The following is a 57,175-nucleotide window of genomic DNA, read 5'->3' as shown; positions in this document are numbered from 1 at the left end:
CGGCTCCCCCCACATCCAGCGGGAGCCCTACATCGGCACCGGCAATTGGACCTAGGACCGGCCAGCAGCACGAAGGCCCCGCCACCCATAGCGGCGGCGAGGCCTTCTGCGACAACAGCGACTACTCGGAGACGCCCAGCTTCTCCAGGATCAGCTGGCGGGCACGGGCCGCGTCAGCCTTGCCCTTGCTGGCCCTCATGACGCCGCCCACCAGGGCGCCCGCCGCCGCGATCTTGCCGGACCTGACCTTCTCGGCCGCGTCGGCGTTGTCGGCCAGGACCTGGTCGATGATCGCCAGCAGCTCGCCCTCGTCGCTGACGATCTGCAGCCCGCGCTTCTCGACCACCTCGTCGGGCGTGCCCTCACCGGCCAGCACGCCTTCGAGCACCTCGCGCGCCAGCTTGTCGTTGAGCGCGCCCGAGGCCACCAGCTCGGTCACCCTGGCGATCTGGGCCGGGGTGATGGGCAGGTCGGCCAGCGGGGTGCCGGCCTCGTTCGCCCGCCTGGCCAGCTCGCCCATCCACCACTTGCGCGCGTCCGCCGCCGGGGCGCCCGCCGCGACCGTGGCCTCGACCAGGTCGATCGCGTCGGCGTTGTGCATGGCCTCCATGTCGAGGTCGGACAGCCCCCACTCGGCCTGCAGCCGCTTGCGCTTGACCGACGGCAGCTCGGGCAGCGCCGCCTTCAGCTCGGCCACCCACGCCGGGTCGGGCGCGATCGGCACCAGGTCGGGCTCGGGGAAGTAGCGGTAGTCCTGCGCTTCCTCCTTGGACCTTCCCGACGTGGTGGTGCCGGTGTCCTCGTGGAAGTGCCGGGTCTCCTGAAAGATCTTCCCGCCCTCGGCCAGGATGCCAGCCTGCCGCTCGATCTCGCTCCGCACGGACCGCTCGACGCTGCGCAGGGAGTTGACGTTCTTGGTCTCCGTACGGGTGCCCCACTCGGACGCGCCCCGCGGCATGAGCGACACGTTGACGTCGCAGCGCAGCGAGCCCTCCTCCATGCGCACGTCGGAGACGCCGAGCGAGCGCATGATCTCCCGCAGCTCGGTGACGTACGCCCTGGCCACCTCGGGCGCGAGCCGGTCGGTGCCGGGGATGGGCTTGGTCACGATCTCGACCAGCGGGATGCCGGCGCGGTTGTAGTCGACGATCGAGTAGTCGGCCCCGTGGATGCGCCCGGTCGCGCCGCCCACGTGGGTGGACTTGCCGGTGTCCTCCTCCAGGTGCACCCGCTCGATCTCGATCCGCACGGTCTTGCCGTCGACCTCGACGTCGACGTAGCCGTCGACGCAGAGCGGCTCGTCGTACTGCGAGATCTGGTAGTTCTTCGGCATGTCCGGATAGAAGTAGTTCTTCCGGGCGAAGCGGCACCACTCGGCGATCGAGCAGTTCAGTGCCAGGCCGATGCGGATGGTCGACTCGATGGCCTGGACGTTGGCCACCGGCAGCGATCCGGGGAACGCCAGGCAGGTCGGGCAGACCTGCGTGTTGGGCGGAGCGCCGAAGGTGGTCTTGCAGCCGCAGAACATCTTCGACCTGGTGCCCAGCTCGACGTGCGTCTCCAGGCCGAGCACCGGCTCGAACCGGTCGAGCGCTTCGTCATAGACCATGGTCATAGCGACGGGGCCTCCTTCAGCAGCGGGCCGCCCCAGCGGCTCTCCAGGGCCTTCTCGACGGCGGCGCCGACGCGGTAGCAGCGGTCGTCGGCCAGGACCGGCGCCATGATCTGCAGGCCGACCGGCAGGTTGTCCTCGTCGGCCAGGCCGACCGGCACCGACATGGCCGCGTTGCCGGCCAGGTTGGACGGGATGGTGCACAGGTCGGCGAGGTACATCGCGATCGGGTCGTCGGCACGCTCGCCGATCGCGAACGCCGTGGTCGGCGTGGTCGGCGACACCAGCACGTCCACCTGCTGGTAGGCGGCCTCGAACTCGCGGGAGATGACCGTGCGCACCTTCTGCGCCTGGCCGTAGTAGGCGTCGTAGTAGCCGCTCGACAGCGCGTACGTGCCGAGCATGATGCGCCGCTTGACCTCGGGACCGAACCCGGCGGCCCTGGTCAGCGCCATGACCTCCTCGGCGCTGCGGGTGCCGTCGTCGCCGACGCGCAGGCCGTAGCGCATGGCGTCGAAGCGCGCCAGGTTGGACGAGCACTCCGACGGCGCGATCAGGTAGTAGGCGGGCAGCGCGGTCGTGAACGACGGGCAGGAGACCTCGACGACCTTGGCCCCGAGCGACTCGAGGAGCTGGACGGCCTCGTGGTAGCGGGCCAGCACGCCGGCCTGGTAGCCCTCGCCGGCGAACTCCTTGACGACGCCGATCCGCATGCCGGCGACGTCGGGGTGCTTCGCGGCCTCGACCACGCTCGGCACGGGGGCGTCGACCGAGGTGGAGTCCATCGGGTCGTGCCCGGAGAACGCCTCGTGCAGCAGCGCCGCGTCGAGCACGTTACGCGCGAACGGGCCCGGGGTGTCGAGCGAGCTGGCGAACGCGATGAGCCCGTAACGGGACGAGCCACCGTACGTCGGCTTCATCCCCACGATCCCGGTCACCGCGGCCGGCTGGCGGATCGAGCCGCCCGTGTCGGTGCCCGTGGACAGCGGCGCCTCGTACGCGGCCACGGCGGCGCTGGAGCCGCCCGACGAGCCGCCCGGCACCTTGGACAGGTCCCACGGGTTGCGGGTGACCTGGTAGGCCGAGTTTTCCGTGGAGGAGCCCATGGCGAACTCGTCCAGGTTCGTCTTGCCGAGGAAGACCAGCCCGGCCTCGCGCAGCCGCGCGGTGACGGTCGCGTCGTACGGCGGGCGCCACCCTTCGAGGATCTTGGACGCGGCGGTCGTCGGCATGTCACGCGTGGCGAAGATGTCCTTGTGCGCGATCGGCACGCCGGCCAGCGGCCCGAGCTTCTCGCCCGCCCGCAGCCTGGCGTCGACGGCCCGCGCCTGCTCCAGCGTCGTCTCGCGATCGACGTGGAGGAACGCCTGGATCTTGGGCTCCACCTCGACCATGCGGTCGAGATGCGCCTCGGCCACCTCGACGGCCGACACCTCGCCGCCGGCGATCATCGATCCCAGCTCGGCGGCGGTCTTACGGATCAGGCTCATGAGCCCTCCTTCGTCGGGCGCATGAGCCTGACAAGGCTGTGTTTGATTGTTCGCTCGCTGCGCTCGCTCATGCCTCCTCCCCAAGGATGCGCGGCACCCGGAAGCGGTCGTCCTCGACGGCGGGCGCGCCGGAGAGCGCCTGGTCGGGCGTCAGGGACTGTCGCACCTCGTCGGCACGGAAGACATTGGTCAGCGGAAGCGCGTGCGACGACGGCGGCACATCCTCGGCGGCGACCTCGGCTACTTTCGCGACCGCTTCGATGATGGCATCGAGCTGGGTGGCGTAGTGGTCGAGCTCGTCGTCGGTGAGCGCCAGCCTGGACAACCGGGCCAGGTGTGCGACCTCGTCGCGGGTTATGGCGGACATGAGTCGTTTAACCCGTTTCGTGGATGGAGTGTTCTTGGTGGACACTGCCATCCTAGGGGCCTTGACGCAGCACGCCCGAACCAGTAACCCGCCCGCGACGAATGGCGGCTCACCGGGTCAGGCTGAGCGGCTGACCTCGGGCCGGTAGCTGTACTCGATCCCGGGGCCCGCCCCGGCGTGCTCCCTGAGCCAGACCGTGGCGTCGGCGGCGGGCATGGGCCGGCCGAACAACCACCCCTGCCCCATGTCGCAGCCCATCTCCGCCAGCCGCATCGCCACCTCGTCCGACTCCACGCCCTCCGCGACCGAGCGCAGGCCGAGCGAGCGGACCAGGTCCACGATCGAGCGGACGATCCGGTCGTCGTCCTCCGACTCGGCGATCCGGCGGACGAACGAGGCGTCGATCTTGACTTCGGACACCGCCAGGCGCTGGAGCCTGATGAGCGAGGAGTAGCCGGTGCCGAAGTCGTCGAGCGCCAGCGGCACGCCCAGCGTGGCCAGGGCCTTGATGGTCTCCTGGGTGTACGCCTGGTCACCGGTCAGGATTCGCTCCGTCACCTCCAGCTGGATGGCCCCGGGCGGGAGCCCGTGCTCGGCCAGGCCCTCCTCCAACCGCTCCGGCAGGGCCGAGTCGAGCAGGTCGCGGGCCGAGATGTTGACGGAGATCGGCACCCGCATCCCCGCGTGCCACCAGCGGGCGGCCTGCTCGAGCGCCGCCTCGATGACATGCGCCGTAAGCGGCCGCATCAGGTAGGACTGCTCGGCCAGCGGGACGAACTCCGACGGCGCGATCGACCCGTGCACCGGGTGGTGCCAGCGCAGCAGGGCCTCGACCCCCTGGACGGCGCCGGTCTCGAGGCTGACCTTGGGCTGGTAGTGCAGGCGGAGCTCACGGTTGTCGATGGCGCGGCGCAGGTCGCCGAGGAGGTTGAGGCGTTCCGGCGAGTTTCGGTCCTTGTCGGGCTGGTAGAGCTCAACACCGGTACGCCCCTCCTTCGCCAGGTACATGGCCACGTCGGCCCGCTGCAGGAGCAGCTCGAAATCGGGGGCGTGGTCCGGATAGAGCGCGATCCCGACGGAGCCGTCCACGTCGAAGGTCATGCCCTCCAACCGGACCGGCTCGGTCAGCGCCGCGCGCAGCCGCGCCGCGACCTCCCTGGCCGCGTGGGCGTCCCTGATCGAGGGCAGCAGCACGGCGAACTCGTCGCCGCCCAGCCGCGCCACGACGTCGCCCGGCCGTACCGAATGGGTGAGCCTGTGCGCGACCATCTGCAGCAACCGGTCGCCCACCGGATGCCCCATCGTGTCGTTGACCTCCTTGAACCGGTCGAGGTCGAGCAGGAACAGGCCGACCCGCTCGTCCTGCCTGGCCTCGGCCAGCGCCTCCTCCGTGCTGACGATGAGCATCTTGCGGTTGGGCAGGCCGGTCAGCTCGTCGTGCATGGCCTGGTGGTCACGGCGCATGGAGAGCGTGGCGGTGAAGTAGACGGCGGTGAGGGGGGCGACGAACAGGGGCACCAGCCCGGGCGAGTGCTCCATGACCACGACGACCAGGGGCGCCAGGCCGAGGAGCCCGACGTACACGAGGGCCTGCGGGCCGACCGTGACCTTGAGCACCCGCGCGATCGAGCGCCTCTCGTGCAGCGCGACCGCGCCGCACACGAGGGTGGCCCTGGTGGCGAAGTACGCGACCCCGGCCAGCGCGATCGCCGCCAGATCTCCGCCGCCCGGCACCCATGGCGCGGCCGGGCTCGGCACGATGCCGAACAGCCCCAGCACCACGGCCGCCGCGGTGAGCGCGAGGGTCGACTGCGCGATGTTGAACATGACCCGATGCCACGACTTACGCGTCACCACCCCGTTCATGGCGACGGCGACGGCCTGCATCAGCACCGCGACGGGCAGCCCGAAGTGCAGCAGCACGGCGAAGGTGAACATGGTGGACGGATACGTGCCGCCCACGGTGGTGGCGGAGGACACCATCACGGGCCTCAGCTCACCCAGGATCACCAGCACCGACAGCACCCAGAACAGCGACGTGCGGGCCAGCTCCAGCAGTCCGCCGGCGTCCAGCCTGAGCATGGCCACCACGAGCGCGGTGAAGCCGATCACGGTTATGCCCGCGAGAAACGCCCACAGCGGCGTGCCGACGCGTGGTCCGGTGTCGCGGGTGTCGGTTGGGCCAGTCATCGGTAACAGAACCCCCATTAGGTCACTATGGGAGGGTACGACCTTCACCCCACTTCGCGAAACCAAGCGCGTACGTTCCGTCACTTCTCCTTTCCGACATATACCCAGAAACCACCCTCGGTAGCAAGCCGCACACACTCCCGGCACACCCCGCCGCCGCCACATCGAGACGGCGTGGCACACGGCATGTCGCGCATGCGGAATCGAGCGGGGCAGGTGCGCATCGCACCTGGTGCCGGCACGGCGCGTTCCTTGAAGCGCCGCGTCGGCGGGATGTGGTGTGGCGGAGCCCGGCGCCGGTGTGCCATGCACGCCGCACCGACCACATGGGCCGAGCACCGCACCCCAGCGCCGAGACGGAAGTCACGGCCGCCCGCGTGGGCGGCCGTGGGGCTAAGCCTCCGGAGTGATCGCGGCCGCGGCCGCCGACTCCGGGCCTTCCTTCAGGAGGAGCTCGAACCCGCCCCCGTCCAGGATCGGCACCCCGAGGCTCACCGCCTTGTCGTACTTCGACCCCGCGTTCTCCCCCGCCACCAGGAACGAGGTCTTCTTGGACACCGACCCCGAAACCTTCCCGCCCCGGCTGGTGAGCGCGTCGGAGGCCGAGTCGCGGGTGTAGCCCTCCAGCGTGCCCGTCACCACGAACGTCAGCCCCGCGAGGGTCTGCGGCCCCTTCTCCGGCGCGGGCTCGTCCTCCATCCGCACTCCGGCGGCCCGCCACCGTTCGATGATCTCGCGGTGCCAGTCGACGGAGAACCACTCCCGGATCGTCGCCGCCACCCGGGGCCCGATGCCCTCGACGGCGGCCAGTTCCTCCTCCGAGGCGTTCATGATGCGCTCGATCGAGCGCATCTCGTCGGCCAGCGCGCGGGCGGTGGGCGGGCCGATGTGGCGGATGGACAGGGCGACCAGCAGCTGCGCGAGCGGCACCTGCTTGGCCCGCTCCAGCTCCTCCATGAGCTGCAGCGCATTCTGGCTGGGCTTGCCGTCGATGTTGGAGAAGAAGGTGACGACCTTCTGCTCCCCCGTCTTGGGATCGATCTTGGGCAGGCCGGTGTCCTGGTCGCGCACCACCGACTTGATGGGCAGCAGCTGCTCCAGCGTCAGGTCGAACAGGTCGGCCTCGGTGCGCACCACGGGCTCCTGGGGCGGCAGCGGCTGGGTGAGCGCGGTGGCCGCGACGTAGCCGAGCCCGTCGATGTCGAGGGCGCGCCGCCCGGCCGCGAAGAAGATGCGCTCGCGGATCTGGGCAGGGCAGCTGCGCGCGTTGGGGCAGCGCAGGTCGGCGTCGCCCTCCTTCTCGTACGCCAGCTCGGTGCCGCACTCGGGGCAGTGGGTCGGCATGACGAACTCTCGCTCCGACCCGTCGCGCAGCGGCGCCACCGGCCCGACGATCTCCGGGATGACGTCGCCCGCCTTGCGCAGCACCACGGTGTCGCCGATGAGCACGCCCTTCTTGACCACGATGGCGGCGTTGTGCAGGGTGGCCCGCTCGACGGTGGAGCCCGACACCGAAATGGGCTCCATCACCGCGTACGGCGTCACGCGCCCCGTGCGGCCGACCCCCACCTGGATGTCGAGCAGCTTGGTGTTGACCTCTTCCGGCGGGTACTTGTACGCGATCGCCCAGCGCGGCGCCCGCGACGTGGAGCCCAGCTCCCGCTGTGTGCGGAAGTCGTCGACCTTCACGACCACCCCGTCGATCTCGTACGCGGGATCGTGCCGGTGCACGCGGTAGTGCTCGATGAACTCGTTGATCTCGGTCAGCCCGGGCAGCACCTGGTAGAGATCGCTGACCGGCAGCCCGAACTCCCGCAGCCGGTCGTAGACCTCGGACTGCGCCTTCGGCACGGGCGAGCCCTCCCAGATGCCGATGCCGTGCACCAGCATCCGCAGCGGCCGCTGGGCCGTGATGCGCGGGTCCTTCTGCCGCAGCGTGCCCGCCGCGGAGTTGCGCGGGTTGGCGAACGGCGGCTTGCCCTGCTCGACGAGCTGCTCGTTGAGCTTCTTGAAGTCGTCGACCGGGATGTAGACCTCGCCGCGCACCTCGACCAGGCTGGGGATGTCGTCACCCTTGAGCCGGTGGGGGACGCCCTTGATCGTGCGGACGTTGGCCGTCACGTCGTCGCCCGTGCGCCCGTCGCCACGGGTCGCGCCCCGCTCCAGCTTGCCGTCGCGGTAGACCAGCGCGATCGCCAGCCCGTCGATCTTCAGCTCGCAGAGGTACGGCCCCGGGTCGCCCTCGGCCAGCCGCTCGGCCCGCTGCATCCAGGCGGCCATGTCGGCCTCGTTGAAGGCGTTGTCGAGGCTCTCCATCCGGTTGAGGTGCTGCACCTTGGCGAAGTCGCCCGACACCGGCGCGCCCACCTTCTGGGTGGGCGAGTCGGGCGTCTGGAGCGTCGGATGCGCCTCCTCCAGCGCCAGCAGCTCTCTGAACCACCCGTCGAACTCGGCGTCGCTGACCGTGGGCTGGTCGAGCACGTAGTAGCGCCAGCGAGCGTCCTCGACCAGCTCGCTCAGCTCGGCATGCCGCTTGAGGGCGGCCACGGGCACGCCCTCCACCTCGGCGCCAGGCTCAGTCACCAGGGTCTCCTCTCGTCCAACACCCTGACCAAACGCTACCGCCGGGCACCGACAAGAACACTCCTCAGCCGCCCTGGGCCCAGACCCCTTCCCAGGTCGAGCACTTGCCGGTGACCGTCTTGGCAGTGCCGCGGCAGACCTTGCCCTCAATGGACAGGATGTATCCGGCCTCGAACGAGAACTCCAGCGGCTTCGTCCCGGAGCAGGTGTGGTACGTCTTGTACCCCTTGCCGCCCTCCTCCTTGACCCACCGGAACTTGAGCCACGAGCACCCCGTACGCCCGGGGAAGTCGTACAGCTTCCCGCTGACCACGAACCCCGGCCGGTCGTGCACCACCTTCCCCTTGGCCTTGCCCGCCCGATCGGCCGAGTAGATCGACCCCCAGTTCCACACCTCCGGGTTGGCGGAGGCGAGGGCGGGCGTGGCGGACGCGACGAGGACGGCGGCGGCCACGGCCACAGTGCGAAGAATCATGAACCGGAGGCTACTCAGCCGCCTTGCAGCCCGCTTGCAGGGTCGTCCCTGAGCACCTGGGCCGCTTTCCGGCAGGCCGCCAGCGCCGCACGGGCGTACCGTGGCGACGCCCCGGCCAGCCCGCAGGAGGGAGTCAGCACGACCTGCCCGGCCAGCCGATCGGGCGCGAACCCGAGCCGCCGCCACAGGTCCAGCGCAGGCTTGGCGACCACCCCGACGTCCGGCAACCGGGTGTCCCTGCCGGGCACGACCCCCAGGAAGAACGCCAGGCCCGCCTCGACGCACTCCCCGACGGCGTCCTCGTCCCTGCGCCGCAGCAGCGAGGCGTCCACCGACACTCCCCGCACCCCGGCCCTGCGCAGCATGTCGAAAGGCACGGACGGCGCGCAGCAGTGCACGATCGGGCTGTCGAAGGACCGCAGCGACTCCTCCACCCGCCACTCCTCGACGGCGGCGAGCCGCCCGAACCCCGAGGCGGTCGGTACGGTCCCGGCCAGCACCCCGGGCAGCCCGGGCTCGTCGAGCTGCAGCACGATCTCCGTCACCCCGGGCAGCCGCCGCCGCACCTCGGCGCAGTGGTCGGCCACCCCCTGCGCCAGCGAGGCGGTCAGATCGCGTACGGCCCCCGCGTCGGAGAGCACCTTGTCCCCGTGTTTCAGCTCGATCGACCCGGCCAGCGTCCACGGCCCGCAGACCTGCAGCTTGAGCGGCCCCGAGTAGTCGTGCCCGACCTCCTCGAGCCCGTCGAGGTCCCGCCGGAGATGGTCGACGGCCCGCTGGTGGTCGCGCCCCGGCCGATCGGTCAGCCGCCACCCGGAGGGCTGCACCTCGACGGGCAGCTCGACGAGCATCCCGGCCGTCCTGCCGATCATGTCGGCGCCGACGCCCCTGGCCGGCAGCTCGGGAAGGTACGGCAGCCCTGGCACCTCGCCGAACACGACCCTGATCGCCTCGAGATGATCCTCGCCCGGATGCGACCCGACCCCGGTTGCTTCCCACGTAGACATGGGCACAAGCGTAGGCTCTGCCGGGTGGAGCTGACGAAATACGAGCACGCCTGCGTACGCGTGGAGAAGAACGGCAAGGTCCTGGTCATCGACCCGGGGACGTTCACCGAGAGCCCGGTGCTCGACGGCGCCGATGCGGTCCTGATCACCCATGAGCACTGGGACCACGTGGACGTCGACAAGCTGAAGGCCGCCTCGCCCGCCCTGGAGATCTACACCTGCGAGGGCGTCGCCGCGGCGCTGACGGACCTTCCGGGGAAGGTCCAGGTGGTACGGCACGGCGACGCGTTCGAGACGGCCGGTTTCCGCGTGCGGGCGTTCGGCGAGTGGCACGCCAAGAACCATCCCGACGTGCCCGTCCAGAACATCGGCTTCCTCATCGACGATGAGATCTTCTACCCGGGTGACGCGTTGACGGTCCCGGGCGTGGAGGTGCCCACCCTGCTGGTCCCGACCGGCGGGCCGTGGCTGAAGCTCGGGGACATGGTGGAGTATCTCCGCACGGTCCACCCAGGGAGGGCGTTCTCCACCCATGACGGCTTGTACAACGACACCGGCCTCGGCCTGGTGGACACCTGGCTGAAGACGGAGTCGGAAACGCAGAACGCCGACTTCCGCCGGTTGGCGGTCGGCGAGTCCGCCACGCTCAGCTAGCGGAGACGATCGTCGCCGACCCGATCACCGTGTCGCCGGAGTAGAGCACCGCCGCCTGGCCCGCCGCCACTCCGGTGGCCGGGCGGTCGAGCTCGATGCGGAGGCCGCCACCGGCCTCCGCGAAGCGGCACCCGTACACCTCTCCATGCGCCCGCAGCTGCACGGTCAGATCCTCGACCGTGGACGGGCCGTTCCACACCGGGCCGCCGCACGTGATCGAGGTGACCTCGAGCGCGGAACGCGGGCCGACCGTGACCGTGTTGGACACCGGCTCGATCGACAGCACGTAGCGGGGCCGGCCGTCGGACGCGGGGCGGTCGATGTGCAGGCCCTTGCGCTGCCCGATCGTGAAGCCGTGGGCGCCCTGGTGGCTGCCGACGACCTCGCCGCTCTGGTCGACGATGGGCCCCTCGGCCGAGCCGAGCCGCTTGGCCAGGAAGCCGCGGGTGTCGCCGTCGGCGATGAAGCAGATGTCGTGGCTGTCGGGCTTGTCGGCGACGGTCAGGCCACGCCTGGCGGCCTCCTCGCGAACCTCGGCCTTGGTCGAGCCGCCCAGCGGGAAGATCGCATGGCTGAGCTGCTCGCGGGTGAGCACGCCCAGCACGTAGGACTGGTCCTTGCCCTGGTCGACGCTCCTGGACAGCACCCCGTCGACCAGCTTGGCGTGGTGGCCGGTGGCGACCGCGTCGAAGCCCAGGGCCAGCGCCCGATCGAGCACCGCCGAGAACTTGATCTTCTCGTTGCACCGCAGGCACGGGTTTGGCGTGCGGCCCGCGGCGTACTCGGACACGAAGTCCTCGACCACGTCACGCTGGAAGCGCTCGGCCATGTCCCAGATGTAGAACGGGATGCCGATCACGTCGGCGGCGCGGCGCGCGTCGCGCGAGTCCTCGATCGTGCAGCAGCCCCTCGCCCCAGTGCGGTGGGATTGGGGGTTGGCCGACAACGCGAGGTGCACACCAGTGACGTCGTGACCGGCCTCGGCGATCCGAGCGGCGGCCACGGCGGAGTCGACGCCGCCCGACATGGCGGCAAGCACACGCAGTCCCATGACCATTCCAGCGTACTGTCCTGCCGGGAGTGCGCGACCATGGTCGGCATCTGCGAGTATTCAGCCCATGCGACTGTTCGGGCGCAAGGACGCAGAGGAAGAGGCCGGCGACGGGATCGCCGAGTTCTGGGCGTGGTGGCAGGAGGCCAGGCCGGGGCTCGACTCCCTGGTCGCCGAGGGCGAGGTCGAAGGGCTGGAGGAACGGCTCGCCCCGGCGGCCGCCGCGATCCACCCGGGCCTGGTCTGGGAGGTGGCTCCCGGCAAGAACGCCGCGCACGCCCTGGTGGTGACCGCGGCGGGCGATCCCGAGCTGCGCTCGCTCGCGCACCGGTGGGCCAAGGCCGCGCCGCCGCCGGACCTGCTGTGGGAGTTCCATCCGTCACGGCAGGCCAATCCGCAGGCGCTGGAGCTGACCCTCGACGTGGGCGGCTACGAGTTCGCGCTCGACAAGCTGATGCTGGGGCTGCGGGTGCCGAGAGACCAGCCGCGCGTGGACGTGGCCGCGTTCCACCCGATCTTCGGCGAGCTCGACGAGGACACCAGGATGGAGGCCACGCTGCTGGCCCTCGACTGGCTGCTCGGCGAGGACGACGTGGCCAGGTGGGTCGGGGAGATCACACCCGCCACGTTCCAGCCGATCGACTCGGTGGCCGCCGCCCACCTGCCCGCCGTGGTCGCCGATCTGGCCTCGGGCTACACCGAGGAGGAGTGGGTGCTGCTCGAAGGGCAGACGGCGAGCGGCGCGCCGCTCGTCGCCACGGCCCGCCATCCGCTGCGTCCGGTGGACTATCCGCTGTTCGACCAGCACATCGCGATCACGCTGCCGTACGCGCACCGCGACGAGAACGGCCTGCCGGTCGGCGACTCGCTGACGGCGCTGCGCGACTTCGAGGAGCGCCTGGCCGCGCGGCTGCTCAAGCTGCGCGACGACGCGGTGCTCGCGGCGCACATGAGCGCCGAGGGGCACCGGATCATCCACGTGTACGCCGACCCGACCGGCGACGCGGCGATCCACGCCAAGGAGCTGATCGTGAGCTGGGAGGAGGGCGAGCCCCGGGTGGACGTGGCCGCCGATCCCGCCTGGTCGGCCGTGATGGCCTTCCTCACCTGAGGTCTGCCCGTCTGCTGAGCTCGCCCGGCTGCTCGGCCCTCAGCTGAGGCCGGTCGGTGGTCAGTTGCGGCCGATCATGGTCAGCTGAGGCCGGTCGGTGGTCAGCTGAGGCCGGCTCGGCGGGCGCGCTCGACGGCGGCGGGCAGCACCTCGATCAGGCGGTCGACGTCGTCGCGGGACGAGGTGTGCCCCAGCGTGAACCTGAGCGAGCCCCGCGCCGCCGCCGCGTCGGCCCCCATGGCCAACAGCACGTGGGACGGCTGCGCCACGCCCGCCGAGCAGGCGGAGCCCGTCGAGCACTCCACGCCCTTGGCGTCGAGCAGCATGAGCAGCGCGTCTCCCTCGCAGCCGGGGAAGGAGAAGTGGGCGTTGCCGGGCAGCCGTGCCGGCGAAGCGCTTGCCTCCCGCAGGTCCGGGTCGCCGTTGAGCACCACGTCGGGGACGGCCTCGCGTACCCGCTGGATGAGCTCGTCGCGCAGCGACGTCAGGCGGCGGCTCAGGGCCTCCTGCTCCTTGACTGCCGTGGTGACGGCGGCGGCCAGCCCCGCGATGGCGGGCGCGTCGAGCGTGCCCGAGCGCACGTCGCGCTCCTGCCCTCCGCCGTGCTGCACGGAGACCGGCGTCAGCCCCCTGGCCAGCAGCAGCGCGCCGACCCCCATCGGGCCGCCGATCTTGTGCCCGGTCATCGTGAGCGCGTCGGCCCCCGAGGCGGAGAACGACACAGGCAGCTGCCCCACCGCCTGGACCGCGTCGGTGTGGAACGGGATGCCGTGATCGTGGGCGATCGCGGACAGCACGTGAACGGGCTGGACCGTGCCGACCTCGTTGTTGGCCCACATGATGCTGACCATGGCCACGTTGCCGGGGTCGCGCTCGATGGCCTCGCGCAGCGTGTCGGGCTGGACCCGGCCGTACGCGTCCACGTCGAGCAGCTCCACCTCCGCGCCCTGGCTGTCGGCCAGCCACCGGGCGGGGTCGAGCGCGGCATGGTGCTCCACGGAGCTGATCAGGATGCGCCGCCTCGGACGGCGCGACCAGTAGAGCCCCTTGATCGCGAGGTTGTCGGCCTCGGTGCCGCCCGAGGTGAACACGACCTCGCTGGGCCGCGCGCCGAGCGCGTCGGCAATCGTCTCGCGTGACTCCTCGACCACTCTGCGCGTCCGGCGGCCCGCGGCATGCAGGGATGAGGCGTTTCCGACGCGCTGGAGCTGCTCCGTCATGGCCTCGATCGCCTCGGGCAGCATGGGCGTGGTCGCCGCATGATCAAGATAGGCCGACGGTGTGGTCACCCGATCAGGGTATCTCGTTTGCAACTGTACCGTCCGGACGGTACAGTTACGGACATGCGAAGGGACGAGCTTTTGGACGCGGCGGAGGATCTCCTCTGCGACCAGGGCTCTGCCGCGCTCACCCTGGCCGCCGTGGCGGACCGGGCGGGCGTCAGCAAGGGCGGCCTCCTCTATCACTACGGCTCCAAAGAGGCCCTGATCAAGGGCATGGTGGAGCGCCTGATCGAGGACTTCGACCACCTCGTGGCCGAGCAGCACGGCGAGACCTACACCGAGCGCTACCTGGGCGCCACGCTGGCCGCCGTCCGCTCCGGGCGGCTGCGACGATGGGCCGTGGTCACGGGGGCTTCCGGCAACCTCTTCCTGCTGGCGCCGCTGCGCGACGCGATGGCCCGCTGGCATCGCGAGGAGCTGGACGAGGAGCCGGATCCGCTGGCGTCGCAGATCGTGCGGCTGGCGTGTGAGGGGCTCTGGGACGTGGCCAGCCACGACCCGGAGCTGAACACGGAGGACGACCTCCAGGCCCTCGAGTCCCGTCTGAAAACCCTCCTCAAACCCCCCTCCTAACTGGCCTGCCCGGCCCCGGCGCTCGGCGGCCTTCCCCACCGACCCACGCCAACCGGCCCGGCCCTCGCCTGTCCTGGCCCGGCCCGCCGCTGTCCGGCCTGTCCGGCCTGGCCGGGCTCCGGCTGAACGCGGCTCGGCCCGGCGGACGCTCGGCCCGGCGGAGGCTTGGGCCAACGCCGGTTCCAGACTCTTGCTTCCGCCTTCCGCCTTAACCGTGGGCACGCGGCCCTGCGTGCCCTCCTGCCGCGAGGGACGCACCCCCTTCCGCCACTGTGGGGGTGCAGGTCCTCGGGGGTGCGGCGAAGTGGGGCAGTGCCACGCGGCGACCTAGCGGGTCCTTGCGGGCGAAATATCGCGAAAAAATATGACTTTGTGTGAGGTGTACTAATGACCCGCGCCCTGAGGAGCGCTCGTTACGGGGCGATCCTTACGTTCGCGCTCGCCGGCCTGATGGTGGGCACCATGACGGTGCGCATCCCCGCGTTGACCGACAAGCTGAGCCTTTCCGAGTCGACGGTCGGCACGATCCTGCTCGTATGGGGCCTGGGCGCGCTGGCGACCATGCAGTCCATGCGAAAGGTGATGGCCCGCGCGGGCAGCAGGGCCGTGCTGCGGGTCGGCGGGCCGCTCACCGCGCTGGGCCTCCTGGCCGTGGCGTTCGCGCCGAACCTCCCGTTGCTCCTGGTGGCCGTCGCCTTCTTCGGCATGGCGTTCGGCACCGTGGACGTGGCCATGAACGCCCAGGGCTCCACGGTCGAGCAGGCGTACGGACGGCCGCTGATGAACGGCATGCACGCGGGCTGGTGCGTAGGCGCCATCTCCGCGGGCGCGCTGGGCAGCCTGGCGATCGCCGTGGGGCTGCCGTTCACCGCCAACGTGGCGCTGATCGGGCTGGTCTCGCTGCCCGTCATGGTCGGGCTCGGCCGTACGTACCTGCCCGAGCCCCCGGCGACGGGGACCATGGCGGAGGCCCGCCGGCGCATGCCCCCGATCGTCTACCTGCTCGGCGCGATCATGTTCTTCGCGTTCATGGTGGAGGGCACCGTCGCCGACTGGAACGGCCTCTACCTGCGGAACGAACTGGGCGCCCCCGAGGCGCTGGCGGCCCTCGGCTACCCGGTGTTCGAGGTGGGCATGCTGGTCGCCAGGCTCACCGGTGACCGGTTGCGCACGAGGTTCGGCGTCCGCGGCATGCTGACCGTGTCGGGCGTGGCGACGGCGGGGTTCTTCGCGGTGGTGCTGCTCGCGCCGGCGGCGTCGGTGGCGGTGTTCACGATGTTCTTCGTCGGGCTCGGCGTGGCGACGATCTCGCCGCTGACGCTGTCGCTGGCGGGCACCGCGACCGACACGCCGGGACCGGCGATCGCCCAGGCAGGGGCCATGGGATACGCCGGTCTGCTGCTCGGCCCGGTGGTGATCGGCTTCCTGTCGGACGCCACCTCGCTGCGTACCGCGCTCGGCATCGGGGTCGTCCTCGGCGCGCTGATCGCCCTCGCCTCCCGGCTCCTCCCGCGCAGGGAGCCCACTGCGATCGCCCCGGCTCCGGCCGTCGAACGCGAGCCCGCGGAGCTCGCGGCCTGACATTCGTCCACAAACCCCGCCGCCGGACCTGAGTCTTGCTGGACGACCGTACCGACCGTGTACATGATGAACGTTTGGAACGCCAGCCAGCAGACGGTGAAGACCACGAATCCTGCCCTGATCGGTGAATCCGCCATGCCCGGATTGTCCGTCTGCACAGTTCACCAGGCCAGAGACCTCGGCGTGTCGGCAGGCCTGGGAAGGGGCCTTCCTGACGACCGGCCGACATAGGGACTCGCAGGGCGGACCGTGCTTGATCGTGCTCTGAGTTCTTCGACGGCCCGACGCCGCGCGAAATGCGGGAAACGGCGCGCAGGGGGTGGGCAATTGGGCAGCGTGAGATCTGGCTCGTGAGCCGATTCGATCGAATCTGTCACCGTCCGGTTTCACACTGTGACGGTGGCCAAGCCCAAGTACTTCAACACCACCGGACCATGCGACCCCCGGCTCCACTACGTGCTGCCGTCGCAGCCCCGGCTGCCGGAGGCGCGCCAGTTGATCGACTTGGACCGCTTCTTCGTGATCCACGCTCCGCGTCAGTCGGGCAAGACGACCGTGCTCCATTCCCTGGAGCATGAGCTCACCAAGGAAGGCGCCGCCGTGGCGCTGATGATCTCCTGCGAGGAGGCCTCCGTGGCGGGCGACGACTACGAGGCCGCGGAGTTGATGCTGCTGGACGAGCTCCAGTGGTACACCAAGTCGCCGCCCAACTCCTGGCTTGAGACCCCTCCGGGTGCACGGCTGGGCGCCGCTCTCCAGGCGTGGGCAGCCCAGTGCGAGCTCCCGCTCGTGTTGCTCATCGACGAGATCGACGCGCTGTACGGGGAGAGCCTGAAGTCGGTCCTGCGGCAACTACGCATCGGCCACAACAATCGCCCCAGAGGCGTTCCGTTTCCCAACTCCGTGGTGTTGTGCGGGCTGAGGGACGTGCGCGAATACAAGATCGCCTCAGGTGGCGACCCCACCCGGCTCGGCGCGATCAGCCCCTTCAACATATCGGTCGAGTCGCTTCGCCTGGGCGACCTCACCCCGGAGGACGTCAGGGAGCTGTACGGCCAGCACACCGCCGAAACCGGGCAGGAGTTCACCAAGGAAGCCCTTGCCGCGGCCTTCGACTTCACCCGCGGCCAACCCTGGCTGATCAACGCCCTGGCTTGGCAGATCACCTTTTGGATGCGGGTCCCTCCAGAGGAACGATCACCGCCGCACACATGGAGCAGGCCAAAGAGCGCCTCATCCGCGACCGCGCCACCCACCTGGATTCTCTTGTCGCCAAGCTGTACGAACCCCGGGTCAAGCGAGTGCTCGAACCGGTGGTCGCAGGCACGCCGGCCGACCACGATGAAACCTTCCAGGACGACTTCTCCTACGTGCGTGATCTCGGTCTGGTGGCCCGGGGGAATCGCCGTCCTGAGGCGTCGCCGATCGAGGAGCGGGTCCGGTTCGATCAGGCCCGCACCCCGGCGGGGCGGCAGGTCACCGTGCTGCGGGCATGAGGGTGGGCATCGGAGTCGTCGAAGGCGGCATGATCGCCTACGCGCAGGCCGGTTGGCAGGCGTCTCTGGTCGGCAGCGGCACAGTGGAGTCTCGCTCGGCGCGGCGCCCTGAAGTCCCACCGCAAAGTTCGTCTCCTAGGAGCCGGACCAGCACCTTCCATGGGGTGATAGGTGAGATCCGCCCAGATGTCCTTCTTGGTCATGTCGCGGTTCCAGACGACCGCGTTCATCGAGGGCGGTGTGCTTGAGTCGTCGTAGTAGGACGGAGAGTAGATGTAGGAGACGCCCGCCCCTCCGCAGATCTTGTGTCTCCGGTTGAAGGCGACGAGCCGCTCGGTGGTCATCGAGTCCGCGAACTCCACGACCGCGACGGCGTCGAGCGTCTGGGGAAGCCCATCAATGGTCTCCCGGGCCTTTTCCACCGAATCCTCGCTGTCGATGCCGAGGTCTGCCCCCACAGCATCGATCGCGTCGTCCCACCTGCCGGACGGCCCGTCGAGGGAGGGAGCCCGGACGGTGCCGAACAGGTTCTCCACGATCTCGTACTCGGTCCCACCCTCGCTGGGACCGGCCCGACGCGGCTCCCCCCACAGCGTGTAGGTGGTCTCCAGCAGTTCCCAGCCATCGCCGTGACCGTTCGTCAAGCGTTTGTCCGGGTTCGCGATGCGGGCGGCTGTGCCGTACACCCGAGCCATCCGCTCGTCGTCGGAGTCGATGAACAACCCACAGAACCCGGTCGACCGCGCTGAAGGCCAGGAACAGCGCCGTGGTGACGGCCAGGACCTTGGCAAGAGACCTGCCCACGCACGCCCAGTCTGGCTCCCTCGCGTTCATCACCGGGCACTCCTGCGAGCTAGATCAAATCGGGGTAAGGCGCACCATAGCCGCCCGGAACGCTCATCTCCATCAACCGCGTCGCCGGGACCTCGCCCGCTCTGCCCATCGCCACCCGTCGTGGCCGTCACGCGGGCAAAAGGACGTCAATCACTCCCCAGGCCCGCATCCGCGCACTCGGCGAGCGCGCCATCGCGAGCTGAAGACGTGGACGGTGCTGACCAAACTGTGCTGCTGTTCACAGTGCCACCGCCGTCGTGCAGGCCGTCCTCGTCCTGCGGTCAATCGCAGACAACCGCCGCTCAGGATGAAAAGGGGCATATGTATACAGGTAGTCGCCCGGCGAACCCGGCTTTAGCGGGGGGGTTGGAGGCCACCCCCCAAGTCACAGCTTGATGACCTCGACGCCTGGCATCTCGTCATAGTCCGAGTCCTGCGTGACGACAGGAATGTGGTGCGCGATGGCTGTGGCGGCGATCCAGCTGTCGTTGATGGGCGCCTTGCGTCCGGCGGCTCGTAGCCGGGAAACCAGCAAAGCCCACGCATCGGAGACGGCCTCGTCGATCGCGATCGGCTCGAAGCGTTCGGCGAGTTGGTAAGTGTTGAGTCGGCGGGCGGACGTGTCGGGATCGCGAGCCTGGAGCACCCCGAGCCTGAGCTCACCGAGCGTCACCACCGACACGCCCCACACATAGTCCGCGAACCGACTGGCGTCGAAGCGCTCTGCTTCCAATCCGATGAAGATCGACGTGTCAGCCAACGCGCGCTTGCGTTCTACCATGGCAGATCGTCCGTCGTCTCGACGAGAGTCTCCCGTAGTTCGTCCGCCAGGCCGGTCGTGTCGACGCCGAGGCGGGTCAGTTCGGTGCCGATTTCCACTGCGGAAATCCAGCGGCGACGACGAGAGATTGGAATGATCTTCGCGACCGGTCGATTGTCTCGGAGAACTTCAATCTCCTCGCCGGATTCAACGCGTCGCAGCACCTCAGCGGTGTTGTTGCGCAGTTCTCGGGCAGGAATGGCGGCCATACCACAACTGTAGGCGACTTGCTACAAGCGTAGCAACGCCTTCCCCTCTTTGCATGCCCCTCGCGAACGCAACCGGCTGACGAATCGGCGAAGCGGCTTTTAAGCGGGGGTTGGGGGGCCGCGCCCCCCAATGTCACAGCCCGAGTCTCCGGCGCGAAGCGCCTCGTTGCGAGGAGCGCGCCTTTGAGCTGGGGGTTCGGGGGGCGGCGCCCCCCGATGTCACAGCCTGAGCTCTATGCGCGAAGCGCTGTCCAGCGAAGGCCATGCCGTTCCCCCTGGGGCCACTTGTCCCCCTGGGCCTACTTGCGCTTGTTGACCTCCTCGGTGAGCTGCGGCACCACCTGGTGCAGGTCGCCCACCACGCCATAGTCGGCCAGCTCGAAGATCGGCGCCTCCGGGTCCTTGTTGATCGCCACGATCGTCTTGGCGGTCTGCATGCCGGCCCGGTGCTGGATGGCGCCGGAGATCCCCGCCGCGATGTACAGCTGCGGCGACACGGTCTTCCCCGTCTGCCCAACCTGGAACTGGTGCGGATACCACCCGGCGTCCGTGGCGGCGCGTGAGGCGCCCACGGCGGCGCCGAGGGAGTCGGCCAGCTGCTCGATGATCGAGAAGTTCTCGGCCGAGCCGACGCCGCGCCCGCCGGAGACCACGATCGCGGCCTCCGTCAGCTCGGGACGGGCGCCCTTCTCCTGCTTGACCCGCTCGACCACGCGGGCCGCCTTGGCGGCGTCGGACAGCGTGACCGACACCTCCTCCTCGGTCCCGGCCCCGGCCGAGGGCTCCGGGGTGGTCGAGTTGGGGCGTACGGCCACGATCGGCGTGCCCTTGCTCACCTTGGACTGCACGTTGACGCCGCCGCCGAAGATGGACTGGTCGGCCACGAAGCCCTCGCCCAGGCCCACGGCGTCGGTGATGACCCCGGAGTCGGTCTTGATGGCGAGGCGGCCGGCGGTCTCCTTGCCCTCGGGCGTGGCGGCCACGAGCACGGCGGCCGGCGACTTGTCGGCCACGAGCTGGGCGAGCAGTTCGGCCTTGGGCGCGACCACGTACTCCACGATGTCGCTCGACGGCGCGACGTAGATCTTCTCAGCGCCGTACTCGGCCAGCCTGGCCTTGGCCTCCGGCGTGATGCCGGGGCCCGCCCAGACGGCGGCGGGGGTGCCGAGCGCGCGGGCCAGGGTCAGCAGCTCGAGCGTGACCTTCTTGACCTCGCCTTCGACCTGCTCGACGAGAACGAGAATCTCCGACATTTCTGTAAATACTCCCGTTCTCAGATGAACTTCTTGGACGCGAGGAACTCGGCGGCCTTCGTGCCGCCGTCGCCCTCATCCTTGACGATCGTGCCGGCCGCGCGCGGCGGGGCGGCGGCGAAGTCGACGACCGAGGACCACGCGGCGGCCAGGCCCACGTGGGCGGCGTCGATGGACGCGTCGCCGATGGCCAGCGTCTCGACCGGCTTCTTCTTGGCGGCCATGATGCCCTTGAACGAGGGGTAACGCGGCTCGTTGATCTTCTCGACCACGGAGACGACGGCCGGCAGCGTGGCCTCGACCTTGTCGTAGCCGTAGTCGGTGATGCGCTGGATCGTGATCGAGGCGCCGTCGACGTCGACCTTGTTGGCCAGCGTGAGCTGCGGCGCGCCGAGGCGCTCGGCCAGCATCGCGGCCAGCACGCCGGTGCGCGCGTCGGTGGACTCCGAGCCCAGGATGACCAGGTCGAACCCGATCTTCTTGAGCACCTGCGCCATCGCGTACGAGGTGGACAGCGCATCCGAGCCGTGCAGCGCGTCGTCGCTGAGGTGGACGGCCTTGTCGGCCCCCATGGCCAGCGCCTTGCGGATGGTCTCGGTGGCCTTGCCGGGCCCCATGGTGAGCACGGTCACCTCACCACCGTGGGCCTCCTTGAGCCGCAGCGCTTCTTCGACCGCGTACTCGTCAAGCTCGTTGACCACGCCGTCGGCGGCGTCTCGGTCGAGCGTCTTGTCATCGGACCGCAGCTTGCGCTCGGTCGCAGTGTCGGGGACCTGCTTCACGCAGACGACGATGTTCATGGCCGGCGGCCGACCTCCCGTGTTCGCGTGCGCCACCGCCTCGTTGCGATGGACGCCGAATGCAATGCTGTCCAGACTGCCAGGTGCCCGTCGGGCCACCGACAGAGGGTGTGCCTCAGTTTTCCGCGAGTCATGTTACCCATGAGTAGCTTAACCGCAAACCTGCAGCTACCAACTATACAGAACTTTGTTCGGTCTAGGCTGACAGCAGGAAGACGACCCCCACCACCAGCGCCGTGCCGGCGAACAGCACCAGCGTGAACGTGCTGAACATCGCCGCCAGCCCGAAGCACAGCCCCACGGCACCCGCCACACTGGCCAGGTCCGCGATCAATCGGCTGCGCCGGTAGGGGCTGTGCGAGAACAGCGCCACCCCGGCGTCGGACACCACGGCCAGCGCGTACGCCGCCAGCAGGAACAGCGCCACCTCGGGCAGCGGCTCGCGGGCGGCGGCGGCCAGCAGCGACACGAACAGCCCTGAGCCGATCAGCCAGCGTCTGCGTACCTTCTCCCGGTGCCTGGCCCTCGACTCCTCCACCGACCTGCGATGCCGCTCCTTACCCGGCCGCCACTCCCTGGTGGCCATGTCGTCGGCGGCCCGCACCTCTCGGGGCGGGACCTCGCGTACGTGGGGAACGGGCTCGACCCCGAGCCTGGCACAGAGCTGCGCGGCCGTCGGCCGCGCGGACGGGTCGGTGGCCAGGCACTCACGTAACAGCGGCGCCAGCCACTCGGGAACGCCCTCCAGATCGGGCGGGTGATGCACCACCCGGTACGCGACCGCGGAGGCGGGCCCCTGCCCGTACGGCTGCTGCCCGGTCGCCGCGTAGGCCAGCGTCGCCCCTAAGGAGAACACGTCGGCCTCCATGCCCGCGCTCTTGCCCTCCAGCACCTCGGGGGCGAGGTAGCCGGGCGTGCCCACCACCGCGCCGGAGGCCGTGACCGACAGCGAGTCGAGCGCGCTGGCGATGCCGAAGTCGATGACGACGGGCTCGCCCTCGGCCATCATCACGTTGGCCGGTTTGAGATCGCGGTGCACCACCCCGGCCTCGTGCATGGCGAGCAGCGCGTCGGCCAGGCCGGAGGCCAGCGTGCGCAGGTCGGCGACGGGCACCGGCACGGCGCTGAGCGGGCGGCCCTGGACGTAGCGGGTCACGAGGTAGGGTCTGGCGCCCTCCAGCGAGGCGTCGAGCACCTCCGCCACGTGCGGCCCGCCGACCCTGCGCATGGTCTCCACCTCGCGCCCCAGCCGGGCCAGGGCCCCGCCGTCGGCGGCGACGTGGGGGTGAAGCACCTTGACCGCGACCGTACGGCCCTCGGTGTCGAGCGCGAGGTGCACCTCGCCGAACCCGCCCGCCCCGAGCCGGGAAAGGAGCTCATATGGGCCGAGGCGCTCGCTCATACCCTCATCTCTCCCCCCGAGAGCCCGCGGGGACACTCAGAACCAGGACGTCAGGAAGCCCAATCCGAGGTCTTTGAGCAGACTGTCGATCATTCCGGTGATCAGGCCGATCGTGCTCTGCTTGGCGTCGCTCGCCAGGTCGTCGAAGACCGACTCCGGTGCCCGCCACGGATACCACACCGGGTCCTGCCCTAGCGCGAACATCACCGCGAACAGCGCCGCCGTGCCCACCACCACGACCGCGACCAGCGCCGCACCGGGGCTGCGCAGCACGCCGGTCAGCGAGCGGGTGACGGCCTTGCGCGGCGCGCCACCGCCCGGCAGCACGAACAGGCCCGCCACGAAGGCGCCCGCCGCGAACGAGGCCGCCTCGTTGAACCCCATTTGGCCCACCCAGCGGAGCGCGCCCCAGACACACAGGCCGAACAGCAGCGCCAGCGGCACGTGCACGACCGTCATGAGCGCGGACTTCACCAGCGCCCAGGGCGTGCCGGCCACCGCCAGCAGCGGATCGGCCGAACTGCTCCCGCGTATCTGGCGCCGCTTGACCAGGTCGCCGAAGAGGTATTCGCCAAGGCGCAGCACCAGGGCGAGCGCGACGGCGACCGCGCCCACCATGACCGGCATCATGACGGTCAGCGCCACCAGCGTGACCAGCAGCAGCAGGCCCACGAACTGGCTGCCGAACAGGTATCTCTTCCGCTCGGCCGGCGGCTGGTACCGGGGCGGCGGCGTATGTGGCCTGGCCTGCGACGGCGCCGTCGGCGGCGGCGCCGGGTAGCCGGCGACCCGCTGGTCGGGGCGCGGCGTCGGCGGCCTGGCCGCGACCGGTGCGGGTACGTAGGGAGGCGGCCTCTCCTCCCGGTATGGCGGGGGCCTCTCCTCCCGGTACGGTGGCGGCCTCTCCTCCTTGTGCGGGGGCGGCGCGGGCCTGCCGTACTCGACCGGTGGCAGCAGGTCGGAGAACGTGTCCATGGTCCGGGTGCCGCCGCCCATGCGCTTGGTGCCCGTCGGCCCGTCGGAGGAGGCCCCGTCGAAGGAGTTCTCGTGGAACGTGGTCACCGAGGGATCGAGCGCCCTGGCCATCCGCAGCAGCTCCTGCGCGCCGGGCCGGGTCGCGGGATCGACCTGGAGCGCCCTGCCGAGCCAGCCGCGCAGCCACGCGGGCGCCTTGTCGAGCTGCGCCCGCCCTTCCATGATGTTGAAGCAGACCGCCTCGAACGTCCCCGTGCCGAACGGCGGCGCGCCCGTCGCGGCGAAGAACACCGTCGAGGCCAGCGCGTGCACGTCGGCCGCCTGCGTGATGTCGGAGTCGCGGATGATCTCGGGCGCCAGGTAGCCGGGCGTGCCCACGAACATGCCGGTCTGCGTCAGCCTGGTCGCGTTCACCAGGTGGGCGATGCCGAAGTCGATGACCAGCGGCTCGCCGTTGACCAGCATGACGTTGGACGGCTTGAAGTCGCGGTGGATCACGTCGGCCGCGTGGATGGCCACCAGCGCCTGGCAGAGCCCCTGGGCGAGCCTGATGACCTCGCGCGCTTCCAGCGGACCTTCCGCCAGGACGGTGTCCTCCAGCGTGCGACCCGGCGCGAAGCGGGTCACGACGTACGGCTGGCCGCCCACGAGCTCGGCGTCGATGACCTCGGCGACGTGCGGGCTGCGTACCCGGCGCATGGTCTCGACCTCGCGGGTGAGCCGGTCGCGCGCCTTGAGATCGGCGGCCACGTGCGGGTGGAGGACCTTGATGGCGACCTCGCGCCCCTCGCCGTCGAGACCGAGGTGGACGACCCCCATGCCACCCTCGCCGATCTTCCTGACCAGACGGTACGGGCCGAGGCGGTCTGCTGCCTGGGTGTTCATCGCCACCTTCCCCGCGTCATCCCCCGGAATTCCCCCTCAGACCTTCTAGCTGCTCGACCACTGGATCGACGTTCAGCGGAGTCCATACGGCCCCCCTTGGCTTGTCCCCGAACGTGCCGGCAGCGAGGATCAGCGAGAGCGCGGCACCCGCCGCGAGGACTCCCGCCATCACCATCGCCGCTGTTCTCGAGGGTACGAGCGATGAGAGCGTCCTGCGCATCTGTTTGCCAGGACCCTCCACTCCCGGACCCGCGCACACGGTCCACAGCGCGACCGCGGCGCCCCAGGCCAGGGCATTGGACGGATCCATTCTGGCCACCACGGTGAGCAGCAGGGTCACCGGCAGGCCGAGGATGAGCGCGTAGAGGACCAGCGCCAGCGTGATGCCCACCGACTTGGCCAGCGCCTGGGGATGGGCGAACACCTTGACCACGTCGGCGGCCGCCGCCCCCGCGGCCCTGCGGCCGGCGAGCTGGGGCTGGGCCAGGTCGGCCGCGCGCAGCAGGATCGCCGCCGGGATCGCCAGAACCGCGACGACCAGGGGCGCGAGCACCGCGGCCACGATCATCAGGACGAGCAGCATCGCGCTCGCCACGCCGTACGCCTTGGAACGCTGCAGCCCGTTGACTGACGGCACCGCCGGGACGTACGGCTCGGGCTGCGGGTATTGCGGCGGGATGTACGGGGGCGGCTGGAGCGGGCTCGGCGCGGGCCTGGCGTAGTCGGGCAGGGCGGGACCCGCGCCGTGGCCCTGGGCATTGGGGACCGGCGCGTTCGGCACCGGCGTGTGGAGCCTGCCGTAGTCGGGCGACTCGGGACGCACCCGCTTGGTCGGCACGTCGCCCTCGCCGGGCGGGGCCGCGAGGCCGTGGTTGTTGACCGGCTGCTGCTGCCAGGGCGGGGTCATCCCGCTCTCGCGCTGGATCCGCCGCAGCTCCTCGGGCGTCACCCTGCGGGTCGGCCACGGGTCGGGCTGGTTGGGCAGGAGCGAGACGTACTCCTGCTCCTGCGGCGGCGGGGCGGACTGCTCCTGCGACTCGAGCAGGCGCTTCGGCGTCACCGGCGGCGTGGAGATGTCGTACGACGGCTTGTCCTGCACCGGCGCGAGGTCGGGCACGACCTCCTTGGGGCGCGGGACGGTCAAGATGTCGTCGGGCGAGACGGCCTTCTTCTCGGGCAGGATCCTGATGGTCTTCGCGGCCAGCTCGCCCGCCCTGGGGCGCTTGTTCGGATTGCGCTGGAACGCGGCCTTGAGCAGCGGCTGCAGCTCCGCGGGTGCGGCGCTCACGTCGGCCTTGCCCGCGGTGATGTTGTAGAAGATCATTTCCAGCGTGCCCTTGCCGAAGGGCGGCAGGCCGGTCGCCGCGAACAGCAGCGTGCCCGCCCACGCGTGGATGTCGACCTCGGGACCGGCCTCCTGCCCCTCGATGATCTCGGGGGCGAGGTAGCCGGGCGTGCCGATGAACATGCCGGTCTGCGTCAGCCGCGTCGCGTCCACCGCCTGGGCGATGCCGAAGTCGATCAGGACGGGCTCTCCGTCGAGGATCAGCACGTTCCCCGGCTTGAGGTCGCGGTGGATCACGCCCACCGAGTGCACGGAGTCCAGCGCGGACGCCACCCCGTGCGCGACCCTGACCAGCGCGGGCAGATCGAGCGGCCCGTCGTCCTTGACGATCTCGTCGAGTGGGGGGCCGGGGACGTAGCGGGTGACGATGTACGGGCGATGACCGGTGACGTCGGCGTCGAGCACCTCGGCGATGTATTTGCTCCGCACGCGCCGCATCGTCTCGACCTCACGCGAAAGCCGCCGCCTGGCGACCTCGTCGCCGGCGACCTCTCCGCGCAGGACCTTGACCGCCACCTGCCGCCCCTGGGGGTCGACAGCAAGGTGGACAACGCCCATCCCGCCTTCACCTAGCCGCCTGAGCAGCCGGTAAGGGCCTAGTCGGTCATCGTTCATGGCATGAAGCACCATACCGGCTTAATCCCCGCCCACGAGATGAACCATGAGGCCACATTCCCACTCGTACAACGTCCAGAAAGGCCCCATCGGTTTCCCATCCCACGGTCTCGAATCGGCTTCAGTTTTCTGTCAACCGGCCAGCGGCAGCACCTCGGCGTGCTTCAGCCCGGCCAGCGCGGCGCCGGAGACGGCCAGCTTGGACCTGCGCACGCCGCTCCCGATCACCACCCTCGGGTGCTCGGCGACGTGCGTGTCCACCAGGATCGGCCAGTCGCCCGGCAGGCCGAGCGGGGTGATGCCGCCGTACTCCATCCCGGTCAGCTCGACCGCGTCGGCCATCGGCGCGAAGCTCGCCTTGCGGGCGTCGAGGTGCCTGCGGACGACGCCGTTGACGTCCACGCGCATCGTCGCGAGCACCATGCAGGCGGCGTAGCGCGTCTCGCCGCCCCGCTTGGCCGCCACGACCACGCAGTTGGCCGACTCGTCGAGTGTCACGCCGTACCGCTCGCAGAACGCCGCCGTGTCGGCCAGCTCGGGGTCGATCTCGGCCACCTCGGCACCCTCTATGTCCCCCACGGCCGCCGCCACCGGATCGGCCAGCAGGTCGGTCCGTTCGGTCGCGGGCACCCAGTGCAACGCCATCCCATCTCTCCTCGATCGCTTTCTCCCAGGACCCTAACTCCAGTCACGGGAGCAGCGTGCGGCATCACCCGGACTGCAGCACTCGCTGGTGCAGCTGGGTGACGACGCCGCGGGCCGACTCCATGGCCCCCGCCTGCCAGGCGATCAGATGGGTGAGCCAGTCGCCCGCGAAGTAAACCCTTCCGGCGGGGCGTTGCAGAAAAGTGAAGGACGAATCAAAGTCCGGCCAGCGCACCCAGCCTCCCTGGATGTGCTGCTGGCGGTGCCAGGCGATGGAGACGCTGGACAGGAGGTTCTGGCGGTACTTGTCGCCGTGGATCTTCTTGCCCTGGGTGAGCGCTCTGCGCCTTCTGTCCTCCGGGGTGAGGGCTCCGTACAGCTCGGCGTTCTGCTCGGTGTTGTAGTAGCCGACGAGGAGGCCGCGTTCCGAGTGGTAGCCGTGGGACGGGTACCAGATGTGCGTGATGTCGAGGTCGGTCTCGGTCACGCCGCCGTAGATGCGGTCCTCCAGCTCCCACCAGCGCTTGCCGTACTCCAGGCCGATCTTGCCGGTGGCGACCGGGATGGGGGTCTTGAGCGCGGTGGTGACCTGGTCGCCCAGATTGTGCGGGATCTTGGCGAGGAGGTGGGGCGGGAGGGCGGCGATGCAGTAGTCGGCCTTGACGCTGCCGCCCTCGTAGCGGACCTCCACGCCGTCTTCGAGATTGGTGATCTTGGTGACCCGGGCGCCGGTCTTGATCCGGTCCTTGCCCACCGCCTCAGTCAGCTTCGCGACGATGGCGTCCATGCCGCCGACCGGCTGGAACATGGGGGTGGCCTGGTCGTAGCCGAAGTCGTTGGTGATGGCCCGGCCGGTGCCGGCGGCGAGGACCTGGCGGAGCGAGCCGGGGGCGGCGAGCGGGGTGCCGACGCCTATTGCCGGATATTTCACGAAACCGCGCCGCATGGACCCTTCGTACTCGAGTTTGGGGCCCAGGTCGCCGAACCGTCTGAGGAACTCGAGCAGCCTTTCCTGGTCGTCTTTGGTGATGGCCTTGTTGAGCGCACCGACATTTGTCGCTTTGGCCAGTAATTCCGCGATATAGCCGTACATATCTGCTCGGGCGGTGCGTGCCCGCATCGTCTGGCCGTTGGTGTGCACGTAGGCTGCGGCGTTGTTGTTGACGAAGGTCTCGATGGGGATGCCCAGCTCGCGGCAGTAGTCCAGCGTCACCATCCACGGGGCGATCCGGCCGGGGCCCGCGTTGAAGTAGACGCCCTCGCCGAACTTCACCTCCTGGGTGGGGCCGTTGAGCTCGGCCAGCCGGTCGCCGCCGCGCAGGGTGAGGTTCCGCCCGCCCGCCCGGTCCCTGGCTTCGAGCAGCGTGCAGTCGTACCCGGCCTTGCCCAGCTCGTACGCGGCCGTCAGCCCTGCCACCCCGGCGCCCAGGATCACGACCTTGGCCGCCCCTTTGCCGCGCAGGCTGAAGTCGCCCGGCCGGGGAGCGACGAACTGCTTGTCCTGCTCCGACGGCGCCAGGCCGAGTGCGCCCATGGCGGCGTACATGGCTCCCGCGCCGCCCACCGCCCCGATCCCGACGAGTAACCCCCGCCGCGTCAGTGCCGCCCCGTCCACTTCTCCGTCTCCTCGCTCCCCCGGCTCAGCCGTACGGACCGCTGCCGCAGGCGATCTGGCCGCCGATGGTGGCGAAGATGCCGAACAGCGCCATGATCTGCGTGAAGTCGTCAGTCGTGAACTCCGTGTGACGCGACCCCACCGTCTTCACCCCCGGGACCAGCGCCACGGCGGCGGCGATGGCGGTGGAGTTCCACTCCACCCCAAGTGTGTACGGCGCCGGCACCTGGTACGGCGTGAAGTCGGTCAACCGGCGGAGCGCTCGCGCCGTGGCCTCACGGATCCTGGCTTGGGCGACACTGGGCGGCAACAACTCGGCCGAGAACTTGTCGATCCCCTTCTTCACCGCCACCGTCTCGACATCGCCCAGCAGCTCGCGCGCTTCCGCGCCGACGGCCTCGTCCCCGGTCACCAGCACGACCGGCACCCCGTGGAACCCGGCGCACGCCGCGACGAGCCGCGTCTCGCCGCACAGGTCGCCGTTGAGGTAGACGTTCTGGATCTCCTTGCCCATCCAGGTGTGGTTCAGGACGCCGTCCTGGACGCCCGCGCGGGCGTGGTACCCCACGAAGCACGCGGCCTGGAACGACCCGTCGAGCCCCTGAGCCATCCGCTGCGCCTTCCCGGGGCCGCGGATGAGGCTCGCCCGGGGATCCAGCAGCTCGATCCTGAGGTTCTTCGTGGACCCGTGGGCGTCGTTGACCAGCACGCCGGCCGCCCCTGCGTCGAACGCCCCCTCGATGGCGGCGTTGGCGTCGGCGGTCATCAGCTCGCAGCCGCGCTCGTAACCGCGCTTGCCGGCGTGCATCTCCTCGGGGTCGGTCAACCCCGTCACGCCCTCCATGTCCACCGACAGATAAACCTTCACGCGTCCTCGCTCCTCAACTACTGCCGGGTCCTTCGAACGGGGTCAGGAGCCCCATGTCTCCACCTGGCGGACCTGGTCCTCTGTCATCAGCCCGACGTGCTCGCCGACGAACGCCGTCGCCTCGCCGCGCCACTGATCGGGGATCTCCTCAAGGGCCCGCGGGTAGCAGCGGTCGAGCCAGCTCGTGGACTCCTCCGTGACGTCGAAGTAGTCGAGCGTCCCCGCGAAGAGCGTGTTCTCGATGCCGGGCACGCGCGCCAGCCCGTACTGGATCATCTCCATCCCCCCGTACGGCGGCTTCCTGAGCCACTTGCGGGCGACCGGGCGGTCGGCGGTGATGGGCGTGTCGAGCGGGCGGCGCTCGACGGCGGCCTGGATGAGCTCCTTGTAGAGGCACTTCCCGCAGGTACGGCAGGGGCCGTCGGCGCCGCGCAGGCACCAGCGCACGTAGTCCTTGAGGTCGGAGCCCAGGGCCAGGCGCATGGTGGTCGCCTCGCTCACCCCGCCGACGGGCAGCACGATGTGCACGCCGGCGGCGGCGAACAGCCTGCCCCACTTTCCGTGCGGCGACCACATCGGGTTGTCGGGGGTGTAGCGCAACAGATAGCGGTCTCCGCCGAGCCAGCGCGAACCGAGCTCGTAGCCGAAGCCCAGGCCGCCGAGGTCCAGCTGGTCGGCCAGCAGCAACGCGCCCGCCGCGACCGCGTGGTGCTCCGGGTAGCCGGGGCGGGGCTCGGCCAGCGTGAACTCGAGGTCGGAGCTGACCGTGCTCAGCTCGCGCCCCGTCTTCGCGGCGAGCTTGGCCAGGACGTCCGATCGGTAGTGGGACCAGCGGTTGGGGACGCGCGGATGGGGCATCCGCCGGAAATGCACGAAGGGCGCCTCGGGGTAGATCGTGGCCGCCGCCACGGAGTCCGCGCCGCCGCTGTACGAGATCGCCAGCCTGGCGCCGGTCTGGCGCGGCTCCGCCCCCACCGGGCCCGCCTCGACGCCCCAGCCGGCGTGCAGCGCCTCGGCCACCTGGGCCGAGATGGCGCGGTCGAAGGCGATCCGCTTCCTGGTCCACGGCGCCACGACCGTCCAGGCGGCCACGGCGAAGAGGTCGGGGTGGGCGTCGTCGGGGACGCCACCGATGGAGCAGGAGTTGGTGGCCAGCTTGACGGGGTGCTCGTCGGAGGCCTTGCCCGTGATCTCGTCCGCCGCGTCGAGGCGGAAGGTCAGGCCCGTGCCGGCCCAGGTCACGCGCACGACTGTGCTCCCTGTTCGCCGGCGGTACGGCCGGCGCGGAGGTCGTCGATGGCTTGCCAGACCAGGACCTCGTTCTGGAGCACGCCGTCCAGCGCCTTCGCCGTCTCCTGGGCCAGCCGGTGGGCGTCGTCGAGCTTCGCCTTGTCAGTCTTGTCAACCTTGTCGGTCGCCACCGGGCGGGCGTTCCTGAGGCGCTCGACCTCGCTCTGTAGGGTCGCCATCTCCCGCCGCAGCGTCTGGACCTCCCAGAGCGCGTCCCTGATGTCCTGACGATGGTCGGAAATGGAGATGTAGCGGGAGTCGAACCACGTGCGCACGGCCTTCCGGAGCCGGGCGGGGACCAGGACGCGCATCATGAAACGCCACCATAGTGGTAAACCCCCGCCCGAAAGGACGAGCTATCCGAATGGGCTGACTTTCTCGTTAACGACCTGTGAATTTGGGCTTGGCCCTCTCCGTGAACGCCCGCATGCCTGTCTTGGCGTCGTCCGTGGCGAAGAGGCCGGAGAACTGCAGGCGCTCCACCTCGAGGCCGGTGTCGAGGTCGACCTCCAGGCCCTGGTCGATGGCCTGCTTGGCGGCGCGGAGCGCGACCGTGGGGCCGCCGACGAACGTGGCGGCCCACTCCAGGGCGGCGGTGTATACCTGCTCGTCGGGCACCACCCGGTCCACCAGGCCCATCGCGAGCGCCTCGGCGGCGGGCACGTGGCGGCCCGTGAAGATCAGATCCTTGGCGCGGGCCGGGCCGATCAGGCGCGGCAGGCGCTGCGTGCCTCCGGCGCCGGGGATGATGCCGAGCAGGATCTCCGGCTGGCCCAGCTTGGCCGACTCCCCCGCGACCCGGAAGTCGGCGCAGAGGGCGAGCTCGCAGCCGCCGCCCAGGGCGTATCCGGCGATGGCGGCGATGACCGGCTTGCCGATCTGGGCGACCGCCGTGAAGCAGGCCTGGAGCGTACGGGAGTGGGTGGCCATGTCGGCGTAGGACATGTCGGCCATCTCTTTGATGTCGGCGCCGGCGGCGAAGACCTTCTCGCCGCCGTAGACGATCACCGCCTGCACCTGCGGGTCGGCGTCCACCTCGCGGGCGGCCTCGGCGATCTCCCGCTGGACCTGGCCGTTGAGGGCGTTCATCTTCGGACGGTCAAGACGGATCGTGGCGATCTGGTCGGCCACCTCGACGCTCACAAACTCACCCATGAACCCGAACCTAACAGAGCGCCCGCGTCCGGCCACGGCACCCACGACGGTTCGGGTGCGCGGTCAGTGGACGGCGGCCATCACCTCGTCCACCGTCTTCTTGCTGCGCGACACCCGTACGAGCGCCGCCGACAGCCGGGCCAGCTCGTCGTTCGAATGGGCCAGCCGGGCCAGCGGGCGTTCCTGGCGCGGCAGTCCGAGCTTCTCCGCGCCGTCCAGCACCCGCTTGTCCAGGTGCGGCGCGACCTGGGGCCACACCGCCTGGACCTCGCGCAGGAAGATGTCGGCCCCAGTCGGGCCGATGCCGGGGAACTCCGTCAGCAGCTGCGTGATCCTGCGGACATCGCCGCCGGCCTCCTCGCGCAGGCGGCGCAGGTCGCCCTTCCAGCGGTCCAGGAGCAGCTCGGCGGTCTTGCCCAGCATGGTCGAGGTGCGCTCGTCGTAGCGGCGGTAGTGGCCGCGGCCCAGCGCGTCCACGCGGTCCTGCCAGCTCGCGTCCCGCATGGCCTTGGGCGTGCCGTACCCCGCCTTGAACAACTCTTTGGCGGCCGCGACCGCGATCTCGGCCGAGATCCGGGCGCTGAGCAGATTGGCCAGGACGAGCAGCTGGTACAGCGGCTTGGGCTGGTCGGCGAGCTTGATGCCGGCCTCTTTGGCGAACGTCCGGCCGTAGCGGTCGAGCAGGACGTCGAGGACGGCTTTGTCGGTCTTACCCATGCCGCACCGCTACCCGGGAGCTGTCATGACATGCCGGGTTTGGGACGAGGGTCGTGGGGGAGGCGAAGGGTTCGTCGATGGCGAAGGAGCTCGCTGTGCTGACATTGACTGACAACGCCGTCGAGGCGATCCGTGATCTGATGGTGGGAGAGGACGTGCCTGCCGACGCGGGCCTGCGCATCTCCCCGAAGCCCGATGCGGCGGGGACGCTCGAGCTGTCGCTGGCCAGCACGCCGCACACTGGTGACCAGGTGGTCGAGAAGGAGGACGTACGCGTCTTCGTCGCGGAGGATGTGGTGCAGATCCTCGACGACAAGTCGCTCGACGCGCAGCCGGGCGTGCCCGGGCAACCCAACTTCCGGTTGAACCGGCGTTAGTCACCCCAGGTCGGACTCGGTTTCGGGCGAGCGCACGTCGCCCAGCCCGAACAGGCCCACCAGCCTGCCGTCCATCTGGGTGACGACGACGTGGTCCACTTTGGCACGGTCCATCCACTGGATCAGGGGTCCGAGCTGCTCGCTCGGCCGCACCGTGGTCACGCCGACGCGCATGACCCGCTCGGCGGTGCCGTTCAGGTCGGCGCCCTTGAGTTCACGTGATCCGACCACGCCCTGGACCACGTCGTCCTCGTCCACCACGACGGCGAGCCCGGCCGGGTCGGCGATGATGCGCTCGGTGAGCTCGTCCAGCGGGTCGTCGAGGGCGGCCGTCACGGGGTCGCGGCGCACGTTCCGCGACACCAGCTCGGCACTGCCCTCGTACGGCAGGTCCGCCGCGAGCCAGTCCATCTTGCCCAGCCGGTAGTCGTGCACCTCGCGGAACCCGAGGCGGTCGAGCCGGTGCGCGGCCCGCGGGCTCAGGTCGCAGAGCCAGTCGTGGCAGTAGACGATGACGGGCCGCTCCCGGTCGAGCTCGCCCGCCGACGTGCCCATCGCGGCCAGCGGCAGGTTCACGGCCTTGGGCAGGTGCGCCCACGCGTACTCCGCCTCGGGCAGCACCTCGACGAGCTGGGCCTGGCCGGTGGCGACCAGGTCCTGTACGGCTTCACGATCGATGATGTTCGTCATGGCCTCCCCGTACCCGCAGACGGCGATTCGTGTCACGATGACGACGCGTCCGATTCAGGGAGTGCCCGATGTGTGACGATCCGCTGTTTCCCCCCTCCGTCGCCCGTGCGCTGGCCGACTACCGCGAGCTGCGTGACTCCCATGGTCCTTGCTGGGGCGAGCCGCCCATCACGTATGTCGCCCAGGCCTGGGCCACCGTCTTCCTCGACCGCCGCTACAACTACTGGAACGCCGCGCGGCGGCAGCTGGCCGAGCTCTATCCCCCGGAGCAGATCGAAGACCACCTCGAGGAGGTCGATCCGGAGCGGGCCGTACGCGATGCGCTCGCGGGCGACGTGCTGGACAACCTGGCCGCGCTGCGCCTGACGCCCGAGGGGGTCGCGCTGGAGGCCGACACGCAGGTGGTGCTGGGCGGCCGTCCCTTCCGCACGTCGCTGCTGCTGGACTCCAGCATGGACGAGCCTGTCACGGTCGCCGTGGACGGCAGGCCGTACGAAGTGGTGCCCCACGGCGCCAGGGTGGTCCCATTGGAGCGGGAGGTCAGCGTGGGCGGGCGGCCCGTCGATGTGTCGCCGCTGTGCAGGCGGGCGGAGGCGGCCACGATCAGGGTGCGGGCGGGCTTCCCTTGCCGGTGGAGCGTGACGGGCGCGAACGGGCAGGGCTGGTATCCGGACGGCGCCCCGCCCAAGAGGGACGGCCACCGCAGGCCGTACTTCCACGGCGACGACCTCGCGATCACGGTGCCCGCCGAGCCGATCACGGTGACAGTGGCCAGGGGCATGGAGTACGCCTCGTCCGAGATCGTCGTCATCCCGGAGGCCGGCGCGGAAACGCTGGTCGAGCTGGCGCCCGAGCGACTGTACGACGCGGCCGCCCGCGGCTGGTACGGCGGCGACCTGCACGTGCACCTCAACTGGATGGGCGAGGAGCCCGCCGCGCCCGCGCTGGCCGCGGCGGCGCAGCACGGCGAGGACCTGCACGTGCTCAACCTCGTGGCGGGCAACGTGGCGAGCGCGCGTGTCTACGACGTCGAGGCCCTCGCGCACTGGGCGGGCGAGGACCTGCCGTGGTCGGACGACAGGCACCTGGCGAGGATCGGCGTGGAGTACCGCAACGACGTCGTGGGCCACGTCACCGCGTTCGGCCTGCGGGAGCCGCCGCGGCGTTACCACACGGGGTTCGAGGGCACGGCCGACTGGCCGACCAACGCGGTCGCCCTGGAGGAGCTGCGGGCGCTCGGCGGGGTGACCAGTTACGGGCACCCCTTCCACACCGCGTTCTCCGACGACGACCCGCCCGACGTGGTACTCAGCGATGGGCGCAACTGCGCGGCCAGGGAGATCGTCGCGGACGCCGCGCTCGGCCTGATCGACACCCTCGACGTGCTCAATCACTCCTCGGTCCAGGCCACCGCCGCCGTTTACCGCCGCCTGATCGGCGCGGGCAACAGGCTCACGGTCACCGCGGGCACGGACGCCGTGCTCTCCTTCTGCCGCCGCGGCACCGCGTCCAGCCCGCCGGGGTGGGAGCGGGTGTACGCGAACGTCGCCGGTCCGCTCACCGCCGAGTCCTTCACCGAGGCGATCCTGCTGGGCCGCACCTTCGCCACCACCGGGCCGTGGCTGGAGCTCACCGTGAACGGCCACGGGCCGGGCGACACGCTGGAGCTGGCGCCGGGGCAGCGGGTGGAGATCGTGGTCTCCTCGATCGGGCCCGAGGTCGAGTCCCTGGAGATCCGCACCGCGGCGGGCGTGCTCGCGCAGGGGCCGCCCGGTCGGCTGGTCGCGTCGATCGCGGTGAGCGAGCCCACGTACGTGGTCGCGATCGCCTCGGGCGGACCGCACCCACGCACCATGCACGGAGCCGGCGCGTACGCCCACACCAGCCCGGTGTACGTGGACGTCGCGGGCGAGCACGTGGCCAGGGAGGCGGACGTGCGCTGGTGCCTGGCCTGGCTGGACCGGCTGGAGGTGCTGCTGCGGGAGTACGGCACCTTCGAGAGCGCCGCGCAGCTGGACGACCACCTGGACCTCTACGAGCGCGCCAGGGCCGTCTACCGCGAGCGGCTCCCCTGAGCGCACCTCGTCCGTTACGACGGCCGGCCGGAGAGGCGTTCGACCACGCGCAGGAGCGCGGAGTGGTCGAGCGCGCCGTCGCCGGACGCGTCAGCCGCCGCCACGAGCTGGGCGACCAGCGCCCCGAGCGGCAGCACGACGCCGGCCTCGCGGGCGGCCGACGTGACGATGCCCATGTCCTTGTGGTGCAGGGCGATGCGGAAGCCCGGCTCGAAGGAGTGGCTCAGCAGGTTGGCGCGCTTCTGCGCCAGCACCGCGGAGCCGGCCAGGCCGCCGCCGAGCACCTCCAGCGCCGCCTCCAGGTCCACCCCGTACGCCCGCAGGAACACGACCGCCTCGGCCAGCGCCTCGATGTTCGCGGCGACGACGAGCTGGTTGGCCGCCTTGACCGTCTGGCCAGCGCCGCTGGGGCCGACGTGGACCACGGTCCTGCCGACCGCGTCGAAGATCGGCCTGGCGGCCTCGAACGCCTCGTTCTCGCCGCCGACCATGATCGACAGGGCCGCGTTCTTCGCGCCCGCCTCGCCGCCCGACACGGGGGCGTCGAGGTAGCGCAGGCCCCGGTGGGCCGCCTCGGCGGCCAGCTCGCGGGTGACGTCGGGGCGGATCGTGGAGAAGTCGATGACCAGCGTGCCGGGGGCGGCATGGGCGAACACGCCGCCGTCGCCGGTCAGCACGTCCTGGACGTCGGGCGAGTCGGGGACCATGAGAGCGACGATGGCGGCCATGCCGATGCCGCCCGCGTATCCGGTCAGGTCGTGCGCGACGGCGACCGCCCAGCTGACGGGGGCCGAGCCGGTCGTCCACACGCCGGTCGCGAGCAGAGCCGCGGGCAGCCTGCCGGCTATGGACACGCCGATGAAGATCAAGCTGATCCGGCGCAGCAACGGCAGGTGCCGCTCGGGCTCGTCGAGGATCCGGCGCCTGGCGGCCCAGAGGCCCACGAGCATGCCCGGCACCACCATGACGGTGGAGATCGCGGTCTCCACCGGCCAGGACGGGATGTTGGCGACGAGGTGCGCGCCGAGGGTGGGCTCCATGAACCCCGCCCCGGTGACGGGCCTCGCCTGGGCCGCCACGGTCTGCCAGGCCAGCAGGAGGGTCGCGGGAACGAGCGTCACCAGGCCCGTCCACCACAGCACCGAATCCCGTGCTCGCACGAGTGGAGTGAGCACCAGCAGGGTCAGCCCGTACACCGCGATGATGTCGATCGGCACGAGCACCACCGTGTTCACGAAGCCGATGACGATCAGCCAGAGCGCTCTGCGCCGCAGCAGTTTCCTGATCGAGGTCCAGTCGCCGCCCCTGGCCTGCTGACGGTGGGCCAACTGTCCGAGCCCGTAGCCGAACAGGAACACGAACATGTCGCGGGCCTGGTTGTCGGTGAGCAGGGACTTGATGAACTTCGCCGCGGCATTGAGCGCGGCGGGCCCGGCGTGCCAGTCGTCGATGAACGCGGGCGCGTGCGACAGGGCGATCAGCAGCAGCATGACGCCGCGTGCCAGATCCGGCGCCAGCGATCTCGCGGTCACGCTGGTGGGCGCCGTGAGGGTCATGTCCGTTCCTTTCTAGGCCACATTTCACGATAGTACGTGTTCAGATCAATCAAAAAGCTACGTTGCATTCAGTGAACTCTGTCAAAGCAGTCCTATGCTTAATATGGCCATCGATGCAGGTAGATCAGATAAAAAATTGCAACGACCGTACGAACGAATGCAACACATGCCCTGCACGCCTGTTGCAATGGGCTATGGTTGAACGCAATACTGAGCCACCGGATCCAGCAGGGAGGGAGGCGAGTGCCGATGCCAGGAGGCAGGCTGACCCAGCAGGACCGCCGTGACATCGCCACGGGCCTGTCGCAGGGGCTCGGCTACGCGGAGATCGCCCGGCGCCTGTCCAGGCCGACCTCGACCATCAGCCGGGAGGTCAGCCGCAACGGCGGCCCGGACGCGTACCGGGCCGACCGGGCGCACCAGGCGACCGAGCGACGCGCCCGCCGCCGCAAGCAGCCCTCACAGTCATCGCCGCCGACCGGCACCACGTCGTACGGGCGCGACCCCGAGGCGGTACGCGAATACACCGAGCGGCAGGTCGACCTGCTGATGCAGACGGGCCTGCCCCGGATGATGTCCAGGGTCCTGGCCTGCCTGCACACCACCGACACCGGCGCGCTCACGGCCAAGGAGCTCACCCGGCGCCTGCAGGTCAGTCCGGCCTCGATCTCCACCGCCGTCGCATACCTGGAGGAGCAGCAGCTGATCAGGCGCGTACGGGACCCGCGGTGGCGGCGCGAGCTCTACGTCGTCGACGACGACATCTGGTACCGGGCTTTCATGGCGAGCATTCAGCGAAATCTCGCACTGGCGGAATCGGCCCGCGAAGGAGTCAGGATATTCGGCCGCACCACGCCTGTCGGCGCGCGGCTTGAGCACGTGAGCGTATTCCTCGACCGCACCGCGCAGGACATGATCAAGACAGCCGAACGCTGGAGTCCGGTTCTGACCGGATCATCGCGCGACGACCACCAAGAACTTGATCAAGTTTGACATCAAGCTTGGTTGAGGTTGCAGGCTCGAAGTACAAGTTGACCGCCGTCTTCGGGAGAGCACCATGCATGCCGTCGTCCTGCACGCCTTCGGCCCCGCCGAGAACCTGCGTTACGAGACCGTCCCCGATCCCGTGCCCGGTCCGGGCCAGGTGCGCATCGCGGTCAAGGCGGCCGGTGTACACCTGGTCGAGACGATCTTGCGATCCGGACAGGCCAGTGAGTCGCTGCCGCCGCAGCCCGAGCTGCCGACGATCTTCGGCGGAGAGGTGGCGGGACGCGTGGATGAGGTGGGCCCGGGGGTCGATCCGTCCTGGATCGGGCGGGATGTGGTGACCGCGTACGGCCAGCCCGGCGGCTACGCGGAGCTGGCGGTGGCGGACGTGGCCGCCGTTCACCCGATCACCATCGGCTACGAGACCGCAGTGGCCATGATCGTCACCGGGGTGACGGCGCTGCAGTTCCTGGACGTGGCCGAGCTGACCTCGTCCGACGTGGTGCTGGTGACCTCGGCGGCCGGCGGGATCGGGCGCCTGCTCGTCCAGTACGCGCACGGGCTCGGCGCCAAGGTGATCGGCGCGGCCGGCGGCCCCGCCAAGGTGGCGGCCGTACGGGAGCTCGGCGCGGACATCGCCGTCGACTACGACCAGCCCTCCTGGGAAGAGAGCGTCGCCAAGGAGCTGGGTGGCCGCGCGGTCACGGCCCTGCTGGACGGGGTCGGCGGAGACAAGGCGCGCGCCGCGTTCGAACTGCTGGCCGACGGCGGCCGGTACGTGACCATCGGCAACGCCTCACAGCAGGACTTCCAGCCGGACCCCCAGACGGTCGAGGAGCGGGGCCTCACCGTCACCAACGCCCTGATGCTCCTGCTCAGCGGTCCGGACACGAGGCCGCAGTACGAGGTCCGCGCGCTGGCGGCGGCCACCGAGGGCACGCTGGCGCCTGCCGTGCAGACGTTCCCGCTCGCGCAGGCCGCGGCCGCCCACGCCGCCCTCGAAACCAGGGCGACAACCGGCAAGGTCGTGCTCGTCCCCTAACCCCTGGTCGCTGCGACCGCGTACCGCTGGGCGTCGTGGCGGTAGGAGGAGCCGGCGACGGCGAACCCGGCCTCGACGAGCCGCGCCTCCAGTTCGGCCGGCGTGAACGGGTGGAACTCCAGGGCGTGGCGCCGGTGGATGAGGCTGCCGTCCGGGTGCTCCGCCAAGAACAGGAGCTCCGCCAGGCACGGCTCGCCGAAGCTCTCGGGGAAGGTCCAGACGTACACGCACGTGCAGCGCACGCCGTCCCGCTCGCGCACCCGGTCGGCGGCCACGATCCGGGGCCGTTCCCGGTAGAGCAGCTCCCAGTTGCGGGAGTCGACGATCAGCGTGCCGGTGGGTGACACCATCTCACGCATGCCCGCCAGCGCGGCCACCATGGCCTTGTGCGACCCCGTGTGGACCAGGGAGTTGCCCAGGCACAGCACCAGCTCGAACCGCCCGGCCACAACGGCGGGCAGGTCCTCCCACCTGGAGGTGAGCACCTCCACCCCGGCGGGCAGGCGACGGCGCGCCTCCGCCGCCATCGCGGGGCTGCCGTCCGTGGCGGTCACCTGGAACCCGGCGTGCGCCAGCGCCATGGCGTCCGTACCGATGCCGCAGGCACAGTCCAGCACGGGGGCGCCCGGCGGCAGGGCCTCGACGACGGCCTCGATGAGCTCCCGGCTGTCGGCGGAGGTGCCGCCGATCACGCCGGGAGGGTTGACGATCTCGTCGGGGAAGATCCAGTGGTAGTCGGCGGACAGGTCTCGGTAGTAGTCGGGCATGGGGCGAGCGTCACACGGGCACCGCGTACGGTCCACCCGAAACCGCCGGCACACCGGGCACCGCGACCCGTCCGAGCTCACCGCGTCGGTCACCGTCGAGGGCACCGCCACGGGCGCCCCGATCGGCGGCAATCTCGACTCGATCCGCACGGAGATCGGAGCCGGACTGCAGGAAATTCCGCGTCCCCGTTGGGTACCCACATCAGCGTCACCTGCGACCCCCGAGCGCACCAGCAGCCCACGGTGAACCTCTACCTCGACGCAGACACCGCCTGGCGGCTGTGCACCCGTGGCATCACCCCCGCGCAAGCGGTCGAACGCACCCACATCGACGGTGACCGACAACTCGCGACAGCAGCGCTCCAGATCGTGTCGATCATCTGGTCGCCGCCAAAACCAGAGGCATGGGGAGAGTTCTGACATCCGCTGTCCCCGAGGCGGTCTTCGAGGAAGACGTCACCGGCATGTGACCGGCGCCTCAAGCGCCCTCGGTCCAATATCTCTGCAGCCGGGCAACGGCGTCCTCCTTGCTCATCGCTGCGACCTCGGCCTCCGCCAGACCTACTCTGGAGATCAGGAGGTGAACGAGGTCGGCGGGCAAGGCGTGCGACGGCGGCTGCGGCGTTCCGCGGTCAGGCAGGACCCCGTCCTTGACGCAGGCCCAGAACGTCGCCTCGTCCACCTGTAGCTGATCACGAAGAATGTGGCCCCACATGCTCCGGCCGTAGGTGCTTCGATCGGGCGGATGAGAGATCCGAGTCCTCAAGATCCGGCCATCGGGAAGATCCAGTTCGTAAGTGACATCGTGGGTTCCCGTTCCTCCACGAGCGTTCCGCACAGAACGCCAGCCTTCGGCCCGACAGAACCGTTCGTGATCTTCACGTGTGGGTGGGGGCCAGGTCACCGGGCCTTCCCAACCAGCCATTCATGCAACTGGTCGTCATCGCTAAGGCTGATCAACTGCACCAGCCCCCAGTTCTCACGGTGGTTCGGCGCATCGAGCAAGTGGTCCTGCCAGTCTTCGGCGTACTCACGCAGCGCACCTACCATTTCCGTGACGGCCTCATTGAAGGTCCGGCCGTCCGCAGCGATCGGTAGCCCAGGAATGAAGATGGACCAACCGCCGTCCTCCGGAACCGTCTGCGCACGAGACGGGGTGACGGCTGCGAGGTAGTGGCGCAGTCTCTCGACGTCCACGATGGCAGTCACGGCAGACTCACGACGCACCGTGGCCACACGGCCTCGTTCAGCCGCGTCCAAGAGTGCTTTCAGATGAGCGCGTGCCTCTGTGTAGCTGTCGAAGTGAACGGCGGTCATGGCGGCACCTCCATCGGAGCGTGCCTTCAGGATGCCTTCCCCATATAAGTACGTCAAGTACGTCACGTACTGATCGGGTCGGGGTCGCTAGCGAGCGAAGCGACGGGATGTGGTGTTTGCCCTGGTCCGGCTACCACAGTGTTAAGGGGTGAAGAATAGCTTCGCAAAGATCTCGCGCGAGAAGGAAAATGTTGAGACGCTGATCCCACTTATGTGGCCCCCCAGTCCAAGGAGTGGTTCATGCGCCGCCTATTGGCGATCTCCGTGGTCGCCCTCTTGCCCTTAACCGCCACCTCAGCGGTGCACGCCGAAGAGCCGGCCGGCCGCCAGGAGGCCTTCGCGGCCGCCGCCCAAGAGTTCAAGGTGCCCGAGAGCATCCTCCTTGGCGTGTCGTACCTCGAGTCGCGGTGGGACGCCCATGCCGGGCAGCCGTCCAACACCGCCGGGTTCGGCCCCATGCATCTGACCGACGCCGCCGCCTTCACCACGTCCAACCATCACGGCGAAGGCGCCGAGGATGCCCGAGGGGATGAGAGCCGGCCTCTGCCCAGCCCCGAGCCCTCCTCCACCGAGACCGTCATTCCCGCCTCCCTCCGCACCATGGAGCGGGCCGCCGAGCTCACCGGGGAGAGTCATGAGCGGCTGCGGAGCGACGATGCCGCCAACATCCGGGGTGGCGCCGCGCTGCTCGCCGACTACCAGAAGTCACTCGGCGCGCCGCTGAGCGAGAACCCGAGCGAGTGGTACGGCGCCGTCGCCAGGTACTCCGGGGCCGAGGAGGCCGGGGCGGCCAAGTTCTTCGCCGACGAGGTGTTCGCGACGATCAAGGAAGGCGCCGCGCGGACCACGGACGACGGGGAGAAGGTCGCGCTGCCCGCCGTGCCCGGCCTCGAGAAGATCGAGAAGTGGCTCGAGAAGCTCGGCCTCCGCCACGAGCGGACCGACGGCGTCGAGTGCCCGGCCTCCATCTCCTGCGAGTGGATCCCCTCCGCGTACCAGGAGCTGCCCCCCGACGACTACGGGCACTACGACCTGGCGAACCGGCCGTTCAGCCAGAAGATCGAATACATCATCATTCACGACATGGAGGGATATTTCGCCCCCTCCATCCGCCTCAACCAGGATCCCAAGTACGGCGCCAGCTGGCAGTACTCGGTGCGCTCCACCGACGGCCACATCGCCCAGCACATCAAGAGCAAGGACGTCGCCTGGCAGGCCGGCAACTGGTACATCAACGCCAAGTCCATCGGCATCGAGCACGAGGGCTTCCTGGCCGAGGGCAGCACCTGGTACACCGAGGCGATGTACCGGTCGAGCGCCCGGCTGGTCCGCTACCTGGCGCTCAAGCACGGCGTGCCGCTCGACCGCGCCCACATCATCGGCCACGACAACGTCCCCGGCACCCTGCCCACGACCGTGCGGGGGATGCACGAGGACCCGGGCCCGTTCTGGGACTGGGCACACTACTTCCAGCTGATCGGCGCCCCGCTGCACCAGTTCGGCGGCCCCAGGTCCGGCTCGATCATGATAAAGCCGGACTTCGCGACGAATAAGCCGTACTTCTACGGCTGCGACCGCAAGAACCCCAGCGCCGCCTGCCCGCCGCTCCCCGCGAGCACCGTCTGGCTGCGCACCGAGCCGCGGCAGGACGCGCCGCTGGTCAAGGACATCGGCAAGCACCCGACCGGCGACTCCCTCTACAGCGTGTACGACCACAGCGCCCGGGCCACCACCGGCCAGCGCTTCGCCGTGGCCGACCGCCAGGGCGACTGGACGGCGATCTGGTACCTCGGCCAGAAGGCCTGGTTCCACAACCCGGCCGGCGCCCCGACCGCGATCCCGTCAGCGGGCCTCGTGGTCACGCCGAAGCCCGGCAAGGCCACGGTCCCGGTGTACGGCAGGGCGTACCCCGAGCAGGAGGCGTACCCGGCCGACATCCCGTACCAGGCGGTGACCCCGCTGCAGTACACGTTCTCGGCCGGCGAGAAGTACACCCTCTCCGGACCGGCGGCCGCCGAGTACTACCGGGCGGTCACATTCACCATGGACCAGGACCACAAGGTGGTCCGGGGCAAGACGAAGTACCTGCAGATCCAGTTCGGCCACCGCGTGATGTTCGTCAAGGCTGACGACGTGCAGGTGTCGTTCTCCGGGTGAACTCCTTGACGGCGCGCCTGGTGCTCGCGAGCGCCTCCTGAGAGGAGTCGTACGTGCGCTGGGCGACGCCGACGAACACGCAGTCGACGACGAGGAGCTGGCTGATCCTGCTGGCCAGGGCGCCGGGGCGGAACTCCGTCTCGCGCCCGGCGGAGATCAGCACGTGTTCGGCCAGCTCCGCGATGGACGAGCGCGGGTTGTTCGTGATCGCAACCGTGGTGGCCCCGGCCTCCTTGGCCCGGGTCAGCGGCTCGATCACGTCGGGCGTCTCCCCCGACGTGCTGATGCCGATCGCCACGTCCCCTTCCTTGAGCAGCACCGCGCTGGTCAGCGCCAGGTGCGCGTCCTGGAAGGCGTGGCTGGACAGCCCGATGCGCAGCAGCTTCTGCGCGACGTCCTCGGCCACGAGCCCGGAGGCGCCCACCCCGTACGCGTCGATCCGCCGCGCGCCCACGATGGCGTCCACGACCAGCCCCAGCCGCTCGGAGGTCAGCTGGGCGACGGTGTCGTTGATCGCCTCGGACTCTGCCCTGGCCACCTTCTGGATGACCTCCGACAGCGGGTCGTCGGGCGCCAGATCTCCGGGCACGAGCCGGTCGGGCTGCGCGGCGGCCGCCGCTAAGGCCAGCCTGAGCTGCGGATATCCCGCGAACCCGAGCAGCCTGGCAGTGCGCACGATCGTGGCCTCGCTCGTGCCGGAGGCGGCGGAGAGCTCGGTGATGGTGCTCCTGGCCACCGTCGCCGGGTCCTCCAGGATGAGCCGGGCAACGGTTTGCGCGGCCGGCGTCAGGGACGGCAGCACACCGCGAACCGTGGCCACCAGAGTGTCGGCCCGCAGGCCGTTGCCGCTGTCGTCCACGTCCTGATTATGCCGTTCGTTTACCGCGATGTGCCGTTGACCCCACCTGCGTTTAACGCAATGTGCCGTTCGTCATGCCCACAGGTTCCTCCGGCACGGCGATGAGCCCGAGTTCCGCGGAAGTCGCCATGAGCGGGTGGTACGGCACGACCCGCACGGTGTAGCCGAACGCTCCCGTACGGTCGAGCGGGACCTCGCCCGTGTAGTGAGCCCGGCCGTCGTCGTCCATCGACGCGACGGCGAGCTTCGCGTACGCCGGATGCACCAGCTCGTCGTGCGGCCCGACCTTGCCGTAGGCCGCCTCGACCAGCACGTCGCCGGGCTCCAGGTCACCGAGCGCGACCGTGGCGCGCAGCTCGACGGAGGCGCCCACCTCCGGCGTGTCCCCCACGCCCGAGGCTTCGACGTGCTCGACGCGCACCCCCGGCCAGGCCTGGGCGACCCGGACCTTCCAGGCCGCGAACGCCTTCGCCGGCGCGTACGAGTCGGCCGACAGCGCGCGAGCCGAGGCGGCGGCCGGGCTGTACAGGTCGACCACGTAGTCCCGCAGCATCCGGCCGGCCAGCACCTTCGGCCCCAGCGAGGTGAGGGTGTGCTTGACCATCTCCATCCAGCGCCGCGGCAGCCCGTCGAGGGCGCGGTCGTAGAACCGGTCGGACACCTCATGCTCGATCAGGTCGTAAAGGGCGGCGGCCTCCAGCTCGTCCCGCCGGTCCGGGTCCGTCACGCCGTCGGCGGTCGGGATCGCCCAGCCGTTGGTGCCGTCGTACCACTCGTCCCACCAGCCGTCGCGGATCGACAGGTTGAGCCCGCCGTTCAGCGCGGACTTCATCCCCGAGGTGCCGGACGCCTCCAGCGGGCGCAGCGGGTTGTTCAGCCAGACGTCGCAGCCCTGGACCATGAGCTGGCCGAGCGCCATGTCGTAGTCGGGCAGGAAGACGATGCGGTGGCGGACGTCCGCCTGGTCGGCGAACTTGACGATCTGCTGGATCAGCTTCTTCCCGCCCTCGTCCGCGGGGTGCGCCTTGCCGGCGATCACGATCTGCACGGGCTTGTCCGGGTCGAGCAGCAGCTGGGTCAGCCGCTTGGGATCGCGCAGCATCAGCGTGAGCCGCTTGTACGACGGCACCCGCCGGGCGAAGCCGATGGTCAGCACCTCGGGGTCCAGCGCGTCGTCGATCCAGCCGAGCTCGGCGTCGGAGGCGCCCCGCCCGCGCCACGATTTGCGCAGGCGTGCCCGGGCGCCCTCGACCAGCCGCTTGCGCAGCGTGCCCCTGATCTGCCAGATGTCGGCGTCGGAGATCTTCTGGATGCCCTCCCAGCCGCGGGCCCGCTCGAGCAGCGAGGGCAGCTCCCGCCCGGCCAGCTCCATGAGCTCCCTGCCGACCCAGGTGGGCGCGTGCACGCCGTTCGTGATCGACCCGATCGGCACCTCGTCGAGGTCGAAGCCCGGCCAGAGGTCCTTGAACATCTCCCGGCTGACCTCGCCGTGCAGCTGGGACACGCCGTTGACACGCTGGGCCAGCCGCATGCCCATGACCGCCATGTTGAACCGGCCGGGATCGGCCTCGGCGCCCAGCGCCAGGATCCGCTCGACGGGCACGGTCGGCCAGGCGTTCGGGCCGCCGAAGTGGCGCTCGATCATGTCCACGGGAAACCTGTCGATGCCCGCGGGGACGGGCGTGTGCGTGGTGAACACCGTGCCCGCCCGAACGGCCTCCAGCGCCTCGTCGAACGAGAGCCGCGCCTCGGTCAGCTCGCGGATGCGCTCGAGGCCGAGGAATCCGGCGTGCCCCTCGTTCGTGTGGAACACCTCGGGCTCGGCGTGTGCGGTGATCTTGCAGTACGCCCTGATCGCGCGCACGCCGCCCACGCCCAGCAGCAGCTCCTGCATGAGCCGGTGGTCGGTGCCCCCGCCGTAGAGGCGGTCGGTGACGTCGCGGGCGGCGGTGTCGTTGTCGGCCACGTCGGAGTCGAGCAGCAGCAGCGGCACCCGTCCCACCTGCGCCACCCACACCTGGGCGTGCAGCTCACGCTCGCCGGGCAGCGCGATGCGGATCTTGACCGGCTCGCCCTCGGGGTCTTTCAGCAGGGTGAGCGGCAGGCCGCCCGCGTCGAGCGACGGGTAGTGCTCCAGCTGCCAGCCCTCGGGCGACAGCGACTGCGTGAAGTAGCCGTGGCGGTAGAGCAGGCCGACCGCGAGGATCGGCACGCCCAGGTCGCTGGCCGCTTTGAGGTGGTCTCCCGCGAGGATGCCCAGGCCGCCCGAATATTGCGGCAGCGCGGCCGCGATGCCGAACTCCGGGGAGAAGTACGCGATGGCACGTGCTCCCTCGGGCAGCGTCTGATACCAGCGCGGCGAGGTCATGTATTCGCGCAGGTCGTCGGCCGCGTCGGCGAGGCGGCGCAGGAAGCGGCGGTCGGCGGCCAGCTCGCTGAGCCGGGCGGGACTGACCGCGCCGAGCAGGGCCACGGGGTCGTGCCCGACCTGCTCCCAGAGGTCGGCGTCGACCTCCGCGAAGAGATCCATCGTCTCCGGGTGCCATGACCAACGGAGATTGTGCACGAGCTCGCCGAGGGCGGCCAGCTCCGCGGGCAGGACGGTGCGGACGGTAAACCGGCGGATAGCTCTCACGTTTCTGCACCCTACGGGCTAGGAGGGACCTCTGAGTCCTTCACCCTCATCAAGACCGTTCAAACCCCTTCCGGGACAAGGCATGAAGAGGGACTATTGGGGCAACTTTCCTCATTGTTGGCTCTCCCGCGGGCACACTCGGGAGGTCTATCCACTGCTGTCCACAATTTACATGCAAGGATCGTGCCTATGGCGGGAAGCGAACAGCAGCCCACCAGAGCTGCATCGACACGGAAAGCCTCCGGTGGCGCCGAGCGCGCCGCCGCAAACCCTTGAATGCGATGATCGGACGAATTCCCATCACGGACATCTCCCCCGTCGTCGACTGCGGGCAGTGGCCCGCAAAGGCGGTCGCCGGCGAGACCTTCCAGGTCTCGGCGACCGTGTTCAGAGAGGGCCATGACGCCGTGGCCGCGGGCGTGGTGATCACCTCGCCCGACGGTCAGCGCGGGCGTCTGAGACGGATGCGCGAGCTCGCCCCCGGCACCGACCGCTGGGGCGTGGACGTGTCCCTGGCCGCCGAGGGTGACTGGCTGTTCCGCGTCGAGGCGTGGAGCGACCCGATCAGCACGTGGCTGCATGACGCCGAGATCAAGATCCCGCGCGGCATGGACGTCGACCTCATGTGCGAGGAAGGCGCCCGGCTGTTCGAGCGGGCGGCCAGGGCCGTACGGGCCGCCGACTGCCCGAACGACCAGCCCAGGAACGGCGCCAAGAGCCAGAACGGCAACGGGTCCAAGGGCCAGAACGGCAACGGCAACGGTGACAGCGCCTGTGGGCACCGGGCGGCCCTGCTGGCGGTCTCCGCCACGCTGCGTGACGAGCAGCTGGACCCCAGGGCCCGGCTCTCGATCGCGCAGCTTCCTGAGACGGCCGCGCTGCTGGAGTCGCACCCGTTCCGGGAGCTGGTGACCAGATCCAAGTCCCACAAGATCAGGGTGGACCGGCGCAGGGCGCTGTACGGCTCGTGGTACGAGTTCTTCCCCAGGTCGGAAGGCTCGGTCGTCAACGAGCTCGGCATCTCCAAGTCCGGAAATTTCCAGACCGCCGCCAAGCGGCTCCCCGCCATCGCCAAGATGGGCTTCGACGTCGTCTACCTGCCGCCCATCCACCCGATCGGCACGACGTTCCGCAAGGGCCGCAACAACACGCTCAGCCCCGAGCCCGACGAGCCGGGCTCGCCGTGGGCCATCGGCTCCGAGGACGGCGGCCACGACGCCGTGCACCCCGATCTGGGCACGATCGAGGACTTCGACGCGTTCGTGGGCCGCACCAAGGAGCTGGGCATGGAGATCGCGCTCGACTTCGCGCTCCAGTGCTCGCCCGACCACCCGTGGGTGAAGGAGCACCCCGAGTGGTTCACGATCAGGGCGGACGGCTCCATCGCGTACGCCGAGAACCCGCCGAAGAAGTACCAGGACATCTACCCGATCAACTTCGACAAGGCTCCCGAGGGCATCTACGCCGAGGTCAAGCGGGTGCTGCGGCACTGGATGGACCACGGCGTGCGGATCTTCCGGGTGGACAACCCGCACACGAAGCCGGTCGGGTTCTGGGAGCGGCTGCTGGCCGACATCCACACGACCGATCCGGATGTGATCTTCCTCGCCGAGGCGTTCACCCGGCCGCCGATGCTCCGCACGCTGGCCAAGGTGGGCTACCACCAGTCATACACGTACTTCACGTGGCGGAACACGAAGGCGGAGGTGGAGACGTACCTCACGGAACTGGCCCATGAGACCTCCGCCTACCTGCGGCCGAACCTGTTCGTGAACACGCCCGACATCCTGCACGAGTTCCTGCAGCACGGCGGCGTGCCCGGCTTCAAGATCAGGGCGGTGCTGGCCGCGCTCGCCTCCCCCACGTGGGGGGTTTACTCCGGGTACGAAATCTTCGAGAACATCCCGGTACGCCCAGGTAGCGAGGAATACCTAGATAGCGAGAAATATCAGTACAAGCCTCGTGATTGGGTTACGGCCGAACGTGAGGGATGGAGCCTGGCCCCCTTCATCACCCATCTGAATTTGTTCCGAAGAGCGCATCCGGCACTGCAGGAATTGCGTAATCTACGGTTCCACAGGGTCGACCAAGGGGACATCGTCTGCTTCTCGAAGCGGCTTCCCGGCGCCTATGACCCGGCCACACGCAGGCACGGGCTGGGCGACGTGGTTCTGGCGGTCATCAACCTGGATCCGCACCACACTCACGAGGCGACTGTTGACCTTGACCTACCAGCCATCGGACTCGACTGGAACGCCGAGTTCGTCGTCGACGACGAGTTGTCGGGCGAGTCGTACCGCTGGCGGCAGAGCAACTACGTACGCCTCGACCCCCACATCCAGCCTGCCCACATTCTCACCGTACGAGCCGCGCCACGGTAGAACTGAATTCAGCGGGGAGTCTTCAACGTGTGTGAAAGCGCCTCCGTCATGAGCCCCTCGTGGGGTGGCTCATGAGCTCCACCACACCCATTCCCAACACCTTTGACGAGGAAAAGCCGCGCGACCCTTACTGGTACAAGCGCGCGGTTTTCTACGAGGTCCTGATCCGGGGTTTCGCCGACTCCAACGGCGACGGGACCGGCGACATCAGAGGGCTCATCAGCAAGCTCGACTATCTCCAGTGGCTCGGGGTCGACTGCCTCTGGCTGCTGCCGCTGTACGAGTCGCCGCTACGTGACGGCGGCTACGACATCGCTGACTTCATGAAGATCCTGCCCGAGTTCGGGGATCTTGGAGACTTCGTGAGGCTCGTGGACGAGGCGCACAAACGCGGCATGCGCGTCATAGCCGACCTCGTCATGAACCACACCAGCGACGCCCACCCGTGGTTCCAGGCGTCCCGGCACGACCCAGAAGGGCCGTTCGGCGACTTCTACGTGTGGTCCGAGACCGATGACAGATACCAGGACGCCCGGATCATCTTCATCGACACCGAGACGTCCAACTGGACCTACGACCCGGTGCGCGGCCAGTACTACTGGCACCGCTTCTTCCACCACCAGCCGGACCTCAACTACGAGAACCCGGACGTGCAGGAGGCCATGCTGGAGGTCCTGCGCTTCTGGCTGGACCTGGGCATCGACGGGTTCAGGCTGGACGCGGTGCCGTACCTCTTCGAGGAGGAGGGCACCAACTGCGAGAACCTGCCGAAGACCCACGAGTACCTCAAGCGGATCAGGGCCGAGGTGGACCGGATCTACCCTGACCGGGTGCTGCTCGCCGAGGCCAACCAGTGGCCGTCGGACGTGGTGGAGTACTTCGGTGATCCGGTGGGCGGCGGGGACGAATGCCACATGGCCTTCCATTTCCCGCTGATGCCCCGCATTTTCATGGCCGTACGCCGGGAGTCTCGCTACCCCATCTCCGAAATTTTGGCGCAAACGCCGAAAATTCCGGAACACTGCCAGTGGGGGATCTTCCTCCGCAACCACGACGAGCTGACGCTCGAGATGGTCACGGACGAGGAACGCGACTACATGTACACCGAGTACGCCAAGGACCCCCGCATGCGGGCGAACGTCGGCATCCGCCGCCGCCTGGCGCCCCTGCTGGAGAACGACCGCAACCAGATCGAGCTGTTCACCGCGCTGCTCCTGTCGCTGCCCGGCTCCCCCGTGCTCTACTACGGCGACGAGATCGGCATGGGCGACAACATCTGGCTCGGCGACCGCGACGGCGTGCGCACGCCCATGCAGTGGGACCCCGACCGCAACGCCGGCTTCTCCGACTGCGATCCCGGCCGGCTCTACCTGCCGGTCATCATGGACCCGATCTACGGCTACCAGGGCATCAACGTCGAGGCCCACCAGAAGAACGCCGGCTCACTGCTGCACTGGACCAGGCGCATGATCGAGATCCGCAAGCGCCACCCGGTGTTCGGCGTGGGCGGCTACGCCGAGCTCAACTCCTCCAACCCCAGCGTGCTCGCGTTCGTCAGGGAGCTGGGGGACGACCGGATGCTCTGCGTGAACAACCTGTCACGCTTCCCGCAGCCGGTCGAGCTCGACCTGCGGAGATTCGTCGGCGTCTCGCCTGTTGAAACGATGGGTGGAGTCCCATTCCCGGCAATTGGCGAACTTCCGTATCTTTTGACGCTTCCTGGGCATGGGTTCTATTGGTTCACTCTCCCGCCGGCGATCACCCAGGAGGAGTAGGACGTGCTTGATGAGCTCCTTGCCGCATGGATCGGACGCCAGCGTTGGTTCGGCGGCAAGGGGCGCCCGATCGACGAGTTGTCGATCGAATCGGACGTCGAGCTGACGCACGGGCTGAGACACCTGATCGTCGCCGTGTGGCAGGACGGCTCGCGCGACCGCTACCAGATCCTGCTCGGCGAGCGCACCGAGTTCCCCGACCGCCTGACGCACGCGCTCATCGGCACGCTGGGCGACGTCTACCTGTACGACGCCGTCCACGACCCCGACCGGACGAGCTGGCTGCTCGACGGCATGGCACGTGACGAGACCGACAACGGCCTGCGCATGCGCCACGTGCCCGGCGTAACCATCGACACCGCCCAGCGCAGCCTCGTGCTGGGGGCCGAGCAGTCCAACACCTCGCTCGTGTATGGGGACCTGTACATCTGCAAGCTCTTCCGCCGCCTCATCCCCGGCGTCAACCCGGAGCTGGAGATCATCACCGCGCTGGCGGCCAGGGGCGCGCCGCACATCGCGCAGCCGTACGGGTGGATCGAGACGGACCTCGACGGGACCGACACCACCCTCGCGATCGCGCAGGAGTTCCTGGCCACCGCGAACGACGGCTGGGATCTCGCCCTGACCAGCGTGCGCGACCTGTACGCGTCGCTGCCCGAGGTGCCCGCGGCCGAGGCGGGCGGGGACTTCGCGGCCGAGTCGCTGCGCCTCGGCGTCGCCACCGCGCAGGTGCACCACGAGCTGGCCGCGGCCTTCCCCACCGACATCATCGAGTCGCACGAGGTCAAGCGGATGGCCGAGGCCTTCAGGCGCAAGCTGGGGCGGGCGGTGGCGGAGGTGCCCGAGCTGCGCGGCCATGTGAGCGTTATCGAGGATGCCTACCACCAGGTGGAACTGCTCACCCACGAGGTTCCCGTGCAGCGGATCCACGGGGACTACCACCTGGGCCAGGTCATGCGCACGCCGACGGACTGGGTGGTGCTGGACTTCGAGGGCGAGCCGGGGCAGCCGTTGGCCGAGCGCAGGGCGCTGTACTCGCCGCTGCGTGACGTGGCGGGGATGCTGCGCTCGTTCGACTACGCGGCCAGGCACCTGCTGGCCGGCCACTCCGAGGCCGAGAACCTGGAGCCCCGGGCCGAGGAGTGGGCCGACCGCAACCGCGCCGCGTTCCTCGAGGGATACATGGAGGGGGGCGGCGTGATCACGCGCGGGGACGCGGCGCTGCTGCGGGCGTTCGAGCTGTCCAAGGCGGTGTACGAGGTCGTGTACGAGGCCCGCAACCGGCCCACCTGGATCTCGATCCCGCTGGCCGCCTTCCGCCCCCGCTGAGCTCCTCAGGCAGCTGCATCCGCTGCTATCGCCGCACTGACGCGGCAACGTTGACGGTGACCTTTTCTGCCCCGATCCGCCGCATGCGTTCGGTGCCCCACTTTCCCAAGGGGGCCAGGGCAGCGTTGAGTGAGACGCCGTGCTCCGTCAGGGAGTACTCGACCTTCGGCGGCACCTCGCGGTACACCTCACGATGCACGAGCCCGTCTTCTTCCATCTCCCGTAGATGTTGAATCAACATCTTCTCACTGACGCCCGGCAGACCGCGTCGGAGCTCGGCGAACCGGCGGGTCCCGTAGTGGTGCAGCTCCCAGAGGATCAGCGACTTCCACTTGCCGGCGACTACGTCCATCGCCGCGTCGATGCCGCAGAAGTAGGGACCGCGTCGTGCCGATGTTGCCATCCGCCCCCTCCAATCCGTACTTACCCACAGGTGAGTACCCGACTAATTAGTCCGTACTGGTCAACCTTACCGGCAGCCGAGAGGATTCAGCCGATCGATGAACACGAGGGGGAGCCCCAAAAATGACAACCAACGACAGCGTCCAGGTGAGCGTTCTCGGGCTGGGGGCGATGGGTAGCGCCCTCGCAGCCGCCCTGGTCAAGGCCGGATACGCGACAACCGTCTGGAACCGCTCACCGGGGAAGGCGGACGACCTCGTCGCGCAGGGCGCCAAGGCCGCTGCCACGGCCGGCGACGCCGTCCTGGCCGGCCAGCTGATGATCGTATGCCTGCTGGACCACGCGTCGGTCCACGAGGTGCTCGATCCGCTCTCCGATGAGCTGGCCGGACGAACCTTGATCAACGTAACCACGACGTCACCGGCTCAGTCACGGGAGTTGGCCGACTGGGCTGCCCATGCCGGGGTCGCGTATCTGGACGGCGGCATCATGGCCGTACCGCACATGATCGGCCAGCCTGGGGCATCGATCCTCTACAGCGGATCGGCAGAGGTCTTCAATCAGCACAAGCCGCTACTCGATCTGTGGGCAACCTCTACCTACTTCGGGGAGGATGCCGGGTTGGCGTCCCTGTACGACCTGGCCCTACTTGCGGGCATGTACGTCATGTTCGCCGGATTCATGCACGGCGCCGCCATGGTTGCGCCCGCCGGTGTGACGGCCGGCGAGTTCGCGGGCATGGCCGCACCTTGGCTGACCGCCATGACCGGCGCCTTCCATGGGTTCGCCGCAGTCATCGACGGTGGGGACTACACCGTCGAAGGACAGCAGAGCCTCGAGTTCTCCAACCTCAGCAACCTCCTGGCCGCCAGTTCCGACCAGGGCATCAGCACCGAGGTGGTCGCCATGGTCCAACGGCTCATCCAACGCCAGATTGACGCAGGCCACGGAGCGGAAGGCTTCGCCCGGATCATCGAGAGCATCAAGCAACCGGGCTGAGAGCCCACGCTCCCAGGGCGTCCCAGCACGCTTATCCGCACGACCTCTTTAAACCCAGGATTTCGCACTTTCGGTGATTGTCTCGGTGAAAGCGGGCAGTGCCTGGGATGGACGGTCATCATAGGGCAGGGTTGGGAGCATGCCGATGAGGACAGAGCTCGACCGCCTCGCGGGAGGGGCACACCACGATCCGCACTCCGTGCTGGGAGCGCACCCGGTCTCCGGTGGGATGGTCTTCCGCACCTTGCGCCCGCTGGCCGAGCGGGTGCGGGTGGTGCTGGACGACGGCACGGCCCACGACATGAAACACCAGGCCCACGGGGTGTTCGAGGTGACGCTCCCCGGCCTGGACAAGGTGCCCGACTACACGCTGAGCGTCAAGTACGCCGGCCACGACCCGTACGAGGTGCGCGACCCGTACCGGCACTGGCCCACGCTCGGCGAGGTGGACCTGCACCTCATCGGCGAGGGGCGGCACGAGCGGCTGTGGGAGGCGCTCGGCGCCCGCGTGCTGAAACACGAGGACGTCGAGGGCACGTCGTTCGCCGTCTGGGCGCCCAACGCGCGCGGCATCCGGGTCGTCGGCGACTTCAACCACTGGGACGGCACCGCCTACCCGATGCGCTCGCTGGGCCGCTCAGGCGTGTGGGAGCTGTTCATTCCCGGGATCGGGATGGGCGAGCGGTACAAGTTCCAGATCCTGGGCGCGGACGGCGTGTGGCGCGACAAGGCCGACCCGATGGCCAGGCGCACCGAGGTGCCGCCGCTGACGGCGTCCGTGGTCGACAAGTCGGCCTACGCCTGGGGGGACGACGCCTGGCGCGCCGACCGGGGCGAGCAGCGCGCGCTGGAAGGGCCGATGAGCGTCTACGAGGTGCACCTGGGGTCGTGGCGGCCCGGGCTGTCGTACGTGGAGCTGGCCGAGCAGCTCTCCTCGTACGTGTCCGACATGGGGTTCACGCACGTGGAGCTGCTGCCGGTGGCCGAGCACCCGTTCGGCGGGTCGTGGGGCTACCAGGTGACGTCCTACTACGCGCCGACGGCCAGGTTCGGCACGCCCGACGAGTTCCGCCACTTCGTGGACCTGATGCACCAGCGCGGCATCGGCGTGCTGCTGGACTGGGTGCCTGCGCACTTCCCGATGGACGACTGGGCGCTGGCGCGCTTCGACGGCACCCCGCTCTATGAGCACGCCGACCCGGCCAGGGGCGAGCACCCGGACTGGGGCACGTACGTGTTCGACTTCGGCCGCAGGGAGGTGCGCAACTTCCTGGTGGCCAACGCGCTCTACTGGCTGAAGGAGTTCCACATCGACGGGCTGCGGGTGGACGCGGTGGCGTCGATGCTCTACCTCGACTACTCGCGGCGCGAGGGCGAGTGGACGCCGAACGTCTACGGCGGCAGGGAGAACCTCGACGCGGTCGAGTTCCTCAAGGAGATGAACTCCGTCGTCTACCGGGAGGCGCCCGGCATCTCGACCGTCGCCGAGGAGTCGACGGCCTGGCCGGGGGTCTCGCGCCCGGTGCACCTGGGCGGGCTCGGGTTCGGGTTCAAGTGGAACATGGGCTGGATGCACGACACGCTCGAATATCTGCGCCACGAGCCGATCTTCCGCCAGTACCACCACCATCAGCTGACGTTCTCGCTGCTGTACGCGTACTCCGAGAACTACGTGCTGCCGCTGTCCCACGACGAGGTCGTGCACGGCAAGGGGTCGCTGCTCGGCAAGATGCCGGGCGACGAGTGGCAGCGCTTCGCGCAGCTGCGGGCGCTGCTGGCGTTCATGTGGGCGCATCCGGGCAAGCAGCTGCTGTTCATGGGCGGCGAGTTCGGCCAGGGGTCGGAGTGGTCGGAGGAGCGCGGGCTGGACTGGTGGGTGCTGGAGTTCGACGGGCATCAGGGCGTGCAACGGCTGGTGCGCGACCTGAACCGGATCTACCGCGAGACCGCCGCGCTGTGGGAGCAGGACTCCAGGCCCGAGGGGTTCCGGTGGATCGACGCCGACGACGCCTCCGGTAACACGTTCTCGTTCCTCCGCTACGCGAACGACGGGTCCGCGGTGGCGTGCGTGGTCAACTTCAGTGGCGCGCCGCACGAGAACTACCGGCTCGGCCTCCCGTACGCGGGCCAGTGGTCGGAGGTGGTCAACACCGACGCCTACGACTACTGGGGCAGCGGCGTGGGCAACCTGGGCACCGTCGAAGCCGATGGCGAGCCGTGGCACGGGCTGCCGCACTCGGCCACGCTCCGGGTGCCGCCGCTCGGCGCTGTGTGGCTCACTCACGAGGGAGACACCCTGAACGCTTAAGGCCACGATCGATTGAAGCCACGATCGATTGAAGCCAAGCGCACGCTGAAAGTTCGGTGAGAAACCGGCCAGGAGGTCTGTGCCTGTCCGATAAATCACCTTAAACTCCGAGATCATCCCCCTCGGAGGACGCGTGCGACTTCGCCCCCTGATCGTGAGCACGATCGCGCTGGCCCTGCTGCCGCTGTCTGGTCCGGCCTACGCCGAGGACCCGACACCCGCTCCCAGCGACTCCCCAGGCCAGACCAAGGTGGAGGAGGGGTTAGGCGTCGACGGCGGGACCGTACGGGCCATCGTCGAGCTGACCGAGCCCGCGCAGAACGCCCCCGTCGCGGCCCAGGCGGCGGCCGAGAGCGTGGATGTGCTGCTCCAGCCGCTGAGCCAGTCGTTCATGGTCGTGGAGGGCACCGCGGAGGAGCTGGCCGAGCTGGCCGAGGATCCGCGGGTCACGTCCATCCACCGGGACAGGACGTACTCGCCGGTGGACGTCGGCCCCAACCTCAAGCTGATCGGCGCCGACCAGGCGCAGGCCAGGGGCCACACCGGCAGCGGGCAGGCGGTGGCCGTGCTGGACACCGGCATCGACCGGGACCACCCGTGGTTCGGGAACAGGATCGT

The 57,175-nt window shown here is 69.6% G+C and carries 49 protein-coding genes and 2 pseudogenes (1 of these 51 running past the window's edge); 19 read left to right on the top strand and 32 right to left on the bottom strand.

The window, feature by feature from the left end; all coding sequences use genetic code 11:
• Positions 1–121 precede the first annotated feature (121 nt).
• From gatB to ABN273_RS21915, 7 genes are all read right to left on the bottom strand, one after another.
• On the bottom strand, positions 122–1,609 hold the full coding sequence (gatB, locus tag ABN273_RS21945) for an Asp-tRNA(Asn)/Glu-tRNA(Gln) amidotransferase subunit GatB (RefSeq protein WP_349450932.1): 1,488 nt from the start codon (positions 1,607–1,609) through the stop codon (positions 122–124).
• Positions 1,610–1,611: 2 nt separating this feature from the next.
• Complete coding sequence (gatA, locus tag ABN273_RS21940; protein ID WP_349450812.1) at positions 1,612–3,102, bottom strand: Asp-tRNA(Asn)/Glu-tRNA(Gln) amidotransferase subunit GatA; 1,491 nt, start codon at positions 3,100–3,102, stop codon at positions 1,612–1,614.
• Between the two features lie 67 nt (positions 3,103–3,169).
• Entirely contained in the window at positions 3,170–3,469 is a 300-nt protein-coding gene (gene gatC / locus ABN273_RS21935; protein WP_344991736.1) for an Asp-tRNA(Asn)/Glu-tRNA(Gln) amidotransferase subunit GatC, read from the bottom strand.
• A 117-nt stretch (positions 3,470–3,586) separates the two neighbouring features.
• The gene (locus ABN273_RS21930) at positions 3,587–5,659 is read right to left on the bottom strand and encodes a putative bifunctional diguanylate cyclase/phosphodiesterase (protein WP_349450811.1); all 2,073 of its coding nucleotides are present in this window, start codon (positions 5,657–5,659) and stop codon (positions 3,587–3,589) included.
• 393 nt (positions 5,660–6,052) lie between these two features.
• Complete coding sequence (gene ligA, locus ABN273_RS21925) at positions 6,053–8,245, bottom strand: NAD-dependent DNA ligase LigA (protein ID WP_502911109.1); 2,193 nt, start codon at positions 8,243–8,245, stop codon at positions 6,053–6,055.
• A 61-nt stretch (positions 8,246–8,306) separates the two neighbouring features.
• Positions 8,307–8,717: a hypothetical protein gene (locus ABN273_RS21920; protein ID WP_349450809.1), complete on the bottom strand. Its 411-nt coding sequence runs from the start codon at positions 8,715–8,717 to the stop codon at positions 8,307–8,309.
• A gap of 14 nt (positions 8,718–8,731) precedes the next feature.
• Positions 8,732–9,724 carry a methionine synthase gene (locus ABN273_RS21915; RefSeq protein WP_349450808.1) on the bottom strand — a complete coding sequence of 331 codons (993 nt, stop codon included), beginning with the start codon at positions 9,722–9,724 and terminating at the stop codon, positions 8,732–8,734.
• 24 nt (positions 9,725–9,748) lie between these two features.
• Between ABN273_RS21915 and ABN273_RS21910 the strand changes: the two genes are divergently transcribed.
• Positions 9,749–10,378: an MBL fold metallo-hydrolase gene (locus ABN273_RS21910; protein WP_349450807.1), complete on the top strand. Its 630-nt coding sequence runs from the start codon at positions 9,749–9,751 to the stop codon at positions 10,376–10,378.
• On the opposite strand, the gene mnmA is transcribed toward ABN273_RS21910, so the two are convergent.
• A complete protein-coding gene (gene mnmA, locus ABN273_RS21905) occupies positions 10,371–11,429 on the bottom strand; it encodes a tRNA 2-thiouridine(34) synthase MnmA (RefSeq protein ID WP_349450806.1) in 1,059 nt (352 codons plus the stop codon). The genes ABN273_RS21910 and mnmA overlap by 8 nt on opposite strands.
• 67 nt (positions 11,430–11,496) lie before the next feature.
• Here mnmA and ABN273_RS21900 point away from each other — a divergent pair, with 67 nt between their 5' ends.
• Positions 11,497–12,540: a DUF695 domain-containing protein gene (locus tag ABN273_RS21900; protein WP_349450804.1), complete on the top strand. Its 1,044-nt coding sequence runs from the start codon at positions 11,497–11,499 to the stop codon at positions 12,538–12,540.
• A 101-nt stretch (positions 12,541–12,641) separates the two neighbouring features.
• Here ABN273_RS21900 and ABN273_RS21895 read toward each other — a convergent pair whose 3' ends face one another.
• Positions 12,642–13,829, bottom strand: a complete 1,188-nt coding sequence (locus ABN273_RS21895; RefSeq protein WP_349450803.1) for a cysteine desulfurase family protein — start codon at positions 13,827–13,829, stop codon at positions 12,642–12,644.
• 54 nt (positions 13,830–13,883) lie between these two features.
• On the opposite strand from ABN273_RS21895, the gene ABN273_RS21890 reads away from it, so the two are divergent.
• The 4 genes and pseudogenes from ABN273_RS21890 to ABN273_RS21880 all read left to right on the top strand — a co-directional run bounded on the left by ABN273_RS21890 (position 13,884) and on the right by ABN273_RS21880 (position 17,473).
• Positions 13,884–14,396, top strand: a complete 513-nt coding sequence (locus ABN273_RS21890) for a TetR/AcrR family transcriptional regulator (RefSeq protein WP_349450802.1) — start codon at positions 13,884–13,886, stop codon at positions 14,394–14,396.
• Positions 14,397–14,783: 387 nt separating this feature from the next.
• Positions 14,784–15,977 (top strand): MFS transporter, encoded by a 1,194-nt coding sequence (locus ABN273_RS21885; RefSeq protein ID WP_349450801.1) that lies wholly within the window; start codon positions 14,784–14,786, stop codon positions 15,975–15,977.
• A 393-nt stretch (positions 15,978–16,370) separates the two neighbouring features.
• A pseudogene (locus tag ABN273_RS59535) lies at positions 16,371–16,901 on the top strand (ATP-binding protein); the annotation flags it as partial.
• Between the two features lie 287 nt (positions 16,902–17,188).
• Positions 17,189–17,473 carry a hypothetical protein gene (locus tag ABN273_RS21880; protein ID WP_349450800.1) on the top strand — a complete coding sequence of 95 codons (285 nt, stop codon included), beginning with the start codon at positions 17,189–17,191 and terminating at the stop codon, positions 17,471–17,473.
• On the opposite strand, the gene ABN273_RS21875 is transcribed toward ABN273_RS21880, so the two are convergent.
• Complete coding sequence (locus tag ABN273_RS21875; RefSeq protein ID WP_349450799.1) at positions 17,425–18,195, bottom strand: hypothetical protein; 771 nt, start codon at positions 18,193–18,195, stop codon at positions 17,425–17,427. The two genes, ABN273_RS21880 and ABN273_RS21875, sit on opposite strands and share 49 nt — an antisense overlap.
• Before the next feature lie 218 nt (positions 18,196–18,413).
• Between ABN273_RS21875 and ABN273_RS21870 the strand changes: the two are divergent.
• Positions 18,414–18,618 (top strand): annotated as a pseudogene (locus tag ABN273_RS21870) (IS5/IS1182 family transposase); the annotation flags it as partial.
• Positions 18,619–18,692: 74 nt separating this feature from the next.
• Here the strand turns inward: ABN273_RS21870 and ABN273_RS21865 are convergent.
• The 14 genes from ABN273_RS21865 to ABN273_RS21800 all read right to left on the bottom strand — a co-directional run bounded on the left by ABN273_RS21865 (position 18,693) and on the right by ABN273_RS21800 (position 32,901).
• A complete protein-coding gene (locus ABN273_RS21865) occupies positions 18,693–19,088 on the bottom strand; it encodes a type II toxin-antitoxin system VapC family toxin (RefSeq protein WP_349450798.1) in 396 nt (131 codons plus the stop codon).
• Positions 19,082–19,336, bottom strand: a complete 255-nt coding sequence (locus ABN273_RS21860) for a type II toxin-antitoxin system Phd/YefM family antitoxin (RefSeq protein WP_349450797.1) — start codon at positions 19,334–19,336, stop codon at positions 19,082–19,084. The genes ABN273_RS21865 and ABN273_RS21860 overlap by 7 nt, the downstream gene beginning before the upstream one ends.
• Before the next feature lie 299 nt (positions 19,337–19,635).
• On the bottom strand, positions 19,636–20,589 hold the full coding sequence (locus tag ABN273_RS21855; RefSeq protein ID WP_349450796.1) for an electron transfer flavoprotein subunit alpha/FixB family protein: 954 nt from the start codon (positions 20,587–20,589) through the stop codon (positions 19,636–19,638).
• A 20-nt stretch (positions 20,590–20,609) separates the two neighbouring features.
• Positions 20,610–21,389, bottom strand: a complete 780-nt coding sequence (locus ABN273_RS21850) for an electron transfer flavoprotein subunit beta/FixA family protein (RefSeq protein ID WP_349450795.1) — start codon at positions 21,387–21,389, stop codon at positions 20,610–20,612.
• A 196-nt stretch (positions 21,390–21,585) separates the two neighbouring features.
• Positions 21,586–22,791, bottom strand: a complete 1,206-nt coding sequence (locus ABN273_RS21845) for a serine/threonine-protein kinase (protein WP_349450794.1) — start codon at positions 22,789–22,791, stop codon at positions 21,586–21,588.
• 36 nt (positions 22,792–22,827) lie between these two features.
• Positions 22,828–24,651 carry a serine/threonine-protein kinase gene (locus tag ABN273_RS21840; protein WP_349450793.1) on the bottom strand — a complete coding sequence of 608 codons (1,824 nt, stop codon included), beginning with the start codon at positions 24,649–24,651 and terminating at the stop codon, positions 22,828–22,830.
• Positions 24,652–24,667: 16 nt separating this feature from the next.
• Positions 24,668–26,611: a serine/threonine-protein kinase gene (locus tag ABN273_RS21835; protein ID WP_349450792.1), complete on the bottom strand. Its 1,944-nt coding sequence runs from the start codon at positions 26,609–26,611 to the stop codon at positions 24,668–24,670.
• Between the two features lie 132 nt (positions 26,612–26,743).
• On the bottom strand, positions 26,744–27,256 hold the full coding sequence (locus ABN273_RS21830) for a YbaK/EbsC family protein (protein ID WP_349450791.1): 513 nt from the start codon (positions 27,254–27,256) through the stop codon (positions 26,744–26,746).
• Between the two features lie 64 nt (positions 27,257–27,320).
• Positions 27,321–28,871: a flavin monoamine oxidase family protein gene (locus ABN273_RS21825; RefSeq protein WP_349450790.1), complete on the bottom strand. Its 1,551-nt coding sequence runs from the start codon at positions 28,869–28,871 to the stop codon at positions 27,321–27,323.
• A gap of 25 nt (positions 28,872–28,896) precedes the next feature.
• Complete coding sequence (locus tag ABN273_RS21820) at positions 28,897–29,739, bottom strand: M55 family metallopeptidase (RefSeq protein ID WP_349450789.1); 843 nt, start codon at positions 29,737–29,739, stop codon at positions 28,897–28,899.
• Between the two features lie 42 nt (positions 29,740–29,781).
• Positions 29,782–30,987 (bottom strand): DUF6395 domain-containing protein, encoded by a 1,206-nt coding sequence (locus ABN273_RS21815; protein ID WP_349450788.1) that lies wholly within the window; start codon positions 30,985–30,987, stop codon positions 29,782–29,784.
• Positions 30,978–31,343: a hypothetical protein gene (locus ABN273_RS21810; RefSeq protein ID WP_349450786.1), complete on the bottom strand. Its 366-nt coding sequence runs from the start codon at positions 31,341–31,343 to the stop codon at positions 30,978–30,980. The genes ABN273_RS21815 and ABN273_RS21810 overlap by 10 nt, the downstream gene beginning before the upstream one ends.
• Before the next feature lie 67 nt (positions 31,344–31,410).
• Positions 31,411–32,184 (bottom strand): enoyl-CoA hydratase/isomerase family protein, encoded by a 774-nt coding sequence (locus ABN273_RS21805; protein WP_349450785.1) that lies wholly within the window; start codon positions 32,182–32,184, stop codon positions 31,411–31,413.
• Between the two features lie 63 nt (positions 32,185–32,247).
• Entirely contained in the window at positions 32,248–32,901 is a 654-nt protein-coding gene (locus ABN273_RS21800; RefSeq protein ID WP_349450784.1) for an endonuclease, read from the bottom strand.
• Between the two features lie 95 nt (positions 32,902–32,996).
• Between ABN273_RS21800 and ABN273_RS21795 the strand changes: the two genes are divergently transcribed.
• A complete protein-coding gene (locus tag ABN273_RS21795; RefSeq protein ID WP_349450783.1) occupies positions 32,997–33,278 on the top strand; it encodes a Fe-S cluster assembly protein HesB in 282 nt (93 codons plus the stop codon).
• Here the strand turns inward: ABN273_RS21795 and ABN273_RS21790 are convergent, their stop codons facing one another.
• Positions 33,279–33,968 carry a rhodanese-like domain-containing protein gene (locus ABN273_RS21790; protein WP_349450782.1) on the bottom strand — a complete coding sequence of 230 codons (690 nt, stop codon included), beginning with the start codon at positions 33,966–33,968 and terminating at the stop codon, positions 33,279–33,281.
• A 68-nt stretch (positions 33,969–34,036) separates the two neighbouring features.
• Between ABN273_RS21790 and ABN273_RS21785 the strand changes: the two genes are divergently transcribed.
• Positions 34,037–36,043 (top strand): CehA/McbA family metallohydrolase, encoded by a 2,007-nt coding sequence (locus ABN273_RS21785; protein WP_349450781.1) that lies wholly within the window; start codon positions 34,037–34,039, stop codon positions 36,041–36,043.
• A gap of 14 nt (positions 36,044–36,057) precedes the next feature.
• On the opposite strand, the gene ABN273_RS21780 is transcribed toward ABN273_RS21785, so the two are convergent.
• On the bottom strand, positions 36,058–36,927 hold the full coding sequence (locus tag ABN273_RS21780) for an NAD(P)-dependent oxidoreductase (RefSeq protein ID WP_502911107.1): 870 nt from the start codon (positions 36,925–36,927) through the stop codon (positions 36,058–36,060).
• A gap of 921 nt (positions 36,928–37,848) precedes the next feature.
• Between ABN273_RS21780 and ABN273_RS21775 the strand changes: the two genes are divergently transcribed.
• Positions 37,849–38,592 (top strand): GbsR/MarR family transcriptional regulator, encoded by a 744-nt coding sequence (locus ABN273_RS21775; protein ID WP_349450930.1) that lies wholly within the window; start codon positions 37,849–37,851, stop codon positions 38,590–38,592.
• A gap of 64 nt (positions 38,593–38,656) precedes the next feature.
• Positions 38,657–39,628: a zinc-binding dehydrogenase gene (locus ABN273_RS21770; RefSeq protein ID WP_349450780.1), complete on the top strand. Its 972-nt coding sequence runs from the start codon at positions 38,657–38,659 to the stop codon at positions 39,626–39,628.
• Here the strand turns inward: ABN273_RS21770 and ABN273_RS21765 are convergent.
• Positions 39,625–40,395, bottom strand: a complete 771-nt coding sequence (locus tag ABN273_RS21765) for a class I SAM-dependent methyltransferase (protein WP_349450779.1) — start codon at positions 40,393–40,395, stop codon at positions 39,625–39,627. The two genes, ABN273_RS21770 and ABN273_RS21765, sit on opposite strands and share 4 nt — an antisense overlap.
• Positions 40,396–40,638: 243 nt before the next feature.
• Here ABN273_RS21765 and ABN273_RS21760 point away from each other — a divergent pair, with 243 nt between their 5' ends.
• The gene (locus ABN273_RS21760) at positions 40,639–40,815 is read left to right on the top strand and encodes a hypothetical protein (RefSeq protein ID WP_349450778.1); all 177 of its coding nucleotides are present in this window, start codon (positions 40,639–40,641) and stop codon (positions 40,813–40,815) included.
• A gap of 58 nt (positions 40,816–40,873) precedes the next feature.
• Here the strand turns inward: ABN273_RS21760 and ABN273_RS21755 are convergent, their stop codons facing one another.
• Together ABN273_RS21755 and ABN273_RS21750 are read right to left on the bottom strand one after the other, a co-directional pair.
• The gene (locus ABN273_RS21755) at positions 40,874–41,110 is read right to left on the bottom strand and encodes a hypothetical protein (RefSeq protein ID WP_349450777.1); all 237 of its coding nucleotides are present in this window, start codon (positions 41,108–41,110) and stop codon (positions 40,874–40,876) included.
• Positions 41,111–41,295: 185 nt separating this feature from the next.
• Positions 41,296–41,712 carry a RelB antitoxin-like protein gene (locus ABN273_RS21750; protein ID WP_349450776.1) on the bottom strand — a complete coding sequence of 139 codons (417 nt, stop codon included), beginning with the start codon at positions 41,710–41,712 and terminating at the stop codon, positions 41,296–41,298.
• Between the two features lie 240 nt (positions 41,713–41,952).
• Between ABN273_RS21750 and ABN273_RS21745 the strand changes: the two genes are divergently transcribed.
• Positions 41,953–43,869 (top strand): N-acetylmuramoyl-L-alanine amidase, encoded by a 1,917-nt coding sequence (locus tag ABN273_RS21745; RefSeq protein ID WP_349450775.1) that lies wholly within the window; start codon positions 41,953–41,955, stop codon positions 43,867–43,869.
• Here ABN273_RS21745 and ABN273_RS21740 read toward each other — a convergent pair.
• Together ABN273_RS21740 and glgP are read right to left on the bottom strand one after the other, a co-directional pair.
• On the bottom strand, positions 43,832–44,728 hold the full coding sequence (locus ABN273_RS21740) for a MurR/RpiR family transcriptional regulator (protein ID WP_349450774.1): 897 nt from the start codon (positions 44,726–44,728) through the stop codon (positions 43,832–43,834). The genes ABN273_RS21745 and ABN273_RS21740 overlap by 38 nt on opposite strands.
• Positions 44,729–44,780: 52 nt before the next feature.
• The gene (gene glgP, locus ABN273_RS21735; protein WP_349450773.1) at positions 44,781–47,363 is read right to left on the bottom strand and encodes an alpha-glucan family phosphorylase; all 2,583 of its coding nucleotides are present in this window, start codon (positions 47,361–47,363) and stop codon (positions 44,781–44,783) included.
• 281 nt (positions 47,364–47,644) lie between these two features.
• Here glgP and ABN273_RS21730 point away from each other — a divergent pair, with 281 nt between their 5' ends.
• The 3 genes from ABN273_RS21730 (at position 47,645) to ABN273_RS21720 (ending at position 52,848) form a co-directional block, all read left to right on the top strand.
• Positions 47,645–49,744 carry an alpha-1,4-glucan--maltose-1-phosphate maltosyltransferase gene (locus ABN273_RS21730; protein ID WP_349450772.1) on the top strand — a complete coding sequence of 700 codons (2,100 nt, stop codon included), beginning with the start codon at positions 47,645–47,647 and terminating at the stop codon, positions 49,742–49,744.
• 71 nt (positions 49,745–49,815) lie between these two features.
• Positions 49,816–51,519: a maltose alpha-D-glucosyltransferase gene (treS, locus tag ABN273_RS21725; protein WP_349450771.1), complete on the top strand. Its 1,704-nt coding sequence runs from the start codon at positions 49,816–49,818 to the stop codon at positions 51,517–51,519.
• Positions 51,520–51,522: 3 nt separating this feature from the next.
• Positions 51,523–52,848: a maltokinase N-terminal cap-like domain-containing protein gene (locus ABN273_RS21720; protein WP_349450770.1), complete on the top strand. Its 1,326-nt coding sequence runs from the start codon at positions 51,523–51,525 to the stop codon at positions 52,846–52,848.
• Between the two features lie 25 nt (positions 52,849–52,873).
• Here the strand turns inward: ABN273_RS21720 and ABN273_RS21715 are convergent, their stop codons facing one another.
• Positions 52,874–53,251 (bottom strand): winged helix-turn-helix transcriptional regulator, encoded by a 378-nt coding sequence (locus ABN273_RS21715; protein WP_349450768.1) that lies wholly within the window; start codon positions 53,249–53,251, stop codon positions 52,874–52,876.
• Positions 53,252–53,373: 122 nt separating this feature from the next.
• Between ABN273_RS21715 and ABN273_RS21710 the strand changes: the two genes are divergently transcribed.
• The 3 genes from ABN273_RS21710 to ABN273_RS21700 form a co-directional block, all read left to right on the top strand.
• On the top strand, positions 53,374–54,249 hold the full coding sequence (locus tag ABN273_RS21710; protein WP_349450767.1) for an NAD(P)-dependent oxidoreductase: 876 nt from the start codon (positions 53,374–53,376) through the stop codon (positions 54,247–54,249).
• Positions 54,250–54,394: 145 nt separating this feature from the next.
• On the top strand, positions 54,395–56,557 hold the full coding sequence (glgB, locus tag ABN273_RS21705; RefSeq protein WP_349450929.1) for a 1,4-alpha-glucan branching protein GlgB: 2,163 nt from the start codon (positions 54,395–54,397) through the stop codon (positions 56,555–56,557).
• Positions 56,558–56,690: 133 nt separating this feature from the next.
• Positions 56,691–57,175, top strand: the 5' portion of a protein-coding gene (locus tag ABN273_RS21700) for a S8 family peptidase (RefSeq protein ID WP_349450766.1). It continues 1,384 nt past the right edge of the window; 485 of the gene's 1,869 nt are visible here — the first part of the coding sequence; its start codon is at positions 56,691–56,693; the stop codon falls past the right edge of the window.

The organism is Nonomuraea sp. B19D2 (assembly GCF_040137845.1).
Classification (GTDB): Bacteria; Actinomycetota; Actinomycetes; order Streptosporangiales; family Streptosporangiaceae; genus Nonomuraea.
This window is presented reverse-complemented; position numbering and strand designations above follow the sequence as displayed.

Bases quoted from the DNA above. Each gene is read 5' to 3' on its own strand.
- gatB (WP_349450932.1), bottom strand. From the start codon at position 1,609: ATGGTCTATGACGAAGCGCTCGACCGGTTCGAGCCGGTGCTCGGCCTG.
- gatA (WP_349450812.1), bottom strand. From the start codon at position 3,102: ATGAGCCTGATCCGTAAGACCGCCGCCGAGCTGGGATCGATGATCGCC.
- gatC (WP_344991736.1), bottom strand. From the start codon at position 3,469: ATGTCCGCCATAACCCGCGACGAGGTCGCACACCTGGCCCGGTTGTCC.
- ABN273_RS21930 (WP_349450811.1), bottom strand. From the start codon at position 5,659: ATGACTGGCCCAACCGACACCCGCGACACCGGACCACGCGTCGGCACG.
- ABN273_RS21920 (WP_349450809.1), bottom strand. From the start codon at position 8,717: ATGATTCTTCGCACTGTGGCCGTGGCCGCCGCCGTCCTCGTCGCGTCC.
- ABN273_RS21915 (WP_349450808.1), bottom strand. From the start codon at position 9,724: ATGTCTACGTGGGAAGCAACCGGGGTCGGGTCGCATCCGGGCGAGGAT.
- mnmA (WP_349450806.1), bottom strand. From the start codon at position 11,429: ATGGGACTGCGTGTGCTTGCCGCCATGTCGGGCGGCGTCGACTCCGCC.
- ABN273_RS21900 (WP_349450804.1), top strand. From the start codon at position 11,497: ATGCGACTGTTCGGGCGCAAGGACGCAGAGGAAGAGGCCGGCGACGGG.
- ABN273_RS21890 (WP_349450802.1), top strand. From the start codon at position 13,884: ATGCGAAGGGACGAGCTTTTGGACGCGGCGGAGGATCTCCTCTGCGAC.
- ABN273_RS21885 (WP_349450801.1), top strand. From the start codon at position 14,784: ATGACCCGCGCCCTGAGGAGCGCTCGTTACGGGGCGATCCTTACGTTC.
- ABN273_RS21880 (WP_349450800.1), top strand. From the start codon at position 17,189: ATGGAGCAGGCCAAAGAGCGCCTCATCCGCGACCGCGCCACCCACCTG.
- ABN273_RS21865 (WP_349450798.1), bottom strand. From the start codon at position 19,088: ATGGTAGAACGCAAGCGCGCGTTGGCTGACACGTCGATCTTCATCGGA.
- ABN273_RS21860 (WP_349450797.1), bottom strand. From the start codon at position 19,336: ATGGCCGCCATTCCTGCCCGAGAACTGCGCAACAACACCGCTGAGGTG.
- ABN273_RS21855 (WP_349450796.1), bottom strand. From the start codon at position 20,589: ATGTCGGAGATTCTCGTTCTCGTCGAGCAGGTCGAAGGCGAGGTCAAG.
- ABN273_RS21850 (WP_349450795.1), bottom strand. From the start codon at position 21,389: ATGAACATCGTCGTCTGCGTGAAGCAGGTCCCCGACACTGCGACCGAG.
- ABN273_RS21845 (WP_349450794.1), bottom strand. From the start codon at position 22,791: ATGAGCGAGCGCCTCGGCCCATATGAGCTCCTTTCCCGGCTCGGGGCG.
- ABN273_RS21840 (WP_349450793.1), bottom strand. From the start codon at position 24,651: ATGAACACCCAGGCAGCAGACCGCCTCGGCCCGTACCGTCTGGTCAGG.
- ABN273_RS21835 (WP_349450792.1), bottom strand. From the start codon at position 26,611: ATGAACGATGACCGACTAGGCCCTTACCGGCTGCTCAGGCGGCTAGGT.
- ABN273_RS21830 (WP_349450791.1), bottom strand. From the start codon at position 27,256: ATGGCGTTGCACTGGGTGCCCGCGACCGAACGGACCGACCTGCTGGCC.
- ABN273_RS21810 (WP_349450786.1), bottom strand. From the start codon at position 31,343: ATGATGCGCGTCCTGGTCCCCGCCCGGCTCCGGAAGGCCGTGCGCACG.
- ABN273_RS21805 (WP_349450785.1), bottom strand. From the start codon at position 32,184: ATGGGTGAGTTTGTGAGCGTCGAGGTGGCCGACCAGATCGCCACGATC.
- ABN273_RS21800 (WP_349450784.1), bottom strand. From the start codon at position 32,901: ATGGGTAAGACCGACAAAGCCGTCCTCGACGTCCTGCTCGACCGCTAC.
- ABN273_RS21790 (WP_349450782.1), bottom strand. From the start codon at position 33,968: ATGACGAACATCATCGATCGTGAAGCCGTACAGGACCTGGTCGCCACC.
- ABN273_RS21785 (WP_349450781.1), top strand. From the start codon at position 34,037: ATGTGTGACGATCCGCTGTTTCCCCCCTCCGTCGCCCGTGCGCTGGCC.
- ABN273_RS21775 (WP_349450930.1), top strand. From the start codon at position 37,849: ATGCCAGGAGGCAGGCTGACCCAGCAGGACCGCCGTGACATCGCCACG.
- ABN273_RS21770 (WP_349450780.1), top strand. From the start codon at position 38,657: ATGCATGCCGTCGTCCTGCACGCCTTCGGCCCCGCCGAGAACCTGCGT.
- ABN273_RS21765 (WP_349450779.1), bottom strand. From the start codon at position 40,395: ATGCCCGACTACTACCGAGACCTGTCCGCCGACTACCACTGGATCTTC.
- ABN273_RS21755 (WP_349450777.1), bottom strand. From the start codon at position 41,110: ATGTGGGGCCACATTCTTCGTGATCAGCTACAGGTGGACGAGGCGACG.
- ABN273_RS21750 (WP_349450776.1), bottom strand. From the start codon at position 41,712: ATGACCGCCGTTCACTTCGACAGCTACACAGAGGCACGCGCTCATCTG.
- ABN273_RS21745 (WP_349450775.1), top strand. From the start codon at position 41,953: ATGCGCCGCCTATTGGCGATCTCCGTGGTCGCCCTCTTGCCCTTAACC.
- ABN273_RS21730 (WP_349450772.1), top strand. From the start codon at position 47,645: ATGATCGGACGAATTCCCATCACGGACATCTCCCCCGTCGTCGACTGC.
- treS (WP_349450771.1), top strand. From the start codon at position 49,816: ATGAGCTCCACCACACCCATTCCCAACACCTTTGACGAGGAAAAGCCG.
- ABN273_RS21715 (WP_349450768.1), bottom strand. From the start codon at position 53,251: ATGGCAACATCGGCACGACGCGGTCCCTACTTCTGCGGCATCGACGCG.
- ABN273_RS21710 (WP_349450767.1), top strand. From the start codon at position 53,374: ATGACAACCAACGACAGCGTCCAGGTGAGCGTTCTCGGGCTGGGGGCG.
- glgB (WP_349450929.1), top strand. From the start codon at position 54,395: ATGAGGACAGAGCTCGACCGCCTCGCGGGAGGGGCACACCACGATCCG.